Source organism: Hydrogenophaga sp. Root209, assembly GCF_001428625.1.
Taxonomy (GTDB): Bacteria; Pseudomonadota; Gammaproteobacteria; order Burkholderiales; family Burkholderiaceae_C; genus Hydrogenophaga.
In genome coordinates this window covers 110,792-166,300 of the sequence record NZ_LMIE01000029.1, presented here as the reverse complement: position 1 = coordinate 166,300, position 55,509 = coordinate 110,792, and the positions used below count along the sequence as shown (strand labels likewise).

Below are 55,509 nucleotides of genomic sequence, written 5' to 3'. Positions count from 1 at the left end.
ACAGGCCCACGTCGGTGGTGCCGGCGACCACCTGGGCTCGAGGGTGCGCGCTGCGCGCCTGCAGCAGGGCGGCGAGGGTGGTGGGGCGCAGGTAGGTCTCAGCCAGTGGCGGTGCAAGCTGCTTGAGTGCGGCCACGGTGGCGGCTTCGTCCACGCCGCAGCCGGCGGGCAAGGGCAGGCTGCCCATCTGCTGCGCTGCATCAAGAATGGGACGGTAGCCGGTGCAGCGACACAGGTTGCCCGAGAGCTCCACCTGCGCCTGGGTCCGGTCAATGCCTCGGCCTCCCTTCGTGTTCTGGTACATGCCAAACAGGCTCATGACAAACCCGGGGGTGCAGAAGCCGCACTGGCTGCCGTGGCACTGCACCATGGCCTCCTGTGCAGGATGCAGTTCGCCCCCGGGCGACACCAAGTCTTCCGTGGTCCACACCGCCATGCCCTGCACCGAATGCGCCAGCCGGATGCAGCTGTTGATGGCCTTGTATTGCAGCTGGCCGCCGACCGCCTCGCCCAGCACCACGGTGCAGGCGCCGCAGTCGCCTTCGCCGCAGCCTTCTTTGGTGCCGGTGCAGCCCAGGTCTTCGCGCAGCACCTCCAGCAGGGTGCGCTCGGGGGCCACGTTGCGCAGCGTGACGGGCTGGCCGCGCCGCAGGAAGCTAAGGGTTTGTGCGGATATTTCAGTGCTCATGCGCCCCAGCATAGCGCTGCCCCCATGGCACAACATATGCTCGTCCATATGTCCAGAATGCCCAAACCACCATCCAGCTGCATACACCCAGGGTATGAAATACATGTCGATGTTCGACAAGATTGACCTGCACCTGATCCGCGTGCTCCACACCGTGCTCACCGAGCGCAGCGTGTCGCGCGCGGCCATTCGCCTGGGCATGTACCAGCCGGCGGTGAGCGCGTCGCTCAAGCGCCTGCGCGAACTGGCCGGGGACCCCTTGTTGGTGCGTTCGGGCTCGGGCATGGTGCCCACCGTGGCCGGCCTGCGCATGATCGAACCGGCGGCCGACATCCTGCGCAGCGCCGAGGTGCTGTTCTCCGACGCGCGCAGCTTTGACCCGGCCACCGCCATTCACACCTTCAGCCTGGCCGCCAGCGACTACATGGACCCGCTGTTTCTGCCGCAACTGGTCACCCTGATCAAGGCCCAGGCGCCCAACTGCCCGATCGACATCCACCCGCTCTCGCGCGACTCCGATTACCGCAACCACCTGGCCCAGGGCGACGTGGACGTGGTGATCGGCAACTGGGCCAAGCCGCCGGACGACCTGCACCTGGGCCGCCTGTTCGGCGACGAGGTGGTGTGCCTCGTCTCGAACCAGCACCCGGCAGTGCGCCGGGGTTGGGACGTGGAGGCCTGGCTGGGCGCCGAGCACATCGCGCCCACGCCCACGCATCCGGGCGCGCGTGGTTTCATCGACGACCACCTGGCCACGCTGGGCATGGTGCGCAACCTCACCGCGCGCTGCCCGCACTTCGGGCTGATCCCGGCCATGGTGGCCGGCAGCCTGCTGGTGCTCACCACGGGGCGCCAGTACTGCGAACGCTTCACCGGCACCCTGCCGGTGAAGGTGCTGCCCAGCCCGGTGGAGTTCCCGCGAATGATGTACTACCAGCTCTGGCATGAGCGCACCCACGCCTCCAAGGCCGGACGCTGGCTGCGCGAGCAGATCAAGAGCGTGGCCGCCTCGCTGAAGCGGCCCGACGCCGAGAGCTGACCCCACAAAAAGAAGGAGACGCATGACTACCACCCGACTGCAACTCAGTGGCATCACCAAGCGCTATCCCGGCGTGGTGGCCAACAGCGGCGTTTCGCTCACCGTGCAGCCCGGCTCGGTGCACGCCGTGCTGGGCGAGAACGGCGCCGGCAAATCCACGCTGATGAAGATCATCTACGGCTCGGTCAAGCCCGACGAGGGCACGGTCACCTTCAACGGCCAGCCAGTGCACATTCGCAACCCGCAGGAGGCGCGAGCGCTGGGCATCAGCATGGTGTTCCAGCATTTCAGCCTGTTCGACACGCTGACCGTGGCCGAGAACGTCTGGCTGGGGCTGGACAAGTCACTCACGCTGCACGAGGTGAGCGCGAGCATCACCGCCAAGGCGGCCGAGTACGGACTGGACATCGACCCCTCGCGCCCGGTGCACACGCTGAGCGTGGGTGAGATGCAGCGGGTGGAGATCATCCGCGCGCTGCTCACGCGCCCGCAATTGCTCATCCTGGACGAACCCACTTCGGTGCTCACGCCTCAGGCGGTCGAAAAACTCTTCGTCGTGTTGCGGCTGCTGGCGGCGCAGGGCTGCAGCATCCTCTACATCAGCCACAAGCTGCACGAGATCCGGGAGCTGTGCGATGCCTGCACGGTGTTGCGCGGCGGCAAGGTCACCGGCGTGTGCGACCCGCGCCAGGAGAGCAACGCCTCGCTCTCGCGCCTGATGATCGGCGCCGAGCCGCCGGCGCTCAACGTGCGTGAATTGCACGCCGGTGCGTCGGTGCTGGATGTGAGCGGCCTCACGCTGGCCAGCGACGATCCCTTCGGCACCCACCTGGCCAACATCGCGCTCACGGTGCGCGCGGGCGAGGTGGTGGGCATCGCGGGTGTGTCGGGCAACGGTCAGAGCGAGCTCTTGTATTGCCTCTCGGGCGAAGTCACCCGCGCACCGGCACAGAGCATCCGCATGGGCAGCCATGATGTGTCGCGCCTGAGCCCCGGCAGGCGCCGCGCGTTGGGCCTGCATTTTGTGCCCGAGGAACGCCTGGGGCGCGGTGCCGTGCCCACGCTGTCGCTGGCGCACAACCTGCTGCTCTCGCGCAACGACGCGCTGGGCGCGGGCGGCTGGATCAAGGTGGGCGCTTTGCGCAAGCAGGCGGCGGAGGTGATCGCGCGCTACAACGTGAAGGCCAACGGGCCGGACGCGGCGGCCAAGTCGCTCTCGGGCGGCAACCTGCAGAAGTTCATCGTCGGGCGTGAGATCGAGGCCAGGCCCAAGTTGCTGATCGTGAGCCAGCCGACCTGGGGTGTGGACGTGGGGGCGGCGGCGCAGATCCGGGGCGAGATCCTGGCGCTGCGCGACGCGGGTTGCGCGGTGCTGGTGGTGAGCGAAGAGCTCGACGAACTCTTCGAGATCAGCGACCGGCTGCATGTGATTGCCAAGGGGCGGCTCTCGCCCAGCCTGAACCGGGCAGACGCGACGATCGAGCGCATCGGTGAATGGATGTCGGGCCTCTGGGACGACCCACAGAACAACAAGAAGGAGACCGCCCATGCTGCGGCTTGAAGTCCGTCCACAGCCGTCCAAAGGCTGGGGCTATGCGTCGCCGCTGCTGGCGCTCGCCATCACGGTGGTCATCGGCGTGATCCTGTTCGCGGTGCTGGGCAAGGACCCGGTGCGCGGCCTGCAGGTGTTTTTCTGGGAGCCGGTCAAGAGCACCTACGCGCTCTCCGAACTCATGGTCAAGGCCACACCGCTGCTGATCATCGCGCTCGGTCTGGCCGTGTGTTTCCGCTCCAACGTGTGGAACATCGGCGCGGAAGGGCAGTACATCCTGGGCGCGATCTTCGCGGCCGGGGTGGCGCTCACCGCCGACAAGTCGACCGGACCGTGGATCGTGCCGGCGGTGCTGGCGGCCGGCGTGATCGGCGGTATGGTGTGGGCCGGCATCGTGGCGCTGCTGCGCGACCGTTTCAACGCCAACGAGATCCTGGTGAGCCTGATGCTGGTCTATGTGGCCGTGCAGGTGCTCAACTTCCTCGTCTACGGCCCGTGGAAAGATCCGCAGGGCTACAACTTTCCGCAGACCAAGACCTTCGAGGCGGTGACGCAGATCCCGCGGCTGATGGACGGATCGCGCGTGAACATCGGCCTGCTGCTTGCGCTGGCCGGTGTGGGTGCGGTGTGGGTGTTTCTGTTCCGCACCTATGCGGGCTACGCACAGCTCGTTGGCGGTCTTGCGCCAGCTGCAGCGCGCTACGCGGGGTTCTCGTCGCGCAAGGCGCTGTGGACGGCCTTGCTGGTCTCGGGCGGCGCGGCCGGGCTGGCGGGTGGTCTGGAGGTGGCCGGGCCCATCGGCCAGCTCACGCCGTACGTGCCGGCGGGCTATGGTTTCGCGGCCATCATCGTGGCCTTCGTGGGCCGGCTGCACCCAGTGGGCATCGTGTTTTCGGCCATCCTCATGAGCATGTTCTACATCGGCGGTGAGCTCGCGCAGTCGCGCCTGGGGTTGCCGAAATCGATCACCGGGGTGTTCCAGGGGCTGCTGCTGTTTGCCCTGCTGGCCTGCGACACCTTGATTGCTTACCGCCTCGTCTGGAAGAAATGATCATGGAATCCATCGCACTGCTCTTCGCCGCCTCGCTCAACGCGGGCACCGTGCTGGCCATCGCTTCGCTGGGACTGTTGATCAACGAGAAGGCCGGCATCGTCAACCTGGGCGCCGAGGGCATGATGCTGTGCGCCGCGCTGGCCGGTTTTGCCACCGTGGTGCACACCGGCAGCACGGCGCTGGGCTTTGCCGCCGGCATGGTCGCTGGCGCGCTGCTGGCGGCCATCTTCGGCGGCCTGGTGATCTGGCTCAACACCAACCAGTACGCCACGGGCCTGGCGCTCAGCCTGTTCGGCGCCGGCTTCTCGGCCTTTGCCGGCTCGCGCTACGTGCAGGAAAAACTGCCCGAACAAAGCCAGTTCGCGATTCCCTTCCTGTCCGACATCCCGCTGCTGGGCTCGGCGCTGTTCCGCCACCACCCCATGGTCTATGCCTGTGTGGCACTGGTGTTCGCGCTCATCTGGTTCCTCTACCGCACGCGCTCCGGCCTGGTGTTGCGCAGCGTGGGCGAAAGCCCCGAGTCGGCCCATGCACTGGGTTACCCGGTGCGCCGCATCCGCCTGATGGCGGTGATGGCCGGTGGCGCGCTGTGTGGTCTGGCGGGTGCGTATGTGTCCACCGTGTACACGCCGCTGTGGGTCGAGGGCATGATCGCCGGCAAGGGCTGGATCGCGCTGGCGCTCACCACGTTTGCCACCTGGCGGCCTGCGCGTGTGCTGCTGGGGGCCTACTTGTTTGGCGGCGTGACCATGCTGCAGTTTCATCTGCAGGGCATCGGCGTGAACGTGCCCAGCCAGTTCCTGACCATGATGCCGTACCTGGCCACCATCGTGGTGCTGGTGCTGATCTCCCGCAACCCGACCTGGATCCGCATCAACATGCCGACTTCCATCGGGAAACCGTTCTACCCGGGCGCATAATTTGCAACGAACTTTCTTGAAAAATCCGCCTGTGCAGATACCCTACGGGGTTCGGCTGAACCGGCTGTCCATTTTTGTTTCCGTTTCCGTTCCACCACCCTCCCAACCCTGAGGTTCATCCATGACAGATCTGAGCAAACGTTCCCTGATGAAGGTCGCCGCACTGAGCGCGCTGGCCAGCGCCGTGCTGATCGGCTGCGGCAAGAAGGAAGAAGTCGCGCCCGCACCGGCGCCAGCCCCCGCCGTTGCCGAAGCGCCCAAGGCAGAGCCGCTGAAGATCGCGTTTGCCTACGTCGGACCGGTGGGTGACGGCGGATGGACGTTTGCGCACGACAACGGCCGCAAGGCGGTTGAAAAAGAGTTCGGTGACAAGGTCGTCACCAGCTTCGTGGAGAACGTGCCCGAGAGCGCCGACGCCGAGCGCGTGATCCGCGATCTGGCCAGCCAGGGCAACAAGCTGATCTTCGGCACCACCTTCGGCTACATGGAGCCCATGCTCAAGGTGGCGCCCGACTTCAAGGACGTGAAGTTCGAGCACGCCACCGGCTACAAGACCGCCGAGAACATGCGCACCTACGACAGCCGCACCTACGAAGGCGCGTACATGGCCGGCGTGATCGCAGGCGGCATGACCAAGAGCAACAAGCTCGGCATCGTGGCGTCGATTCCAATCCCTGAAGTGATCCGCAACATCAACAGCTTCACCTTGGGCGCGCAGTCGGTGAACCCCAAGGTCACGACCAACGTGGTCTGGGTCAACGGCTGGTTCGATCCACCGAAGGAAACCGAAGCCGCGACCTCGCTGATCAACGGTGGCGCCGATATTCTGTTCCAGAACACCGATTCGTCGGCCGTGCTGCAGACCGCCGAAAAGCTGGGCAAGCGCGCTTTCGGCTGGGATTCCGACATGACCGCCTACGGCCCCAAGGCCCACCTGGGTTCGGCCGTCATCAACTGGGCGCCTTACTACATCAAGGCCACCAAGGACGCGCTCGACGGCACCTGGGCCACCGGTGGCGTGTGGTGGGGCGTGAAAGAGGGTGCGATCGACATGGTCTCGGTGGCCGAAGACGTGCCTGCTGAAGTCAAGGCCAAGGTCGACACCGTCCGCGCAGGCTTGAAGGACGGCAGCTTCTCCATCTGGAAAGGCCCGATCCTGGGTCAGGATGGCAAGGAAGTGCTGGCCAAGGACGTGGTCGCCGACGACAAGTTTCTCGGTGGCGTGAAGTTTTACGTCAAGGGCGTCGAAGGCAAGGTCCCGAACTGATCCTGCGCGACGCGCTCTGCGAAAGAAAGCCGCCTCCGGGCGGCTTTCCTGCTTGAATGAGACCCTCATGATCGAACAGCAACTCTGGCATCCGGTGATCACCTCAAATCAGGTGCGTGAAGCGCCTGTGGCCTGCGGGCTGCTCGGGCAGCCGCTGGTGTTGTGGCGCGAGCACACGCACGATGGAGACCGGGTGCACGCCTGGGCCGACCAATGTCCGCACCGCGGCGCCCGACTCTCGCTGGGCCGCGTGTTGATCGGCGTGCATGGCGCCCGCCTGGAGTGCCCGTACCACGGCTGGCAGTTCGGCCACAGCGGCCAGTGCCAGCTCATCCCGGCAGCGCCCGATTTCACGCCGCCCGCCGGCCACGCGGCCACGGTGTTCGAGGCACGTGAGCGTTTCGGGCTGGTGTGGGTGCGGCTTCAGACGCCGCAGCCCTCGCGCGGCGCGCTCGATGAACCGCCCGTGTTCGCCGTTGCTGAAGACCCCGCATGGCGACGCGTCGTCTGCGGCCCCTACGAACTCAACACCAGTGCGCCGCGCCTGGTGGAAAATTTCCTGGATCTCAGCCATTTTGGTTTCGTGCACGAAGGCTGGTTGGGCGAACGCAGCCACGCGCAGGTTGAGATCGGCCGAGTCGAGGAGGGCGCTGACGCGCTGGGGGTGGCTGGCGCACGTGCCTGGCAACCCCGCGCCTACGCCGGGGCCGACGAGGGCGCATGGATCGACTACCGCTACGACGTGCCACACCCTTTTGCCGCCATCCTGCGCAAGGACGCCAGCGCGGGCGACCCGGTGAGCAACGCGATCGCACTCTTCATCCGCCCGAACAGCGACACGACATGCACCGCCTGGTTCGTGATGGCCACCCAGGGCGATACGTCGAGCGACCAGGAACTGGTCGAATTCCAGGACACGGTGTTTGCGCAAGACCGCCCGGTGGTGGAGTCGCAGACACCGCGCTCCCTGCCCATCGGCCGCACCCAGCCCATCACCGAAGTGCACGGGCCTGCCGACCGCGTGTCGAGCGCCTACCGCCGCTATCTGAAACGCCTTGAGATATCCCTGGGTACCTGTTGAAAGCATTGCTATGACCATGACCGCTGCCCAACTCGCCGCCGCCATCCCCAAGGCCGAGCTGCACATCCACATTGAGGGCTCGCTGGAGCCCGAACTGATCTTCGCGCTGGCACAGCGCAACGGCCTGAGCCTGCCCTGTGCGAGTGTGGAGGCGCTGCGCGAGGCCTACGCCTTCGCCAACCTGCAGAGTTTTCTGGACATTTACTACGCGGGTGCCAGCGTGCTGCTGCACGAGGCTGATTTCCACGACATGGCCTGGGCCTACTTCCTGCATGCCAAGGCGGACAACGTCGTGCACGCCGAACTGTTCTTCGACCCGCAAACCCACACAGCGCGCGGCGTGCCCATGGCCACCGTGATCCAGGGCCTGTCCAGCGCCTGCGATCGCGCGCAGGCCGAACTCGGCATCAGTGCCTCATTGATCCTTTGTTTCCTGCGTCACCTCAGTGAAGAAGAGGCGTTTGCCACGCTCGAAGCTGCGCTGCCCTACCGCGAGCACTTCATCGGCGTGGGCCTGGATTCGAGCGAGGTGGGCCACCCGCCAGCGAAGTTCTCGCGCGTGTTCGCGCGTTGCCGCGAACTCGGGCTGCGCATCGTTGCGCACGCGGGTGAAGAGGGGCCGCCGGCCTACATTTGGGAAGCGCTCAACGATCTGAAGACCGAACGCATCGACCACGGCGTGCGTTCGCTCGAAGATCCCGTTCTCGTGGCCGAGCTCGCCAGGCGCCGCACGCCGCTCACCGTGTGCCCGTTGTCCAACCTCAAGCTCTGCGTGGTCAACGACCTGAAGGACCACCCGATGAAGCGCTTGCTCGACGCCGGCCTGTGCGCCACCGTCAACAGCGACGACCCGGCCTACTTTGGCGGCTACATGAACGCCAACTTCGTGCAGACGGTGCAGGCCCTCGATCTGTCGCGAGAGGATGTGATCACGCTGGCACGCAACAGCTTCGAGGCCAGCTTCGTGAGCGATGCACGCCGTGCTGAGCTGATGGCCTTGCTGGACAACGCGATAGCCTAAAATCCTCATCTCGCGAGCCCGGTGCTTCCCCGGCTCGCGTTTTCATTCACGGAAGCCATGTAGAGGACCACCATGTACAAAAACCTCGTGGCCCGGTGCGCCTGCGCACTGGCGGCTGCCAGTTTTTCCATTCCCTTTTCCACCCACGCACAAGCCCCGGCGCCCACGCCGCTGAAGGCCGCGTTCGTCTATGTCGCACCCCTCACGCCCGCAGGCTGGGTGCGCCAGCACGAGCAGGGGCGTCTGGCGGTGCAGACCGCGCTGGGCAGCCGCGTGGAGACCCGCTTTGTCGAGAACGTGCCCGAAGGGGCGGACGCCGAGCGCGTGATTCGCGACCTGGCGCAGCAGGGCCACCGCATCATCTTCACGCCGAGCTTTGGCTACATGGAGCCCACGCTCAAGGTGGCGCGCGAGTTCCCTGATGTGAAGTTCGAGTCCATCACCGGTTACAAGACCGCGCCCAACGTGGCCACGGCGAACGCGCGCTACTACGAAGGCCGCTATCTGGCCGGTGTGGCCGCCGGCCGCATGGCCACGCAGGCCGGTTATGTGGCGGGCTTTCCCATCCCTGAGGTGATCCAGGGCATCAACGCCTTCACGCTGGGCATGCGCTCGGTCAACCCCAAGGCCACGGTGCGTGTGGTGTTCCTGGGTGAGTGGTTCAACCCGCCGCGCGAGCGCGACGCGGCCATGACCCTCATGAACCAGGGCGCCGAGGTGCTGGCCTTTCACACCGGCTCCACCGCCGTGATGACCGCCGCGCAAGAGCGCGGCAAGCTGGCCGTGGCCTACCACTCCGACATGCGCCAGTTCGCCCCTGACGCGCAGATCGTGGCCGTGACCCACCTCTGGGGTGACTACTACACGCGCCGCGTGCAGGCCGTGCTCGATGGCACCTGGCAGAGCGGCAGCGTGTGGGGTGGTGTGAAGGACGGCATGATCCGCGTCGACGGTTTTGGCAGCAAGGTGCCGGCCTCCGTGCGCAACGAGGTGCTGGCGCGCCAGGCCGACATGGCGGCTGGCCGGCTGCAGGTGTTCGCCAGCGCCAGCGGTGTGCGTGACAACGAAGGTCGCATGGCGATTGCCGCGGGGCAGTCGCTCACCGACCCCGAGATTCTGGGCATGAAGTGGCTGGCCGAGGGCGCGCTGGCCAAGATGGATCGATGACCGTCATGTCCCTTTCGGTATGTCGGGCGCTCTTCATGGCACTAAGCTCGTTTCCATGAAAGCCTACCGAGCGTCCCTCCTGCGTTTTGCCGACGACCAGTCTCCCGTGTTCGAGGCCGATGGCCTGCTGGTCGTGGGGCCGGACGCCAAGGGTCAATCGGTCGTGCGTGCCGTGGGTGACCACGCCACGCTGATCGACCGCTTCCCCGGTGTGGCCGTGGAAGACCTGAGCGGCAAGATCATTGCGCCGGGTTTTGTGGACATGCACATCCACTATCCGCAGACGGATGTGATCGGTGCGCCGGCAGCGGGTCTGCTGCCCTGGCTGGAGAACTACACCTTTCCGCACGAGTCGCGGTTCAAGGACGTCGATCATGCGGGGGAGGTGGCCAGCTTCTTCTTCGATGAACTGGGTCGCCATGGCGTGACCACCGCGCTGACCTTTGCCACCTCGCATCCGGCTTCGGTGAACGCGGCGTTTGAAGAAGCGCAGCGCCGTGGCCTGCGTTTCATCACCGGCAAGGTGCTGCAGGACCGCCACAGCCCCGATGGCGTTCGCGACGACACCGAACAGAGCCTGATCGACACCGAGGAATTGATCCAGCGCTGGCACGGCGTGGACAGACTGGGCTATGCCATCACGCCGCGCTTCGCGCCCACCAGCACACCGGCGCAGCTGCGTGGTGCGGGCGACCTGGCCGCGAAGTACCCCGACGTGTGGATCCAGTCGCACGTGGCGGAAAACGTGGACGAAGTGCGCTGGGCGGCCGAGCTGTTTCCCCAGGCGCGCAGCTACCTGGGTGTGTATGGCGATTTCGGTCTGCTGCGCGAGCGTGCGGTGTACGCGCACTGCATCCACCTCGATGCCGCCGACCGCGCGCTCATGGCGCAGACCGGCGCGGTGGCGGCGGTGAGCCCCACGAGCAACCTGTTTCTGGGCAGCGGCTTCTTTGACTTTGCAGCGGCCGACGCGGCGGGCATGGGTTACGGACTGGCGAGCGACGTGGGCGGTGGCACCAGTTTTTCGCCATTCCACACCATGCTGGCGGCGTACTGCGTGGGCCGCGAAGGCCAGAGCAAGGCCGGGCTGAGCCTCACGCCGGGCCAGCTCTGGTGGCAACACACGGCGGGTGCGGCGCGCGCGCTCGGACTGACCGGTGTGGTGGGCAACCTGCAACCTGGGAACGAAGCCGACTTCGTGGTGCTGAATCCCCAGGCCACACCGCTGCTGGCCCGCAAGACATCCCAGGCCAACAGCCTCGACGAGCTGCTGTTTGCGCTCATCGTGCTGGGTGATGACAGGGTGATTGAACGCACGGTGATCGCCGGGCGCTGACGATCAGCCGGTTCAGGTGTACGTGAGATCTCTGGCTTTCCCCCAGAACACCCGATACATGTAGATCGTGTAGACGATGATCATCGGCAACGTGATCGCCACGCCCACAAAGATCACGGTGAGCGAACCGGTGGAGATGGCCGCTTCCCAGACCGTCATGCGGCCGATGACGATGTCGGGGAAGATGCTGTAGGCCAGACCGAAGAAGGCCAGCACGAAGATCAGCACTGTGGACGCGAACACCACCCAGCCGTAGCCCGCCTTCACCACATCCGGATGTGTCACCACCCAGCGCACCGCGAAGAAGGCGATCGCGCAGCTCAATGGAATCGGCATCAGGGCAAACACCTCGGGCACGCTGAACCATTTGGCCACCACGCCAGCGTTCACCAGCGGTGTGGCCAACGAAATCGCCACCAGCGCAACGCCCATGGGCCACAAAACGCGCCTTGCCCAACCCACCGCGTGTTCCTGCAGCTCGCCTTCGGTTTTCATGATCAACCAGCCCGCGCCGAGCAGGATGTAGGCCGCGGGCAGGGTGATTGCAATGCCCAGGCTGAACGTCAGGCCCAGCCAGCCGCTGTCGAAACCCGTGATGTAGCTGCCCAGCATCCAGCCCTGCGAGGTACTCGCCAGAAGCGAGCCGATGAAGAAGGCGCGGTTCCAGAACGGCAGGTAGCGCGTCGGTGCCTTGACGCGAAAGTCGAACGCCACGCCGCGCAGGATCAGGCCGATCAGCATCACCGCCACCGGCAGGTACAGCGCCTGCAGCACCAGACCGTGCGCAAATGGAAACGCCACGAGCAGCACCCCCACGCCCAGCACCAGCCAGGTCTCGTTGGCGTCCCAGAACGGCCCGATGCTCGAGATCATGGTGTCCTTTTGTTCCTTGCTGGTGGCCAGCGGCAACAGCAGGCCCACGCCGAGGTCGTAGCCATCGAGGACCACATAGGCCAGCAGGGCCAGGCCCATCACGGCGAGAAAGATGAGTGGGAGCACTTCGGCCCAGGTCGTGTTCATGGTGTGTTCTCGCTCGTTCAGACGCCGGCTTTGCCGAGTTCGGCGCCGTGGGGGGCTTCGGGGGCGTGCTTGAACGGGTGTTCGGCCATGTACTTCAGCACCCCCACGTAGGTGACGAGCAGCAGGCCGTACACGATCAGGTAGGCGGTCAGGGTGGTCGCGATCATGGGGGAAGGCAGGCTGGTGGCCACCTCGGCTGTGCGCAGATGGCCATACACGATGAAGGGCTGGCGACCGATCTCGGTGACGTACCAACCCGAGAGCGTGGCCAGCCACCCTGAGAAGGTCATGGCGGCCAGCACGTAGAGCGCGGCTCGCGGCAACGCCACCTCGCCCGGTGCGGTTTCGCGGCGTCTGCGCCACAGCAGCCAGGCTGATGCCCAGGCCACCATCAGCATCAGGGTGCCCACGCCGACCATCACGCGGAAGGCCCAGAAGATCGGTGCCACCGGCGGATGCGCGCCGGGGAATTCATTGAGGCCCTTGAGTTCGGCGTCCATGTCGTGCGCGAGGATCAGGCTGGCCATCTTCGGGATCTTCACCGCGTAATGCGTGACGCCCGCAGCCTCGTCCGGAATGCCGAACAGCGTCAGTGGCGCGCTCTTCTCGGTGTGCCAGATGCCCTCCAGCGCGGCGATCTTGGCGGGTTGATGCTCCAGCGTGTTCAGGCCGTGCAGGTCGCCCGCGACGAATTGCAGCGGGATCGCGGCCGCAGCAGCCATCACGGCCGTGCGCAAGGCCTTGTGCGTGCCTCCGGTGGCGCTGCCCTTGATGAGCTGCCAGGCGCTCAGGCCCGCAATGAGAAACGAAGCGGTGAGCGTGGAAGCGAGCAACTTGTGCGCGAGGCGGTAGGGGAAGGAGGGGTTGAAGACCACGGCCAGCCAATCGACCGGTATGAACTTCCCGTCGACGATCTCGAAGCCGGCGGGCGTCTGCATCCACGAGTTCAAGCTCAGGATCCAGAACGCCGAGAGGGTGGTGCCGAACGCGACGAGGAAGGTGGCGATCAGGTGCACGCGCGCGCTCACCCGCCCTCGCCCGAAGAGCATGATGCCGAGGAAGCTCGCCTCGAGAAAGAACGCGGTGATCACCTCGTAGCCGAGCAAGGGCCCAGAGATGTCCCCGGTCTTTTCCATGAAGCCCGGCCAGTTCGTGCCGAACTGGAAACTCATGACCAGACCCGAGACCACGCCGAGCGCGAACGACAGCGCGAACACCTTGGTCCAGAAGTAGTACGCCTCTTCCCACGCCGGGTCTTGCGTGCGGATATGTCGTATCCGGAAATACAACAGGAACCAGCCCAGCGCGATCGTGATCGTCGGGAACAGAATGTGAAAGCTGATGTTGGCTGCGAACTGCATTCGCGACAGGATCAAGGCGTCCATGGAGATGTCCGGTGCGGGTGGATCGGAAGGCGCAGGTGGTCAGGCCGCGTGGTCGAGCGGATCTTTTTGAGGCGCCTTGCGCGTGGGCGACTTGCCGGTGAGTCGATCCTTGAACTCAAGCACCTTGGTGACCGTGGAGCCCATGCCCATGAGCTGCATTGCGGTCTCGGGCGCGAGCTTCTGCACGTCGTCGAACCAGGTCATGAGGCGGTCGATCAGGTCGTGCATCTCGCGCATGCGGGCCTGGGCGTGGCGCTCGGCGTCGCTGCCGGGTTGCTCCAGCAGGGCCGTGCGCAGCATCGACAACGTGGGCTCCACTTCGCGGCGGCGGCGCTCCTCGGCCAGCACGCGGAAGATCTCCCACACGTCGGCCGGGGCTTCGAAGTATTCGCGCCGGTCGCCCGGCTGGTGGCGCAGGCGCACCAGGCGCCAGGCCTGCAGTTCTTTCAAGCCCATGCTCACGTTGGAACGCGAGAACTCCAGCGTCTCGGCGATGTCGTCGGCGTTGAGCGCCTGCGGCGAGATGAAGAGCAGGGCGTAGATCTGGCCAACGGTGCGGTTGATGCCCCACTTGCTCCCCATTTCTCCGAAGTGGGCAACGAATTCGCGGTTGAGGGGAGGGAGGTGGTCTTGCAAGGGCATGGGCGCCACTGTACCGTTGCCGGCCTGAGTTTTCAGTAATTACTGAAATTCCGGGAAGTTCGCGGGGTTACTGCGTTGGACCTGTCTGGCGGGGCCATGTTCTGAATCCCTACAATCGCGCCCCATGAGCATCAAAAGCGACAAATGGATCCGCCGCATGGCCGAAGAACACGGCCTGATTTCACCCTTCGAGCCCGGGCAGGTGCGGGCGGTCGATGGCAAGAAGGTGATCAGCTACGGCACCAGCAGCTACGGCTACGACATCCGCTGCGCGCCCGAATTCAAGGTGTTCACCAACATCCACAGCACGGTGGTCGATCCGAAGAATTTCGACGAGAACAGCTTCGTCGACATCAACAAGGATGTCTGCGTCATCCCGCCCAACAGTTTCGCGCTGGCGCGCACCATGGAGTACTTCCGCATCCCGCGCAATGTGCTCACCATCTGCCTGGGCAAGAGCACCTACGCGCGCTGCGGCATCATCGTCAACGTCACGCCCTTCGAGCCCGAGTGGGAAGGTTACGTGACGCTGGAGTTCAGCAACACCACGCCATTACCGGCCAAGATCTACGCGGGCGAAGGCTGCGCCCAGGTGCTGTTCTTCGAAAGCGACAAGGACGATGTCTGCGAGGTCAGCTACAAGGACCGTGGCGGCAAGTACCAAGGGCAGACCGGGGTGACGTTGCCCAAGGCTTGAACAAGGCCCACCCCCGCCGCGCTGCGCGCGACCCCCTCAGGGGGCAACACCTGCGGCCCGGCAATGCCGGTTCCGCGGTGTTCTGGACTGTCGTTCCTTCGCCGATGGCTTGACTTGTATCAAGGCCTCACGGGAAGTGCGCCAGTAGCATCGGTTGCCATGTCCAGCAATCCCGTCTTCCACTCTTCGCCCGACCCCATTCCCGCCTGTCAGCCACTGCCACACCGCAAGGTGATCCGCAGCTGGCTCACACCCATCGTCGAACGCCGCACCGCGCGCGCCATCGCCTTGCTGGCGCTTGACTGGATGATCTTTGCCGCGCTGATGGTGGCCACCGTGATGCTGTCGGCCTGGTGGGCCAAGCTGCTGTGTGGCCTGGCTGCGGGCTTCATGATCGGGCGGCTGTTCATCATCGGCCACGACGCCTGCCACCAGAGCTACACGCCGCACCGTGGGCTCAACCGGGTGCTCGGCCGCATCGCCATGCTGCCCTCGCTCACGCCCTACAGCCTGTGGGAGGTGGGGCACAACGTGGTGCACCACGGCTACACCAACCTCAAGGGCGTGGATTTCGTCTGGGCGCCGCTGACCCGCGCCGAGTTCGATGCCCTGAGCCCTGGTCAGCGCACCCTGGAGCGCCTCTACCGCAGCGGCTGGGGCCCGGCAGCCTACTACCTGGTGGAGATGTGGTGGAAGCGCATGTTCTTTCCGCACAAGACCTACCTGGGCACGCGTCGTGCCGAGTTTGTGTGGGACGGCCTGATCGTGGTGGCCACGGCCGCCGTGTGGATCGGCGCATTGGTGGCATCCGCCCTGGCCACTGATCAGTCGGTCGCTTGGCTCGTGGGCCTGGGCTTCGGCGTGCCCTTCCTGTTCTGGAACGCCATGATCGGTTTCGTGGTCTATGTGCACCACACCCACACCGCCGTGCAGTGGCACGACGACAAGGCCGCCTGGGCGCGCGCCGCGCCATTCGTGTCGACCACGGTGCACCTCACCTTTCCCTGGCGCATCGGCGCACTGCTGCACCACATCATGGAGCACACCGCGCACCATGTGGACATGAGCATCCCGCTCTACAAACTGGAGGGTGCGCAGCAACTGCTGGAAGACGCCTTGCCCGGGCGCATCACGGTGCAGCGTTTCTCGTGGCGCTGGTACTTCGACACCGCGCGCCGCTGCAAGCTCTACGATTTCAATCGCCGCTGCTGGACCGACTTTCAAGGCCGCCAGACCAGCGCCTGCCAGACGGCCACCGCCTGAGGTGTGGTGGCCGGATAATGGGCCGCGCAGCGACTCCCGCTGCCCAGGAGACGCAGCATGAAATGGGAAAACAACCGCGAGTCCGATCAGGTCGAGGACCGGCGCTCGCAACCGGGCGGTGGCTTCGGGGGCGGCCGGGGTATCGGCGGGCGTGGCATCGGCGTGGGCACCATCGCCGTGGCTCTGGTGGCCGGCTGGATCTTCGGCATCAATCCCCTGACCATCCTGGGGGCACTCAGTGGCGGTGACATGTCGCCGTCCGCCCAGGTGGAGACCACCCAGGGCCCGACCCAGGCACCCACCGACGACATGGGCCGCTTCGTGGCCTCGGTGCTGGGCGGCACCGAAGACGTGTGGGACCCCATGTTCCAGCAGGCCGGATCGACCTACCAGAAACCGCGCCTGGTGCTGTTTCGAGGCGCCACGCCCACAGCCTGCGGCACGGGCCAGTCGGCCATGGGGCCGTTCTACTGCCCGGGTGACCAGAAGGTCTACATCGACCTCGCTTTCTACGACACGCTGCGCAACCAGCTCGGCGCCCCGGGCGACTTCGCGCAGGCCTACGTGATCGCGCACGAAGTGGGTCACCATGTGCAGAACCTGCTGGGCATCACTGGCAAGATGGACGAGATGCGCGGCAAGGTGAGCCAGCGTGAGTTCAACGCCATGTCGGTGCGCGTCGAGTTGCAGGCCGACTGCTTTGCCGGCATCTGGGCACACCACAACCAGAAGACCGGCGCCATCCTGGAGCCCGGTGACGTGGAAGAGGCCATGAACGCGGCCGCCGCCATCGGCGACGATGCCCTGCAGCGCAAAAGTCAGGGGCAAATCGTGCCCGACAGCTTCACCCACGGCACAAGCGAGCAGCGCCAGCGCTGGTTCAACAGTGGCCTCAAGACAGGAAGCGTGCAGGCCTGTGACACCTTCAAGTCGACGGCACTCTGAGTGGCGATCTCGCGGACTTGGGCGAAAAACAGTCAAAGTGCGACAATACCGGGCTAACTTCGATGCCCATGACCCAATCTTTTTCTGAACTGTCCCTCTCTCCCGCCATCGAGCGTGCCGTGGCCGAAATGGGCTACGAGACCATGACGCCGATCCAGGCCCAGGCGATTCCCGTGGTGTTGCAAGGCCGTGACGTGATGGGCGCCGCCCAGACCGGCACCGGCAAGACAGCAGCCTTCACGCTGCCCCTGCTGCAACGCATGATGAAGCACGAGAACGCTTCCACATCGCCCGCGCGCCACCCCGTGCGCGCCCTGGTGCTGCTGCCCACACGCGAACTGGCCGACCAGGTGGCCGAGCAGGTCAAGCTGTATGCCAAGTACACCCAGCTGCGCAGCATGGTGGTGTTCGGCGGCATGGACATGAAGCCGCAGACGGCCGAACTGAAAAAGGGCGTGGAGGTTCTGGTGGCCACACCGGGCCGCCTGCTGGACCACATCGAAGCCAAGAACTGCGTGCTCAACCAGGTTGAATACGTGGTGCTCGACGAAGCCGACCGCATGCTCGACATCGGTTTCCTGCCCGACCTCCAGCGCATCCTCTCCTACCTGCCCAAGCAGCGCACCACGCTGCTGTTCTCGGCCACTTTCTCCACCGAGATCAAGCGCCTGGCCGGCAGCTACCTGCAGGACCCGGTGACGATCGAAGTGGCGCGCTCCAATGCCACCGCTTCCACCGTGGAGCAGCATTTCTACAGCGTCGACGACGACGACAAGCGCGGCGTGCTCAAGAAGATCCTGGCCGAGCGCGGCCTCAAGCAGGCCTTCGTGTTTGTCAACAGCAAGCTGGGCTGCGCGAGACTGGCGCGTTCGCTGGAGCGCGAGGGCCTGAACACCACCGCCCTGCATGGCGACAAGAGCCAGGACGAACGCCTCAAGGCGCTCGAAGCCTTCAAGAGCGGCGCGGTGGACTTGCTGGTCTGCACCGACGTGGCCGCGCGCGGTCTTGACATCAAGGATGTGCCTGCGGTGTTCAACTTCGACATCCCGTTCAACGCCGAAGACTATGTGCACCGCATCGGTCGCACGGGCCGTGCCGGTGCTTCAGGCCTGGCGGTGTCGTTCGTGAGCGCGCGCGACGCGCGCCTGATGGGTGACCTGGAAAAACTGCTGGGCAAGAAGCTCGAACTCGAGGCCCTCGAACTCGAAGCGGACAAACGTCCTGCGGGCCGCTTCAACGACGGCCAGCGCGCCTGGCAGACCCCCGAGGGTGAAGAGCGCCGCGAACCCCGCGAGAGCCGCCCGCCGCGCGATCGCGAATTCCGCGGCGAATCGCGTAGCGAAGGCCGCACCGCCCCGGTCAGCCGCCCCGTGCGCGCGCCTCGTGCCCCGGCCGACCCCTTGTTCGACAAACCCTACGAGCCCAGCGCCAGTGGTGACACACCACCTTCGTGGGAAGCCGCATCGCGTCCCACGGCGCGCACCGTGTCGCCCAACATCAAATCTCGCAAGAAAGTGCCGGCGCTGTTCAAGAGCGCACCCGCACCGGTGGTGGCCGAGCCGGTTCCTGCGCCGGTGCAGGAAGACTGAGCGCTGCCTTCAGCGGCGCGCGCTCAAAGCCCCTTGCCGGGCTTCCTGGCTTGGTCGCAGCGCACGCCGATGCGCTCCACCTCGCCGGGCGCGCTCAAGATGCGCGCCGCCGTCAGGCAACCTCCCCACACACAACCCGTGTCCAGCGGCAGAACGCCTTCGCGTTTCACCTCACCCAAGGTCGACCAGTGGCCGAACGCCACCGGGACGTCGGCCGTGCGCCGGCCCGGGACGTCGAACCACGGCATGAAACCCGGTGGCGCGGCATCAGCGCCCTCGGTGCTCGCGAACTCCATGACACCCTGCGCAGTGCAAAAGCGCAGTCGAGTGAACGCATTGACCACGACCCGCAGGCGATCGGAACCCTTGAGCGAATCGCTCCACAAGGCTGGCTCGTTGCCGTACATCTGCTGGAGGAAAGCGGTCCAGTCGGGGCTGCGCAGCGTGCTTTGCAGTTCCCGCGCGCGCGCCATCGTGTCGGCCACGTCCCACTGGGGCAACACGCCGGCGTGCACCATGAGCCAACCGTGTTCAAACAGCGCCATCGGGCACTGTCGCAGCCAGTCGAGCAGGGCGTCGCAGTCGGGTGCGGTGAGGATGTCGCCCACCGTGTCGCCGCGGTGTGGCTTGCGCACGCCGTGCGCGGCGGCCAGCAAGTGGAGGTCGTGGTTGCCCAGCAGACTGTGCGCGGACCCGTCGAGTGCGATCAGACGTCGCAACACCTTGAGCGAAGCCGGTCCGCGGTTGACCAGATCACCCAGCAGGTACAGCGTGTCGCGGCTTGCTGAGAAGTCCAGCTCGTCGAGCAGGCGGCCCAGCGGCTCGTCACACCCCTGCACATCCCCAATCATGTAAAGTGCCATCGGCCGATTATGGACATCCTCCTCATTGTTTTCCTCACGCTGCTCAACGGTGCGTTCGCCATGTCCGAGCTGGCACTGGCGTCCAGCCGCAAGGCTCGGTTGGCGGCGATGGCCGAGGCCGGTGACAAGGGCTCCATCACCGCGCTGAAGCTGCTGGAAAACCCCACGCAGTTCCTCTCCTCGGTGCAGGTCGGCATCACCTCCATCGGCATGCTCAACGGCATCGTGGGCGAGGCCGCGTTCAGCGACGATCTCGGCGTGTGGATGCAGTTGCAAGGCCTCACCGAGGCCACGGCCAACATCATGTCCACGGCCATCGTGGTGGTCGTCATCACCTTCATCACCATCGTCTTCGGCGAACTTGTGCCCAAGCGCATCGGCCAGCTGTATCCCGAAGCCGTCTCGCGTTGGGTCTCGCGCCCCATGGCCTTCGTGGCCAAAGCCGCCAAGCCTTTCGTGTGGCTGCTCACGCACACCACGCAGGGCATGCTCAAGCTGCTGCGCATCGACACCAACGCGGTGCAGCACGTGACCGAGGAAGAGATCAATGCCAGCCTGGAAGAGGGCGTGGACGCCGGCATCATCGAGGAGCACGAGCACCAGATGGTGCGCAACGTGTTTCTGCTCGACGACCGCCAACTCACCTCCATCATGGTGCCGCGCTCCGAGATTGAGTCGCTGGACGCGCAGGACACCATCAACGAGGCGGTCCAGCGTGCCTGGACCACCGGCCACTCGTGGTACCCGGTGTGCCGTGGCGGGCTCGACGACGTGGTGGGCGTCATTCACTTGCCGCGCATGCTCGCGCTGCAGGCCGAGGGCAACAACGAGACGCTGATGCGCCATGTGCAGCCGGCTGTGTTCGTGCCTGAAACGCTCACCGGCATGGAGCTGCTGGAGCAGTTCCGCGAACGCGCCACGCGCATGGTCTTCGTGGTGGACGAATACGGCGTGGTGCAGGGCCTGCTCACGCCGCTGGACATGCTGGAGGCCATCACCGGTGAACTCTCGCCACACGCCGCGGTGGACGCCTGGGCCACGCAGCGCGAAGACGGCGCGTGGTTGATCGACGGCGCCATGCCGGTGGCCGAACTCAAGTCACGCCTGGACATCGACGAACTGCCGGACGAGGACAAGGGCCGCTACAACACGGTGGCGGGCCTCATGCAGACGGTGGCGGGCGACCTGCTCGACCAGGCCGACAGCGTGGAGTGCGCGGGCTGGCGTTTCGAGGTGCTGGTTCTCGATGGCCGGCGCATCGATCAGGTGCTGATTTCGCACTTGCCGGAAGCCCAAACCGCTGTGGAAACCGACGGCTGACCTGTGGCGCCGCACCAAGCATCGAGGTTTCGATTAATCTTTTCTTAACTGAAATGCCAACAGGTTTTAATTTACCTTAGTCGACGTCGTTCCTACAGTCGGGTTGTGTTTGACAACCCAGACCCCAGGAGACAACGTGACCGACAACACCAGCAGCGTCATCACCGACGCGAAAAAGCGCTACAGCGCTGGCGTGCTCAAGTACCGCCAGATGGGCTACTGGCAGCCTGACTACGACATCAAGGACACCGACACGTTGTGCCTGTTCCGCATCACCCCGCAGGACGGCGTGGATCCGGTGGAAGCGGCGGCCGCGGTGGCGGGCGAGTCCAGCACCGCGACCTGGACGGTGGTGTGGACGGATCGACTCACAGCCTGCGACAGCTACCGCGCCAAGGCCTACAAGGTCGAGCCGGTGCCGGGGCGCCCAGGCGAGTACTTTGCCTGGGTGGCTTACGACCTGATCCTGTTCGAAGAAGGTTCCATTGCCAACATGACGGCCAGCCTGATCGGTAACGTGTTCAGCTTCAAGCCGTTGAAGGCAGCGCGTCTGGAAGACATCCGCGTGCCAGTGGCCTATGTCAAGACCTTCAAGGGCCCGCCCACTGGGTTGGTGGTCGAGCGCGAGCGTCTGGACAAGTTCGGTCGCCCGTTGTTGGGCGCCACCACCAAACCCAAGCTCGGCCTGTCTGGCCGCAACTACGGTCGCGTGGTGTACGAAGGCCTGAAGGGCGGGCTGGATTTCATGAAGGACGACGAGAACATCAACTCGCAGCCCTTCATGCACTGGCGCGACCGGTTTCTGTATGTGATGGACGCGGTGAACAAGGCCAGTGCGGCCACCGGCGAGGTCAAGGGCAGCTACCTGAACATCACTGCCGGCACGATGGAGGAGATGTACCGCCGTGCAGATTTTGCGAAGGAGCTGGGGTCGGTGATCGTGATGGTCGACCTGGTGATCGGCTGGACCGCGATCCAGTCGATGGCCGAATGGTGTCGTGCCAACGACATGCTGATGCACATGCACCGTGCGGGCCACGGCACCTACACCCGGCAGAAGAACCACGGCGTGAGCTTTCGCGTGATCGCCAAGTGGTTGCGCCTGGCAGGTTGCGACCACCTGCACACCGGCACCGCCGTGGGCAAGCTCGAAGGCGACCCCATGACGGTGCAGGGCTACTACAACGTTTGCCGCGACAGCTACACGAAGCAGGACTTGCAGCGCGGGCTGTTCTTCGACCAGGACTGGGCCGACCTGAAAAAGGTGATGCCGGTGGCCTCCGGCGGCATTCATGCCGGCCAGATGCACCAACTGATCGACCTCTTCGGCGACGACGTGGTGCTGCAGTTCGGTGGCGGCACGATCGGTCACCCGCAGGGTATTCAGGCTGGCGCCGTGGCCAACCGTGTGGCGCTGGAGTGCATGGTCAAGGCGCGAAACGAAGGCAAGAACATCCTGGAGGAAGGCCCGAGCATCCTGAGGAAGGCCGCCGAAGGCTGCAGCCCGCTGAAGGCCGCGCTCGACACCTGGGGCGAGATCAGCTTCAACTACACCAGCACCGACACGTCGGACTACGCCGTAACCCCAGCCGTCGCCTAAGGAGCAATCATCATGATGACCAACCCCACCGGCCGCCTCACGCAGGGCCAGTTCAGTTTTCTCCCCGACCTGACCGACGCCGAGATCGCGCTGCAGATCGAGTACGGCCTGAAGAAGGGCTACGCCTGGAGCGTCGAGTACACCGACGACCCGCACCCGCGCAACACCTATTGGGAGATGTTTGGCAATCCGATGTTCGACCTGAACGACGCCGCCGGCGTGATGGTGGAACTGCACGCCTGCCGCAAGACCTTCCCCAACCATTACATCCGCATGATGGCCTTCGACTCGACGCGCAACACCGAGTCGATCGTGATGAGCTTCATCGTCAACCGGCCCGCCACGGAGCCGGGCTTTGCCCTGTCGCGCCAAGAGATCGGGGGCCGCTCGATGCGCTACACGGTGCACAGCTACGCCACCGATACGCCCGAAGCAGAGCGCTACGGCCAGTAGGCGGGGGGGCCATGAACGCGCCGACTTACAACATCCCGGGGGCAGCGCCTGCCGCAGTCGTGTCTGCGTCGCCCGTGGTCGCCGAGAGCGGCGCGCGCACGGTCAACGAGGTGCTGGCGCAGAGTCAGGTCGAGTCGGTGATGGACGAACTGGACCGCGACCTCATCGGTCTCGTGCCGGTGAAGTCACGCATCCGCGACATCGCCGCGCTGCTGGTGGTCGACAAGTTGCGGCTGAACCTGGGCCTGCAGGCCCAGACCCCTTCGCTGCACATGAGCTTCACCGGCAATCCCGGCACCGGCAAGACCACGGTGGCCATGCGCATGGCAGAAATCCTGCACCGTCTGGGTTATGTGCGAAAGGGGCACGTGGTCAGCGTCACGCGTGACGACCTCGTGGGCCAATACATCGGCCACACGGCGCCCAAGACCAAGGAGGTGCTGAAGAAGGCCATGGGCGGCGTGCTCTTCATCGACGAGGCCTACTACCTGTACCGCCCCGAGAACGAGCGCGACTACGGACAGGAAGCGATCGAGATCCTGCTGCAGGTGATGGAGAACCAGCGCGACGATCTGGTGGTCATCCTCGCTGGCTACAAGGACCGCATGGACACCTTCTTCAAGTCCAACCCGGGCCTGTCGTCCCGTATTGCGCACCACCTCGACTTCCCGGACTACGGTCAAGGCGAGTTGCTGGACATCGCGGACCGCATGCTCGGCACGATGAACTACCGCTTTGGTGAAGGTGCGCGCGAGGCGTTCGAGAGCTACCTGCAGCGCCGCATCCCGCTGCCGCACTTCGCCAACGCGCGAAGCGTGCGCAACGCGCTCGACCGGGCCCGGCTGCGCCAGGCCAGCCGGCTGTTCGTCGATCGGGACCGCGAACTCACGCGCGACGATCTCACCACCCTCATGCCCGCCGACATTCTGGCCAGCCGGCTGTTCGCCGTTGAGTCCTGACGCGGTGGGGTGGACATTTGTCACGCGCGGTGGGCTGATTGCGTGAGAACTAGTTCATGAGTTCGGTTGAAAAGGTCATTTTGTAACGCCTTTGGAGTATGTTTGTCGAGGCTCTGATTGAAGACCATCTGCCCCACCAAACGACTGGCAGGCGAGGGCATACCGCCCGAGGCACCGCCGGATCGTTGCAGATCGACGATTCAACAGGACCTCCACCATGACCTCCCTCTTTCGACTTTGCGTGTCCGTGCCCCTGCTCGGGGTGTCCGCCTGGTTGAGCGCTTGTGCCAGCGACTCGGCGTCGCCCCTGCGCTCCACGCTGTTTTCCGTGGCCGCCCTGGAAAGTCTGGGCCTGCCCGCCACGCTCATGCCGGCAGCGAACACCCGCGTCGATCTGTCCCACCTGAGTGCATCCGATGCCGCGGCTGGTGATGTGTACGGATCGGCCGTGGCGCTTTCCCGGGACGGCAACACGCTGGCGGTGGGGGCCGATTTGAAAGCGGCGGGCCGCCCGGGCGACGGTTTGCCGGCAGCCGGCGCGGTGTACGTCTACACCCGCACGCCGCAGGGCTGGCGCGAGCAGGCGCGCCTGCGGGCCACCGTGCCCACCACCGGCAGCGGCTTTGGCCACAGCCTGTCCTTGTCCGACGATGGCAGCCGGCTTGCGGTCGGTGCGCCCTTCGAGTCGCACGACGGCGCGGGCGCCGACGCCGCCCTGGCTGGTGATCAAGGCACCGTGTACGTATTTGGTCGCGGTGACGGCGGCTGGGCATTGCAGTCGCGCCTGCTGGCATCGAAGGCGGGCAGCTTCGACTGGTTCGGCGTGAGCGTCTCGCTCTCGGGTCGGGGCGACACGGTGGCCGTGAGCGCCCACCGTCACGACGGTGGCGAGCCGCATGCCCGGCAAGCCGACAGCGGCGCCGTGTACGTGTTCAAGCACGGTGCCTCGGGCTGGACGGAACAGGTGGTCCTGGAAGCCTCCAACGCCCAGACCGGTGGCCGCCTGGGCACCAGCGTCGCGCTCTCCTTTGATGGCCTCACCCTGGCCGCCGGTGCACTCGCCTCGGGGCTGGGCGCTGTGCATGTGTTTCGCCAGGAAGCGGCGGGCTGGCGCGAGCAGGCCATCGTGACGTCGGCAGAAGCGACCCGGCAGAACCCGCTGGGCTCCCAGGTGCTGCTCTCTGCCGACGGCGCCACCCTCGCAGTGGGCGCGACCGCGCCGGACGGCACCGAGGCACGGCAGCGCTCGGCCGGCAGCGCCTACGTGTTTGTGCAACAGGGCGGCCAGTGGCATCAACAGGCCCGTGTGCGCGCGTCGAACGCCGACGTGGGCGATGCGTTTGGTGAGCGTCTGGCGCTCTCGGCCGATGGCCGCGTGCTGGCCGTCTCGGCGGCGTACGAAGCCAGCGCCACAGCGGGGCTCAATGGGGACCAGTCCGACAACAGCGTTCCGTCGGCCGGTGCCGTGTACCTGTATGCCCGCGAAGGCAAGCGCTGGAGCCAGACGGACTATGTGAAATCCCAGCGCACCCGGGCGGGTGACCTGTTTGGTTCGGCACTGGCGCTGTCGGGCGATGGCCGGCAACTGGCGGTGGGTGCGCGCCTGGAAGACGGTGCCGCCCCCTGGAGCCTCGGCGGCTTCTCGTTCGGTGAGCGCTCACAGAACAGCGGCGCCGTCCACCTGTACTCGCGCAGCTGACCGAGCCGTTCAACCACGGCCGACCCGCCACCACGGGGGCAGCAGGCCGCGCACCTCGGGGCGGGCAAAGCGGTCGTCCATCAGCACCACCACACCCCGGTCGTCGGGTCCGCGGATCACGCGGCCGGCGGCCTGCACCACCTTCTGCAGACCGGGGACCAGGTAGGCGTAGTCGTAGCCGCGGCCAAAACGGGCCTGCAGCCGCGCGCGCAGTTGCTCGTTCAGGGGGTTCACCTGGGGCAAGCCCAGCGTGGCGATGAAGGCGCCGATGAGCCGCTGGCCCGGCAGATCGATGCCTTCGCCAAAGGCGCCCCCCAGCACTGCGAAGCCGATGCCCTGGCTGTGTTCGGTGAAGCGCGCCACAAAGGCGTTGCGATCAAGCTCCGCCATGCCACGCGACTGCGACCACGCGGCAATGTCCGGGTGCGCCGCTCCGAAACGCGCCAGCGCCTGTTGCAGGTAGTCGAAGCTGCTGAAGAAGGCCAGGTAGTTGCCGGGCAAGGCCCGGTACTGCGCGGCCATCACGGCAACCACGTCGTCCAGCGACGCGGCGCGGTCGTTGAAGCGCGTCGAAATGTGCGGCGTGACATGCACCGTCAGTTGCGCCGGGTCGAACGGCGAGGGCACCTCCAGCCGCGCGCAGTCCGCCGGCAACCCGAGCAGGTCGATCGCGTGGTCCATGGGGCTGAGCGTGGCCGAGAACAGGGTGGCGCTGTGTGCCGCCAGCCAGCGTGCCTGCAGGTGGGGCGCGGGCACCAGGTTGCGAATGGCCAGCCGTGGGCGGGGCGAGCGCCCGCGCACTGCTGCGCCAGCGTGCGTGATTTCCACCAGTGAGTGGTCGCCAAACACCTCGGCTACGCGCAGGAAGTGCAACACCTCGAACAGCCAGGCCTGCACGCGCACGTCGGGCGCCGTCGCGTCCAGCGCCAGGTGCCCGGAGAGGTCGGCGGTGTGCTGCTGCAGCGCGCCCACCAGACCATCGGGCAGCTCGCTCAGCAGTGCTTGTTCGACCACCTGCGCCCGGCCCAGGGTGCCCCAGAAGCGGTGCAGGCGGTCCAGCGAAGCTTTCAAGCCCGCCGGCGGCGCCTTGCGCAGCGCCGCGAGCATCGAGGGATCGAGTTCGGCGCTGTACATCTGCCGCGCCCGCTCGACGAGGTTGTGCGCCTCGTCCAGCAACAGGCCCACGCGCCAGGGCTCGCCCACGGTGAGCGCCCAGGCGTGCGCGCTGAGGTCGAAAAAGTGGTTGAAGTCGCCCACCACCACATCGCTCCAGCGCAGCATGTCCTGGCCGAGGTAGTAGGGGCAGATGTTGTGCGTCAGGGCCACCGAGCGCAGCCCGGCCTGATCGAGCCAGGCGGCCTGCGCGGCCTCGTCGCGGGCCTGCGGCAGCCGGTCGTAGAAGCCCTTGGCCAGCGGGCAGGCATCGCCGTGGCAGGCTTTGTCGGGGTGCTCGCAGGCCTTCTCGCGCGCCACGCGCTCGAGCACCCGCAGGCGGCCGGCGGGCGCATCGGGTTGAAGCCGCCGCAAGGCATCGAGCGCGAGTTGGCGGCCGGGGGTCTTGGCGGTGAGGTAGAGCAGTTTGTCGGTGCCCTGCGCGGGCATGGCCCTGAGCGCGCCGAACAGCGTGGCCATGGTCTTGCCGATGCCGGTGGGCGCCTGCACCAGCAGGTGGCGTCCATGGCTGTGCGTGCGGTAAGTGGCGCCGGCCAGATCGCGCTGGCCCGCGCGAAAGCCGTCGAAGGGAAAGCTCAGCGTCTGCAGTTGCGCGTCGCGCGCCAGCCGATGGGTCTGCTCACCGCGTGCCCAGCGGATGTAGCGCGCGCACAGGTCGTGGAAATGCTGGCGCAGTTCGTCGGCGGTGTGCCAGGCCGTCAGCGCGGTGTCGGTGTGGGTGTCGATGTTGAAGTAGACCAGCGCGACCTCGATGCGCTCCAGCGCGAGGTGCTCGCACAGCATCCACGCGTACACCCGCGCCTGCGCCCAGTGCAGGGCTCGGTGGTTGTCACGGACCAGCGCCACGTCGCCGCGGTGGGTCTTGATCTCTTCGAGCCGCGGGCCCGTGGGGTCGAATCCGTCGGCGCGGCCCTGCACCAGCAGATCGCCGCAGCGCGAGCGCAGCGGCACTTCGCGCTGGTAGGGCGCGGGGCGGCGCGCGGTCACGGCCTCGTGGCCGGCCACGCCGTCCTGCGCCGTGGGCGAAGGCGTGAAGCGCAAGTCCAGGTCGCCAGCCTGGGCGGTGAACGCGCACAGCACGCGCACGGCAACCCGCAGCGTGTCTGGCGGCGTCAAGGCTTCCGAGCTCACGGCGCACCCGGCGGGAACACGCTCGGGGGAGCGCCCGGCTGCCAACGGGGGACCTTGTGCATGCAGGCGGCCATCAGCGCGCTGCCCGCCCACGCGTCGTGCCAGCGCCGTGTGGCCGCCCACGGCGACGCGGCCCACCACGCGGCGTCCACCGCGGCGAACTGGCGCACGAACGGGAAGATCGCAGCGTCCGTCAGACAGGGCCGCGCGCCGCCGAGCTGCGGGGCTTCGGCCAGGTGGCCTTCGAGTGGGGCGACCAAGCAACGCACCGCTTCGTCACGCCATGCGTGTGCGCTGCGTTGCGGGTGGCGCTCGGCGTACTTGTAGCCGTCCAGCGCCTGCTTGAATGCACCATCGCAGGTGTCGATCAGCGCGGCGTGGTCGGACGAATCGGCATGCACCAACCAGCCTTGCGGGTCGCGCTGCCCCAGGGCCCATCGCATGATGTCCAGGCTTTGCGCGATCACCTGGCCGGATGTGATCTGCAGCACCGGTACCGTGCCGGCCGCAGACGCCTCCAGCAGCTCGGCTGGCTTGCTGGAAAGCGCCACCTCGCGCAGCTCCACGGCCACGCCGGCCTGGCACAGCGCCAGGCGCGCGCGGATGGCGTAAGGGCAGCGGCGAAAGGAGTACAGGATGGGCAGCACGGTGTGGCACGAGGAGCAGCCCGCCATGATGGCACGCATGCCCGCCCCGCCCAGCGGGGGGCTCGCATACCCCATGGCCAGCGCGGCTTGCTCTGGCGACAATGTCCGCCGGGCCCGACGCCCGAGGAGAACCGACATGAAAACCCTCACCGACCACCTCAGCCAGTACGCCACCTACCACCGCGACCGCCGCAACATCGTGACCCACTTCGTGGGCATTCCCATGATCGTGCTGTCGGTGGTGGTGCTGCTGGCGCGTCCATCCTTCATCGTGGCGGGCCTGCCGGTGTCTCTCGCCACGCTGGCCGTGATCGCGGCCACGCTGTACTACCTCCGTCTGGACCTGCGCCTGGGTGCCGTCATGGGTGCGCTGCTGCTGGGCTGCCTGTCGCTCGCGCAGGCCACGGCGCCGCTGTCGCTGGGCGCATGGGCCACCCTGGGCGTGGGCCTGTTCGTGGTGGGCTGGGTCATCCAGTTCGTGGGGCACATCTTCGAGGGTCGAAAGCCGGCCTTTGTGGACGACATCAGCGGCCTGATCATTGGCCCGCTGTTCGTCGTGACCGAGGCGGGTTTCCTGCTGGCCTTGCGCCCCGAACTTGAAGCGCAGATCGAGCAGCGCGCCGGCCCCGTTCGCTCGGGCCGGGCCGGGCCGACGCAGGCGCGCTGAGGCTTCGCCACCCGCGTTGTCACACCACCGAGGTCCTGCACGTCTGGCCTTTCATGAACGACCCCACCGCCACTTTCAGTCGCCTGCGCCCCCGCCTGCAAGGCATCGCTTACCGCATGCTGGGCTCGTCGGCCGAGGCCGAGGAGGTGGTGCAGGACGCCTGGCTGCGCTGGCACGAGAGCCCGCACGACTCGCTCGACAGCAGCGAGGCCTGGCTGGTCACCATCACCACGCGCCTGGCGATCGACCGACTGCGCAGCGCCAAGGTGCAGCGCGAGCACTACATCGGTACCTGGCTGCCCGAGCCGCTGATGTCCGATTCGCCGGTGTCGCCCGAGCAGTTGCTGGAGCGGGCCGACGACGTGTCGGTGGCTTTCCTGACCCTGCTTGAGCGTCTGGCGCCCGAGGCGCGCGCGGCCTTCCTGCTGCGCGAGGTGTTCGATGCCGACTACGGCGAGGTGGCCGAGGCGCTGGGCAAGACCGAGAGCGCTTGCCGCCAGATCGTGCACCGCGCCAGGACGCAGCTGCAGGACGAGCGGCCGCGCCACATCGTGCCGCGCGAGGCCCAGCTGCGCCTGTTGCGCGGCTTTGCCGATGCGGCGGCCACCGGGCAGTTCGCCACGCTCAAGACCCTGTTGGCCGAAGACGCGCAGCTCGTTGGTGATGGCGGCGGCATTGTGCCGAGTTTCGGCGTGCCGCTGATGGGCAATCAGCGCATTGCCCAGCTTTACCTGGCCTCCCATCTGAAATACGGCGATGCGGTGCGTTTCGAGGTAGTCGTGCTCAACGGGCAATGGGGCCTGCTGCGCTTCATCCACGGCGCGCTGGAGTCGGCGCAGTCGTTCGAGACCGATGGTGAACGCATCCTGCGCGTGCATGCCCAGCGCAATCCCGAGAAGCTCGTTCGCATCGCCGCCGCGCTCGGGCGCAACCTCGCTGTCACAAACCCGCAGCCTTGAGCGTCTTGTGAGGTGTATCCCAACCACCTCATCAAGGCCTCACATGAATACCGCACCCCGACTCCCCTGGACCGAGATTTCTCCCAAGCCCTACCAGGCCATGGCCGCCGTGGGCGCCACCACGGCCAAGTCCTCCCTCGGCGCCATCCTGATGGAACTTGTGAAGACGCGCGTCTCGCAGCTCAACGGCTGCGCATTCTGCGTCGACATGCATGTGCGCGACCTGCGCAAGCACGGCGAATCCTGGCAGCGCATCAACAGCCTGTGCACCTGGCGCGAGACCGGCCTCTACAGCGCACGTGAGCGCGCCGCGCTGCGGTGGGCCGAGGCCTTGACCCGGCTGCCGGACGGTCACGACGACCACGACGCCAGCTTCGACGCACTGAAGGATCAGTTCAGCGATCAGGAGATCGTCGAGCTGAGCTGGGCCGTTGCGCAGATCAACGCCTGGAACCGCATGGCCGTCGGCATGCGCGCACCGGTGGCAGAAAAAGACATCGCCTGAACCCCATCTCAACCAGGAACAACCATGAACATCGTGATCATCGGAGGCACCGGCCTCATCGGAAAACAAGTCGTCAAGCTGCTGAGCCAAGCGGGACACGCCGTGACGGCGGCCGCACCCTCGAACGGCGTCAACGCCGTCACTGGCGAGGGTCTGGACCAGGCACTCGCCGGCGCGCAGGTGGTGGTGGACGTCACCAACTCGCCTTCGTTCGAGGACGAGGCGGTGATGCACTTCTTTCGCGCCTCGACGCAGAACCTGCTCGCGGCCAGCGAGCGCGCCGGCGTGCGCCACTTCGTGGCGCTGTCGGTGGTGGGCTCGGAGCGCATGCCCGAGAGTGGCTACTTCCGCGCCAAGGTCGCGCAGGAAGCACTGATCAAGGCCGGCCCGGTTCCCTACACCCTGGTGCGCGCCACGCAGTTCTTTGAATTCCTGATGTCGGTTGCGCACGTGGGCACCGTCGGGAACACGGTGCCGCTGCCCCCAGCGCCATTGCAGCCCATTGCCGCGGCCGACGTCGCTGCGGCGCTGGCCGACGTGGCGGTGCAAGCGCCGCTCAACGGCACCTGCGAGATCGCCGGGCCCGAGGCCGTGCCGCTGGACGCGCTGATCCGGCGCGTGTTCCAGGCCCGCCAGGACCCACGCGAGGTGGTGTCGGATGCCAGCGCCCTCTACTTCGGCACCCGCATCGACGAACGCTCGCTGATGCCCGGCCCGGGTGCGCGCATTGGCCAGATCACGCTGGCGAAGTGGCTGGCCAACGGGAACTGATACAGCGGCGTTGACACCGCTGAGCGACCGGGTCAGAGCACGATGGCGTTCTTGGGTGTGGGCGCAGCAGGCAGGTCGCTCTCACCCAGCATCGTGCTCAACTCCGTCTCGATGACCCGGCACATGTGGGCCATGGGCACGTCGTTGGCGCCACCCTCGAACGGGTTCTCGGTGCTCTCGCCCACCTGATCCAGCGAGAGGTACATCCACCCGACGAGCACGCTGAACGGCACCGACAACCAGACCATGTGGCCCGCGAACAGGCCCGACACGCTGTCGTTGAGGCGGTCGAACTCGCGCACCAGGCAGAAAGGCAACACCGCAGCAAAGCACCAGACGAACAGCGAGTTGATCGTTGCGTACTGGCGTGGATAGGGGAAGTTCTTGATGCGCTCGACGCGGCTTTGCTGGTCGAGAAACTCCTTGATGGTTTTCTGCAGTTCGGTGTGGTGCAGCACGACCAGTTCCTGCCTTGCATAGAGATCGCGCAGGGTCTCGCTTTGCAGCTCGATCAGCATCAGCCCTTTGTTCGCCGCAGAGGCGACCTGCTGGCGCTCGGCCTCGCTCAAGTGCGCGTGCAGATCCGCGTCCAGCGTGGTCTCGTGCTCGGGCACGAGGAAGTGCTTGCGGCGGTACTCCGCGTTGGCCGGGCTGTTCGCGGATTCCCAGACCCGGCTTTGCCGCAGCTGGTGGCGCAGCACCGTCAACCAGGCCAGGTGGCGGTGGATGAGCACCGCCGACATGGCGCGCGTGGTGGGAAACATCCGGCAGATGAGGCCCCAGTAACGGCTGGTGGCGGTGATCGACGACCAGACCTGCTGGGCTTCCAGGGTGCGCTGGTAGGTCTGGGCGTTCTTGAAGCCCACGATGAAGGATGTGGCCGTGCCCAGCAGCACGGCCACCGACCAGGGCGCGGCGATCCACGTCAGTCCGAACACCTGGTACAGCGTGGCGGGCACGGTGGCGAGCAAGAGCAGGATGTAGATCTTGCGCCGTGTCCAGTCAAGGAACTCGGCGAGCGTGTACGACTTGGCGATTTTCATGGTGGCGGTGCCCGTGGGCAATCAAAGGATGTGAAAGGGGTTGACGCATGCAAGACGGCCGCCCGCGCCGCTTTGTGACAGCCCATGCCGCGTGTAACCTCGTGGCTCACCCCTACCGATTTGCCTGCCATGCACCTGATCCAGACCCTTGATGCCGGCGTGCTCGAGCTCCGCCTGAACCGCCCCGAGCGCCTCAACGCCCTGACCCTCGACCTGGCCCGCGAGCTGCTGGGCGCCGTGCGCGCCGGTGTGGCCAACCCGGCCGTTCGCGTGATCCTGCTCAGCGGTGAGGGGCGCGCCTTCTGCGCCGGCAAGGACCGCGATGACCCGGCCACCGAAGCCTTCGTCGACACCCTGCAGGCGCTTGCCTCCGCGCTGGTGCACGCGCCCCAGCCCGTGGTGACGGCGGTGCAGGGCTGGGTGGTCGGTGCGGGCCTGGAACTCATGATCAACGGCGATCTCGCGGTGGCCGCGCGCGGTGCGCGCTTCATGTTGCCCGAGGTGCACGTGGGCCTGTTCGGCACTGGTGGTGTGGCCGCGCTGCTGCCGCGCCTGGTGGGACTGCAGAAGGCCAAGGGCCTGCTGATGCTGGGCCAGGAGTTGACCGCAGCCGACGCTGAGCGCTGCGGTCTGGTGTGGCAGGTGGTGGACGACGATGCCTTGCTCATGCAAGCACGCGAAATCGCACAGCGCCTCGCCGGCGCCGATCCTTCGCTGCTGGCCGACGTGAAGCGACTGGTGCACCGCGAACAGCTGGGCGACTTCGACGCCGCGCTGGCCCGCGAGAGCGACGTGCACCGGCGGCTGGAGCCGGGCGCCGCGGGAGCTGCGATCCGACCGCGGGAGATCGACCACCTGGTGCTGCGCGTGATCGACCTGGAGCGCATGTTGCGCTTTTACTGCGATGTGCTCGGCTGCACGGTGCAACGGCGGCAGGACGCCATCGGCCTGGTGCAGCTGCGCGCCGGGCGCTCGCTGATCGATCTGGTGCCGGTCGATGGCCAGCTGGGCCGCGCAGGGGGCGCGCCCCCGGGCCGGCAAGGCCGCAACCTCGACCACTTCTGTCTGCGCGTCGAGCCTTTTGACGAAACCGCCATCCGCCACCAATTGAGTGCGCACGGAGCCGAGGCCGGACCCACCGAGCGGCGCTATGGCGCCGAGGGCGAAGGGCCTTCGATCTACCTGACCGACCCCGAAGGCAATGTGGTCGAGCTCAAGGGGCCGCCGGACGACCGCGCGGCGGACCACCCCGTGCCGGTCTGTTGAACCGCTGCTGTCGGCAGCGGGTGTTGTGTTCTTGCAGTCGATCGGTCTGGCACCGTACAGACCAGATCGGCCGTTTGCCCGAGGCTTGCGTCTTCGCCGGGCGCCCGCGTGCCTGGAAATCCGCACCGGAGATGCCCATGCTTCGCGCCCGATCCATGTCCCAGTTGCCCGACACGCCCGCCCGACGCGGTGCGCCGGTGAGCCTGCCCTCGATCTTCACGCAACGCGCCAACGCCACGGTACCGCTCCATTGGCTCTCCACCGCCGCTGCGTTCTCGGGCACGGGCGGGCTGGTCAGTGGTGACGATCTGGCCGAGCTGATCCGCCACCGCTGCGAGGTGGCGGGCTGGCTGCCCGAATCCCTGCCGGTGTCGCTGATCGCGCGCTGGATCGTGTCACGCGCGGTGGTGTCGCTGGACAGCCCCTGGGGCCCGCTGTTCCCGCTGTTCCAGTTCAGCCTGCCCACCGCGTCGGTGGTGGATGCCATGGCGCCGTTGCTGGCCGAGCTGCGCCCGGTGTTCGACGACGTCGAGCTTGCGCTGTGGTTCGTCACCCCCAACGACTGGCTCGGTGGGGCCCGCCCGGTCTCGGCCATGCACCACAGCCTGCCTGCCGTGTTGCAGGCTGCGCGCGCCGATCGTTTTGTGGCCGGCGGTCACTGATCCCGGCGGGGATGGCGTCAGCCACCCACCACGGCGACCATCCGCCAGGCCACCCCGAGCAGACCACAGACCCCGATCAAGGGCACCACGCCCACCTTGAAACGAAACAAGGCGATCGCCGCGAGCGCGGTCAGCGCTGCCGACGGTGCGTCGAAGGGACCGGTGAATCCCTGTGGCCACCACACGTGGTACGCGAAGAACAAGGCCAGGTTCAGGATCACACCCACCACCGCCGCGGTGATGGCGGTCAGTGGCGCCGTGAACATCAGCTTGCCGTGCGTGGTTTCAATGAACGGCCCACCCACCAGGATGAAGACGAATGACGGCAGGAAGGTGAAGAAGGTCACCACCGAGGCCGCCAGTGCGCCCGACCAGAACAGCGCGTCGGGCCCGAGAACCTGGTGCAGCCAGCCGCCCATGAACCCCACGAAGGCCACCACCATGATCAGCGGGCCCGGCGTGGTTTCACCCAGCGCCAGGCCGTCGATCATCTGCTGCGCATTGAGCCAGCCGAAATCTTCGACCGCCCCCTGGTAGACATACGGCAACACCGCGTAGGCACCGCCGAAGGTCATCAGTGCAGCCTTGGTGAAGAACCAGCCCATCTGCGTGAGCGTGCCCTGCACGCCGACCAGCGCCAGCAAAACCGCCATGGCGAGCAACCACAGCCCGAAGCCGACCGCCAGCACCTGGACGAGCCGTCGGCGGGTGAACAGTGCGTGGGCCGGCGCCGGTGTGTCGTCATCGATCAGGGCGCTCGCGTGGGCCTGCGTGCTGCCAGCGTGGCCCGCGCCCGTCACGAACACATGGGGCCAGCGCCGCCCACCCCAGTGGCCCACGAGTGCCGCCGCCAGCACGATGGCGGGGAAGGGCGCGTCCAGCGCGAAGATCGCCATGAACGCTGCCGCCGCGATGCCCCAGAGCCAGGGGTTCTTCAAGGCCCGGCTGCCGATGCGATGCGCCGCGTGCAGCACCAGCGCCGTCACCGCCGGCTTGATGCCGTAAAACACGGCCGCCACCGCAGGCAGGCTGCCGAAGGCGACGTAGACCCACGACAGCAACACCAGCAGCAGCAGGGAGGGCAGCACGAACAAGGCGCCGGCGGCCACGCCGCCGCGCGTGCCGTGCATCAGCCACCCGATGTAGGTGGCCAGTTGCTGGGCTTCGGGGCCGGGCAGCACCATGCAGAAATTCAGCGCGTGCAGGAAACGCTTTTCGCTGATCCAGCGGCGGCGCTCCACCAGTTCGGTGTGCATGATGGCCATCTGACCCGCAGGCCCCCCGAAGCTGATGAAACCCAGCTTGAGCCAGAACCGGAACGCCTCGGCGAACGACACAGGAGCAGGACGCTCGCTCATGCCACTCATGCCTTCACCGCCTGCAACGCGTCGGGCGTCCAGCTGTGGTGCTCGGTCTGTCCTTCCACCTCGCGGCGGCACCAGGCGAACAACGCGTCGTACATCGGCATGGCCGCCTCCAGCATCGCCAGATCGTCGGTGGCGTGCAGGGCCGACAAGCCCAGCGACAGCGCCAGCAGGCCCGCGGCCTCCCGGGCGAGTTCCAGGCGGTCGGTGTCGGCCGCGCGCACGATGCGCGCCAGGGCGGCCAGCGCCGGGTCGTCATGCAGATCGAAGGCGCGCAGCAAGGTGTCGAAGCTGCAGCGTTCGCCTTCGTGGCTGACGGGGGCGCCGGGTATGTCGAACGCCACCGCGCCCAGCCGCTGCGCCTGCGGGAGCACCGCAGCGGTGGGGACGTAGAGGAACCCGGCCCGCGGGTCGATGAAGCGGCGCACCAGCCAGGGGCAGGCGACGCGGTCGATCTTGGGCCGCTCGCGCGTGATCCAGGCGGAAGGGTGCAGGCCACCCACGCCCAGGTCGGGGCGTTTTCGAATCACCAGGGGCCTCACCGCGCGCCATTCGGCGATGTCTTGCGGGGTGTCCACGCCGCGCTCTCCGCCGTCAAACCCGCCGGCCAGAAACCGTGCGGTGAATCCGGCCTGCCGCAGCGTGGCTGCCGCTTGCTGGCTCACCTCGTGGCCGTGCACGCAGTACACGACGATCTCGCGCCGGGGGCCATTGAGGGCGAAGGACGCCAAGGCGTCGGGTGCGCACCACTGGGCAGTGGCCAGCAGGTGCGGGCTGTCCGCGAAACGCGCCGGGCGTCTCACATCGAGCAGCACAGGCGCGCCGGGTGTGCCCATGCGCTCGGCGAGTTCACGGGGGGAGATATGGGTGGGGATGGCGGTGTCCATGGAAAACTCCAGAGCGTTGTCAGCACTTGGATGGGACACCATCTGTTCGTCAAGATCCGGGAGGCTGTGTTCCCGTGGCCGAATGGTAGCAGCGCCCGGGTCGCACCGCCATCGATTGCGCAGGCTCAATGGTGCGGGTGCCCGCAGGTCCAACAATGGAAAGCTGCTCACACCATCCCACTTGAGGAGCCGCGACGATCATGACCGTGCGACAACTGCTGTTTCGCGACGATGCGCGCGCGCGCATCCGCCGGGGCGTGGATGCGCTGGCCGATGCGGTGCGGGTGACACTCGGCCCACGTGGGCGCACCGTGATCCTGGAGCGCGATTTCGGCCCGCCGCAGATCGTCAATTCGGGCGTCATCGTGGCCAAGTCGATCGAGCTCGAGGACCGCTTCGAGAACATGGGGGCCCAGTTGCTGCGCGAGGTGGCTTCGCGCACCAGCGACATGGCCGGCGACGGCACCACCACCGCCACCGTGCTGGCCCACGCCATGATCCAGCACGGTCTGCGCTATCTCTCGGGCGGCATGAACGCCATGGAGCTCAAGCGCGGCATGGAGCAGGCCATCGACGCGGTGGTGGCCGAGCTGCGCAGCATGGCCAGGCCTTGCGTCGATTCCAAGGAGATCGCGCACGTGGCCTCCATCTCGGCCAACAACGACCGCTCCATCGGCGAGCTGCTGGCCCAGGCCATCGACAAGGTCGGGCGCGAAGGCGCCATCTCGATCGAAGACGGCTCCGGCCTGAGCAGCGAACTCGAAGCGGTGGAAGGCATGCAGTTCGACCGTGGCTTCCTCTCCCCCTATTTCATCAACAATCCCGAGCGGCAGACCGCCTTGCTCGACGAGGTATTGATCCTGCTGTGCGACAAGCGCCTGTCATCCCTCAAGGACCTGTTGCCCTTGCTGGAGGAGGTGGTCAAGAGCGGGCAGCCACTGCTGGTCATCGCGGAAGACATCGACAGCGATGCCCTGGCCACGCTGGTCATCAACACCATGCGCGGCACCCTCAAGACCTGTGCGGTGAAGGCACCCGGTTTCGGCGATCGGCGCAAGGCCATGCTGCAGGACATCGCCGTGCTCACCGGTGGCACGGTCGTCAGCGACGAGCTCGGCCTGTCGCTGGCCAAACTTCAGCTCTCGGACCTGGGCCGGGCCAAACGCGTGGAAGTGGGCAAGGAGGAGACGACGCTCATCGGTGGCGCCGGCAGCCCGCAGGCGATTGCCGAGCGGGTGGCCAACCTGCGCCAGGAACGCACGACCACCACCTCCGACTACGACCGCGAGAAACTGGACGAGCGCATCGCCAAACTCTCGGGGGGCGTGGCCCTGATCAAGGTTGGTGCGGCCACCGAAACCGAACTGAAGGAGCGCAAGATCCGCGTGGAAGATGCGCTGCACGCCACGCGCGCCGCGATCGAGGAGGGCGTGGTGCCCGGTGGCGGTGTGGCGCTGCTGCGGGCCCGCCGCGTCTTGCAGGGCCTGCACGGACCCACACTCGACCACGACTCGGGTATCCGTCTGGTCGAGCAGGCCTTGCAGGAGCCGCTGCGCTGCATCGCGGCCAACGCCGGTGTGGAGCCCTCGGTGGTGGTGCAGCGGGTGGAAGACGCCCCCGAGATCAACCACGGCTACAACGCTGCCACGCTGGTCTATGGCGACATGCTGCAGATGGGGGTGATCGACCCGGCCAAGGTGACACGGCTGGCGCTGCAGAACGCGGGCTCGATCGCTGCGCTGGTGCTCACCACCGACTGCATGATTGCCAACGCGCCCAAGCCACGAGGCCACGGCGAGTCGGGCGGCGCCGAGCCGACCCTCCCGGAATTCTGAGCGCAGGACATCTCGGCACGCAACGTGAGGATTCATTGAGCGTACGCAATGCCGGCGGCACGGCATCCGCGCACACTGCAATTGCCGATGTTTCTCCGGATAAAACCGGAAAGCAAAGGCCAAGTGAGGATTCCCCCTGAGGGGGGCATTTTCATGGTGTGTGTCCCACACCATGGAGGGATGAAGGCAACCTCAGACCGGCTAAACCCGAGAGGGCATCGCCGGGGACCTTCACCATGGCCCGCCCTCCGCAAGGATGGCGGGCCATCCTTTTTTCGAACACTTCTGACGACTCAGCAGAAAGGTCAACCATGAAATCCGATGCGCAGCTCAAGAAGGACGTGGAAGCCGAACTCGAATGGGAACCCTCGATCAACGCTGCCGAAGTGGGTGTGGCGGTCAAGGACGGAGTGGTGACGCTTTCCGGCCATCTGGACACTTTTGTGGAGAAATACGAGGTGGAGCATGTGGTGCAGCGCGTCGCTGGCGTTCGTGCCGTGGCGGTGGAGATCGACGTCAAGCTGACCTCCGGCAGCAAGCGCAGCGACGCCGAGATCGCCCACGCGGTGGAGACCGCATTCGCCTGGCACAGCTCTGTGCCGGCCGAACGTGTTCAGGCCCAGGTGGAAAAGGGATGGGTCACGCTCAGCGGGGAAGTTGACTGGGAATACCAGCGTGCGGCTGCCGCGAATCTGGTGCGGCCCCTGGTCGGTGTGGTGGGTGTCAGCAACGCTATCGTTCTCAAGCCCCGCACCACACCGGACAACATCGGCAAACGCATCCGGGATGCACTGACCCGCCAGGCCGAGCGCGAAGCCAAGGGCATCGAGGTGCATGTCAACGGCTCCACCGCGGTGCTGCGGGGTTCGGTGCATTCGCTGGCCGAGCGGGTGGCCGCTCAGGGCGCGGCCTGGTCGGCACCCGGCATCACGCGGGTCGACAACGAACTGCGCATCGATCCCTGAGCCCTGCCTCGCGCAGCCTGCTGAAACCATCCAGGAGAACAACATGCGCGACAAGATGCTGGCGGGTGACGTGTGCAACCGCATCGTGGTGATCGCCGAACGCGGTTTGTCCCTGGTGCAGGCGGCGCAACTCATGCGCAAGCGGCATGTGGGATGCCTGGTGGTGGTCGACGAGACCGGCGCGGGCCGTCTGGTGGTGGGCATGCTCACCGACCGCGACATCGTCACCGCCGTGATTGCGCGTGAGCTTGATGCCGCTGTACTCACCGTGGGCGACGTGATGAGCCGCGAGTTGATCAGCGCGCTGGAAGACGACTCGATCAAGGACATGCTCGTGACCATGCGCCGAAAGGGCATTCGCCGGCTGCCGGTGGTCACCACGCAGGGGATGCTGGTCGGGCTGGTGACGCTGGACGACGTGCTCTCCCTGATGGCCGAGCAGTTGCGCGAGATGGCCTCGTTGGTCGAGACCGAAGCCCTGCGCGAGCGCCGCGAACGGGCTTGACGCAACGTCCGTCCTTGCGTGTGCCTGCATTGCGCTGGATCAATGGTGCAGGGGCACCAACGTCGCAACATCCCACTTGCGCCGGCGTTTCGTCGAGTTGTGGCGGACGTGCCGGACATTCCACCATCACTGTTCTCAAGGAGCATCACCATGAATGAACTTCGCACCATTGATCCCTTTGCCATCGATCCCTTCGACGATGCGTTCCGCTCGCTCATGCGGCCCTGGCGCATGGAGATGCCGGAAGCGGCTCCGCGCATCAAGATCGACCTCACGGAGCAGGACGGCAGCTACGCCGTCAAGGCCGATATTCCCGGCGTGAAGAAGGACGACATCGACGTGCGCATCGACGGCAACATGGTCACCATCAGCGCCGAGGTGAAGTCGGAGAAGGAGGAAAAGGGCAACGGCGACCGCGTGTTGCGCCGTGAACGCCAGGAGGGCTACGCCAGCCGCAGCTTCAGCCTGGCCTGCCCGGTGGATGAGGGCAAGGTCCAGGCCAGTTACAAGGACGGCATCCTGGTGCTGACCCTGCCGAAGAAGGCCGACACCACCAGCAAACGCATCGCGATCCAGTGACGCCATGAACACGCTCACAGCACCTTGGCGGCGGGGCGCTCAACACGCCTGGGCCTCGCTGGCCCAAGGCTGGCGCGACCTGCGCCAGCGCGCCGGCGGGGCGCTCACGCGCTTTCGCCGCAGCGATGCCCTTGGTCGGGAGGACGGTGCCGGCTGGGGGTTGGTGGCCGCCGACCTGCGCGTGGAGGACGACCGCATCATCGTGCACATGGAGCTGCCCGGCATGAACCGGGAAGATCTGCAGATCGACATCGACGGCGACCAGCTCAGTGTCTCGGGCGAGAAGCACCTGGAGCAGGAGAGTGGTGACGGCAGCTACCGCCTGGTGCAATGCGCCTACGGCAGCTTCAGGCGTGATCTGAGCCTGCCGCACACCGTCGATGCCCAGCACACCCAGGCCCACTACCGCAACGGCGTGTTGCGCATCGACATGCCGCGCATGGACCGCGACCGGGGCCGGCGCATCCCTGTGCACGACGCGTGAGTGACCCGACGCAGGAGACGCCCGTGAAGGACCTCCTCGAACGCTTCCGGCAACAGGCCGGCAGGCTGCGAGACGGCGTGCCATGACCCCCTGCGCAGTCCACGCCAGCGCCGGCTCCAGCCACGAGTTGGTGCTGGCCGCCCTGCGCTCGGGTGCCGCGCCCGGCGAGCTGGAGGTGATCGAGACCCACATGTCGTGGGTGTATCTGTTGGGCGACCAGGTGCTCAAGCTCAAGAAGCCGGTGCACCACACGTTTCTGGATTTCACCCGGCTGGACGCACGCGAGGCCTTCTGCCGCGAGGAGGTGCGGCTCAATGCCCGTCTCGCGCCGGGCATCTACCTGGGCCTGATGGCCCTGCAGAACATCGAGGGCCAGCCATCGCTGGTCCGCGAGTCCGGACTGCTCCGGCGCGCCGATGCCGTGGACTGGCTGGTGCACATGAAGCGGTTGCCCCGGGCGCGCATGCTGGACGAGGCCATGGCGCACCGTGCGGTGCTGTCGGGCGATGTGGATGCCCTGGTGCGGGTGCTGGCCGACTTCTACCGCGCGGCCGCGCGGATCAAGGTCTCGCCAGCACAGCATGTCGATCGTCTGCAGCACGAATTGCTTCTCAGCCGCGACGTCATTCTGGATCCGCGCTGGGTGATTCCGGGGGCGGCGCAGACGATCCAGCAATGTCAGGCAGGATTTGCGCAGCACCAGGCGGCGCTGGGCCTGCGCGCCGTGGCGGGGCGCATCGTGGAGGGCCATGGTGACCTTCGACCCGAGCATGTGTGCCTGCTGCATCCACCGGTGGTCATCGACTGCATCGAATTCAGCGCGGCGCTGCGACAGGTCGATCCGTTCGACGAGCTGGCTTTTCTGGCCATGGAGTGCCGCATGGCCGGTGCCGGCTGGATCGGCGAGCGGCTCATCGAGGGCTGCGGGCGGGCACTGGGCGACCAACCGCCGCGCACGGTGCTGCAGCTCTACACCGCGCACCACGCGCTGGTGCGCGCGCGGCTGTCGCTGGCCCATCTGTTCGACCCGCAGCCGCGCACGCCCGAGCGCTGGGTGCCACAGGCGCGGCGTTATCTGATGCAGGCCCAGGCGGCGCTGGACGCCTTGTTGCTCAAGGAAGCGGTGGCGCCGCAGCAGGTGATCCGCAGCGCTCGTTGACGGCCCGCGCGAACAGCGCCGCGGCCGACACCACGGTCAGCTTGCTTGCCAGGGCAGAGTCCGCCGGCACGCGAAACGACGGCACGCTGTCGGTCACCACCACCCGGCTGATGGCCGGATCCCCCAGCACGCGACAGGCTTCTCCGGTGAACAGGCCGTGAGCAGCAAACGCCACCACATCGCGGGCGCCGGCCAGGCGCAGGGCGGTGGCGGCACGCACCATGGTCTGGCCACTGGCAACGAGGTCGTCCAGCAGCAGCACGGTGGTGCCTTCGACGTCGCCGGCCACCCGGTGTTCACCCGACACCCGGCCCGCACTGCGCCGCTTGTCGACCATGGCGAAGCCCAGGGGCTGTGCCAGTTCGACCTCAAGCGCCTCGCGCCACAGCTGGGCACGCTTCACACCACCCGGGTCGGGCGACGCCACCGCGCAGGGCCCCCGCTCGGTGATCGCTCGCGCCTCGGTCCCAAAGGCCAGGTGGGCCTCGAGGTGGTGGGTCGGTATGCGCAACGCGTTCTGCAGTGCGGCCAGGTTGTGCGCCTCCAGCACCACCAGTTCGTCGGTGCCGACCGCTTCGAACATCTGGGCCACATAGCGCAGCGCCAGTGGATCGAAGGGCTGGGTCCGGCGGTCCTTGCGCGCGTAGGCCAGGTAGGGCACCAGGGCCGTGATGCGTGCGGCGCCATGGTCGCGCAGCGTGCCGATGAACATCAGCAGCCGGCACAGGGCATCGTGCGGGCTGGCCTCGGGACGGCCGTGCAGGCTGGCCAGCACGAACACGTGGTGCGCGCGCGGGTCGCACAGCGGCCTCCACTTGTGCTCGCCATCTTCGAAAGCCCGGTCCTCAAGCGGGGCCAGCGGCTGCCCCAGCCGGGCACTCAGGGCGCGTGCCAGATCGGTGCCCGGGTCGAGCGAAAAGATCAACATGGGGCACCCCAGCGCGTTTGTGACAGCGCGCGCACGAAAGGCTCCAACGATGTGCAAGGCAGGGCGTCGATGCCGGCGGCGGCGGTGCGTCCGCTGCCGCCGAACGCCTGGCACAAGGTGTGTGCGCCCTGCGGTGACGCGCGCGGCGCGCGCACACTCACCGCGTAGTGGCCGTCGCGCCGCTCGGTGAGCACGGCCTGAGCCTGCTCGGGGTGCACGGCCGCCAGCGCGTTGGCCAGAAAGCCCGACACGCGGCGGCTCCACGGGGCTGCGGGCAACACCACCACCCGGGCCTGTGCACTTTCCCAATGGGGCTTGATCCCCATCGCCACGCGGAAGTCGCGCCGCCGGCACGCTTCGATGTCGTGGATCACCGGCTCGTCGCGCAACAGGTTCCAGGGCGAGGCGTGGCGCGCCAGGCGTTCGTACAGCTCGGCCGGGGCGATGCACACGTCCGAGGCGTCTTCACCGTAGGCGTTGTAGTTGATGGCCAGGCCCAGGCGGCGCAGCACCGCGCGGTGCAGCGGGTCGAGCCCCGAGGCCGCGCCCAGCCGGTCGGCCACGGTGGTGAGTTCGTCGCCGTAGGCGCCCACCAGTGCCCAGGCGCGGTAGCGGCCGCCCAGGTACCGGTCAACCAGCAGGCTGGTGCACACCTCGCTGCTGAAATCGAGGTGGGCGTCGAGCCGTTCGTGTGCCGGCACCGGCCCGCTCCAGTGGTGATCGAACCAGCGCACCTGTGCGCCGCCGTCCAGCAGCCGGTCCAGCGCCGCCCGGTTGCGCTGCATCGACAGGTCGCACACCAGCACCTGGCTGGACGCCTCGCATGGCACGTGCTGCAACAAGGCGATGTCGCGCTTGAGGCCGGTGATCAGGTGGGCGGCCGACGGATCGTGCAGCCGCCACTGCCGCACCGCGCACAGGCCATCGGCGTCACCGTTGCACACATCGAAACGCGCCACGGCCAGACCCTGTGGGGGTGATTTCTCGTTGCGTGACAGCAAGGAGGCCACTCTAAGGATCACCTGGGACGGTGGCTTGAGCCTGCTCAATGCGACATCAAAACCGGCAGCGTCATCGAGGTCAGCACGGTACGCGTGGCGCCGCCCAGCACCCACTCCCGCGCCCGACCATGCCCGTAGCAGCCCATCACAAGCAAGTCGGCCCCCACATCCGCCGCCATCGACAGCAGGCGGTTGCCGACCTCTCCGTCGTCAGGGCCTCCTTCGTGTGTCGTGAGGGCCACGCCGTGAGCCTTCAGATAACCCTGCAGCGAACGCAGGGGCACATCCACGGCTTCACCGAAGCACACCGCGTGCACCTGCGCCGCCCGCTGCAGCCAGGGCAGGGCGGCCGACAGGGCCCGTGCCGCCTCGCGGGTCTCCTTCCAGGCCACCAGCACGGTGCGACCGACGGGGCCGATTTCGCCCGTGTAGGGCAGCATCAGGGCCGGTCTCCCGCTCTCGAGCAGTACGCTGGACTGAAAGTCCGCGGGCAGCTCCGCCGCCGCAGGGTCGTCCGGATCGCGCTGGCCCAGGATCATCAGGTCGGCATACAGCGCCTGGCGCGCGAAGCTCCAGGGCCCATCAGGCAGTGGCTCGACCCAATGAAGCCGCTCATGGCCACCCGCAAGCCGCAGGAAGGTGGTGCGCATTTTCTCGGTGTTCTCCCTGTCCATGTCCTGCATCATGGCGATGGCCGCCGCCGCACCCTCCATGGCAAACGGATAGCGCACCAGCGCGGTCAGCACGCATGGCTGAGCCGTGACCTCGGCCCCGAAATCGTCGGCCAGCTGGCGCGCGAGCTGGATGCGCTGCGGTGTGCGGGCCGAACTGTCGAGGTGCAGCAGGATGGAGCCGGGGGTCTGCATGGTCATTCCTTTGAAAGTGGAGGTGCGACTGGCCCAACTTACACCCACCTGCGCCGCACCGGTTTGCGCAGTGTCAATGCAGGCGAAGGAAAACCGCGCTCCGCGTGCCGCCGTCAATGAGCAGGCGCAACCGCCGCCACCGTGCCGCGACCTGGTCTGTGGCTTTCAACCCAACCCGCGACACCCTTCCGTTGCGCACATGGCGTCTGCGCCATCCATCCCGTGCTCGGGCCCGGCGTCGAGAGCAACCATTTTTGAGATGTCCCCATGATGCGAGCGATGGTTCTGCACGGTCCCGGTCAGGCGCTGCGGCTGGAGACCCGGGCGCTGCCCGAACCCGCGCCCCTGCTGTGCGCCGGGCTGATCGGTTGGCGGGCCCTGTGCATGGCCGGCGATGACGCACGGGTACCGGGTCTGTACGGATTTGGCGCGGCGGCGCATCTGTTCGCCCAGGTGGCACGACACCAGGGCCGGCAGGTGTTGGCATTCACCCGCCCCGGCGATGCGCAGGCCCAGGCGTTTGCCCGGACGCTGGGCGCGGTGTGGGCCGGTGGTTCGGACGAGCCGACACCCACACCGCTGGACGCCGCGATCATCTTGGCGCCGGTGGGTGCGCTGGTGCCGCTGGCCTTGCGCGCCGTGCGCAAGGGTGGTCGTGTCGTGTGCGGGGGCATCCACCTGGTGATGTGAGGCGAGGCGACGCGCCCGGACTCACATCGGGATGACGTTGGGCACCGGGGCGGACAAGGTGTCGGGCGGCAGTTCACTGCCCTCGCAGCGGCGCAGGCCGAACAGCGATCCGAAGATGGTGACCAAGGCCACGATCAGGGCAATGAGCAGCCTCACGACGGCCTCGTGCTGTCGACCGCGCGCGACCACGAACCGAGGGTGCCGGCATCGATGGTGACGACTTGCCTGGTGCAGACGGATCCGACTTGCATGGGGAACTCCCTGGACGTGGCGAAGAAAGGCCACAGCCTTCCCGATACCTTGCAGTCTGCGGCTCGCAGGCGCGCTCGCATTGAGTGCACTCAATACAAAGCGCGCCATCGCCACTAGGCTCGACAGTCACCCGTGGCTGCGGTCACGGAGCGTTGGTCCATGTGCAACAGTCAATCTCAGGAGTACGGACATGAAGCAGACCTCAGGCAGTGCGGCGCGCACGCGAGCAGTGATCAAGCGGCCGCCGATGGCGGTGATGGCCAAGGGAGACGGCCATGCGCTCCCCGACGGGCCCGAGGCCGAGGCCTCGCGAGAGACGCGCATCCACGAAGCGGCCTATGCGCTCTACGAGGCCCGCGGTTGCGTGGACGGACATGATCTCGAAGACTGGCTGGCGGCCGAGGCGGCCGTGGAGCGCGAGACACCAGGGCCAGACTCCTCGGTCGGCGACCACTGACGGACGCCGCCGCGCGGCGCCTCAGCCCCGGGTGGCCCAGTCCAGCGCGGCCTTGCCACCGGCGGCCGAGGCGGTGCTCACCAGCGTGCCCCAGGCCATGTCAATCAGCGAGAGCTTCCACGGCCAGTCCTTGAGCGTGGCCCAGTTGGTCAGGTCGTAGGTGGCGTAGGTGAAGAAGCCGAACAGCGCGGCCATGGTGAGCGTGGTGGCCCAGCTGTGGGGAGCGGTGTGCGGCGCCACCGCGAAGATCACCAGGCCCAGCGCAAACAGCAGGTAGAACACCACGGCCACCGGCACGTTGGGCGCGGCGGTCATGAGGTGGCCGATGCCCTGCTGGTACATCGGCCTGGCGATCACGCCGAGCCAGATCAGGTCCAGCGAGATCATCACCAGTGCGGTGCCACCGTACGCGGCGAGGTATTTGCTCATGGGTGCTTTCAGGGTTGGGCGAGACGGGTGCAGCCTAAGCGCATGGGTGGCCCATGTCCATGCAAAACCCCCGATTTCGGGAGGTCGGAGATCCCTGTGTGCGGTAACGTACGGACAAACACCCCGGGACTGGATAGCGTCAGCTTTCCTGCCCGCAAGAGGGAGGCCCGCACCACGAAGTGAATCAATGCCAGACGCCCGCCTCCCAGCCGACCCCGGCCAACCCACCGTTCCCACAGGCGAGCTTCTGGAGACCGGTCGCCGCAATGCCCTGCTCAAGGCGGGGGCGCTGCAGAACGCCATCCTGACCAGCGCCAACTTCTCGATCATCGCCACCGATGAGAAGGGCATCATCCAGCTCTTCAACGTGGGGGCCGAGCACATGCTGGGCTACCGCGCCGAAGAGGTCATCAACCGCTGCAGCCCGAGCGACCTGCACGACCCCGCCGAAGTGACGGCACGCGCGCTGGCGCTCAGCACCGAACTCGACACCAGCATCGCCCCCGGCTTCGAGGCGCTGGCCTTCAAGGCATCGCGCGGTATCGAGGACATCTACGAGCTGACCTACATCAACAAGAACGGCAGCCGCTTTCCCGCCATCATCTCGATCACCGCGCTGCGCGACGACTACGGCGATGTCATCGGTTACCTGTTGATCGGCACCGACAACTCGGTGCGCAAACGGGTGGAGCTGCAGCTCAACGATGCCGTGGCCGCCGCCGAGAAGGCCAACCTGGCCAAGACCGACTTCATCTCCAGCATGAGCCACGAGCTGCGCACGCCGCTCAATGCCATCCTGGGATTTGCGCAGCTCGTCGAGTCGGGCACGCCCGCGCCCACGCCCACGCAGAAGCGCAGCATCGATCAGATCCTCAAGGCCGGCTGGTACCTGCTGGAGCTGATCAATGAAATTCTCGACCTCGCGCTCATCGAATCCGGCAAGCTCTCCCTGTCGGAGGAGCCGGTCTCGCTGATGGAGGTGCTGCTGGAATGCCGCGCCATGGTCGAGCCGCAGGCCGCGCAGCGCAGCATCGGCATGGTGTTTCCGCGACTGCAGGTGCCCCACTATGTGAAGGCCGACCGCACGCGGCTCAAGCAGGTGCTGATCAACCTGCTGTTCAATGCCATCAAGTACAACCAGCTGGGCGGTCATGTGACGGTGGAATGCACCACGCCCACGCCGGGCAAGGTGCGCATCAGCGTGCGCGACACCGGTGCCGGCCTGGCGCCCGAGCAGGTGAGCCAGCTGTTCCAGCCGTTCAACCGGCTCGGCCAGGAGTCGGGCAAGGAAGAGGGCACCGGCATCGGCCTGGTGGTCACGCAGCGGCTGGTGCACCTCATGGGTGGTGAGATCGGCGCGAACAGCCAGCTCGGCGTGGGCAGCGAGTTCTGGATCGAAATGAATCAGGCCACGGCGCCCGGGCTGCCCCTGCTCCAGCGGGCCGAGCCACCCCGTGCCGAGCCCGGGCACGACACCGCTTACCGGACCGTGCTGTATGTGGAAGACAACCCGGCCAACCTGGAGTTGGTGGAGCAGATCATTGCCCGGCGCTCCAACCTGCGCCTGCTGGGCGCGGCTGACGCGAGACTGGGCATCGAGTTCGCCCGCGTCTACCGGCCCGCGGTTATCCTCATGGACATCAACCTGCCCGGCATCAACGGCATCGAAGCCATGAAGATCCTGCGTGCCGATCCGGTGACCGCCCGCATTCCCATCATTGCGCTCAGTGCCAATGCCGTGCCGCGCGACGTCCACCGAGGGCTGGAGGCGGGCTTCTGCAACTACATCACCAAACCCATCAAAGTCAGCCAGCTCATGGACGCGCTGGACGCCGCATTGGCCGATGCCGCAGCCACACACGGCCAGGACCTGGCGGAAGACATCCCATGACCATCACCGCACAAGACATCCTCAATGCCCGCATCCTGATCGTTGACGACCAGCAGACCAACGTCCTGCTGCTCGAAGAAATGCTCCAGAGTGCCGGCTACACGAATGTGTCCTCCACCATGGACCCCCGGACCGTCACCGGCCTGCACCGCCGGCACGCCTACGACCTGATCATGCTCGACCTGCAGATGCCGGGCATGGACGGCTTCCAGGTGATGGAGGCGCTCAAGGCCAACGCGATCGACGACTACATCCCGGTGCTGGTGATCACCGCGCAGCCCGGGCACAAACTGCGCGCGCTGCAGACTGGCGCCAAGGATTTCGTGAGCAAGCCCTTCGACATGGTGGAGGTCAAGACCCGCATCCACAACCTGATCGAGGTGCGCCTGCTGCACCAGCGACTGGCGAATCACAACGAAGCACTGGAGCAGGAGGTGCTGGAGCGCACCGCCGATCTGCGCGAAAGCGAAGCACGCTACCGCGCCCTGACCGAGCTGGCCACCGACTGGTACTGGGAGCAGGACAGCGAAGGTCACTTCACCAAGGTCTCGGGCCCGGTGCTGGAGATGCTGGGCATGCGGGTGGAGTCGTTGTCGGATGGCCCCGATGCGCCCCAGGCCGATGGCTGGAATGTGGCCGAGCGGACGGCTTTGCAGGCACGCATCACCGCGCGCACACCGTTCCTGGATGTGATGCTGCAGCATGCCCAGGCCGACGGCAGCGTGCGGCGTTACCGCGTCAGTGGAACACCCATGTTCGATGCCGATTGCAGCTTCAGGGGTTACCGGGGGTTCGGGGTCGAGATCCTGTCCTGAATCCGCGTGGGGTCGGGCCCCATCGAATATCCTGCACCTCGTTCGACGCAACCTGGACAAGGCATGACATTCCACTGGACCAACCCCTACCCGACCGTGCGCAGCCCCGTGATGGCGCGCAACGTGGTCTCCACTTCACACCCAATGGCCTCCACGGCCGGCCTGCGCATGCTGCACAAAGGCGGCAATGCGGTGGACGCGGCCATTGCCGCGGCAGCGGCACTCACCATCGTTGAACCCATCTCCAACGGCCTGGGCAGCGACAACTTCGCCATCCTGTGGGACGGCGAGAAGCTGCACGGACTCAACTCGTCCGGCGTGGCGCCGGCCACCTGGAACACCGACTACTTCAAGCGCCGCCACGGCGGCAAGATGCCCGAGCGCGGCTGGGATTCGGTCACCACGCCGGGCGCGGTGGCGGGCTGGGTGGCCTTGTCGGAGCGCTTCGGCAAGCTGCCATTTGCCGACCTGCTGGAACCAGCCATCGAGCTGGCCGAACGTGGCCACGGTGTGGGCTGCATCACCGCCGACAAGTGGGCGCGACAGGTGCCCATCCTGAAAAACCAGCCCGGTTTTGCCGAGGCCTTCATGCCGCACGGCCGTGCCCCGACCCCCGGCGAGCGCTTCGTGTTCAAGGCCGCCGGCGCCACGCTGCGCAAGATCGCCGAGACCCGGGGCGAGGCCTACTACCGCGGCGAGATCGCCGAGGCGCTGGTGGCGCACGCAGCCGCCAATGGCGGCAGCATGACGATGGCCGACCTCGGCGCCTACCGCCCGGAGTGGGTGACGCCGATCCAGAAGAACTTTGCCGGCTACACGGTGCACGAGATCCCGCCCAATGGCCAGGGCATTGCCGCGCTCATGGCGCTGGGCATGCTGGAGAAACTCGACATCGCCCGGCTGCCGGTGGACAGCATCCTGGCCCAGCACCTGCAGATCGAGGCCATCAAGCTCGCCTTCGCCGACACCTACCGCTGGGTGGCCGATGCCCGCCACATGAGCCAGGTGAGCGCGAGTGACCTGCTGAGCGATGCGTACCTCGCCGAGCGCGCGCGCCTCATCCAGCCCGGCCGGGCCAGCGAGTTCGCGCACGGCACACCGCCGCGCGGGGGCACCATCTACCTGAGCGCGGCCGACGAAAGCGGTCAGATGATCAGCCTGATCCAGTCCAACTACATGGGCTTTGGCAGCGGCGTGGTGGTGCCCGCCGTGGGTGTGAGCCTGCAGAACCGTGGCTATGGATTCACGATGGCGCAGGGCCACCCCAACCAGGTGGCTGGTGGCAAACGACCGTTCCACACCATCATCCCGGGCTTCGTCACCAAAGACGGCCGCCCGCAGATGAGCTTTGGCGTGATGGGCGGCAACATGCAGCCGCAGGGCCATGTGCAGACGCTGGTGCGCATGCTCGCCCACGGGCAGCAACCCCAGGCCGCGTGCGACGCGCCGCGCTGGAAGGTGGGCACCGGCATGAACGTGGACTTCGAACCCACCATGGCGCCCGCCTTGCTGCAAGGCCTCAAGGATCTGGGCCACCGCTTCGAACCGGCGGCCGACGCCTACATGGACTTCGGCAGCGGCCAGTTCATCTGGCGCCTCGCCGAGGACATGGCAGACGGCTATGTGGCCGCCAGCGATTCGCGCCGTGACGGCCAGGCCGTCGGCTTTTGATGCAGCGTCCCTTGTTCAACGCAGCCGCCGCGCTGCGCTTCGTGGTCAATGGCCAGGCGGGTCACTCCGATGCCGACGCCACGCGCGATGCGATCGAGGGCGCGCTGCGCGAAGCCGGTCGCTCCGGCACCGTGCTGTTCGCGGCACCGGGCGAGCTCGCGCAGGTGGCCCACAAGGCCGCTGCGCAAGCCCTGGCCGAGGGTTCGGCGGTCGTCGCGGTGGGCGGCGACGGCACCATCAACACCGTGGCCCAGGCCGCCCATGCCGTGGGCTGCACGATGGGCGTGATTCCCAAGGGCACCTTCAACTACTTCGCGCGCGAACACGGCGTGCCCACCGAGACCCTGGAGGCGCTGCGCTGGCTGCTCGATGCGCGGCCCGAGCCGGTGCAGATCGCGGCCATCAACGACCAGGTGTTTCTGGTCAACACCAGCCTGGGCCTGTACCCCGACCTGCTGCAGGACCGCGAAGCCTGGAAGGCGCGCTTTGGACGCAGCCGCCTGGTGGCGTTCGGGGCCGGCATGGCCACGCTGCTGCGCGCGCAGCGCCGCATCAGGCTCGCGATCGAGTTCGACAATCAGCGGCAGGACATGCGCACGCTCACCTTGTTCGTGGGCAACAACCGGCTGCAGCTGGAGCAGCTCGGCCTCGGCGGCACCGGCGAGCGGTCAGAGGGTGCGGCGGCTGACGGGCACATCACCGCCGTCGTGCTCAAGCCCATCGGCACACTGGCCATGGTGGGGCTCATGCTGCGCGGCGCGCTGGGCCAACTCGGCGAGGCCAGCGGCATCGAGCGCTTCGTGTGCCGCGGCCTGGTGGTCAAACCCTCACGCATGCGGGCTCGGCGCAAGGTGAAGGTGGCATTCGACGGTGAAGTCGGCTGGATGAGCTCGCCGCTGACCATCCGCGTGCTGCCGCAGCCGTTGTGGCTGCTGAAGAAAGCCTGAGTGATGAGCGTTGTGCTGCAGGTTTCCGATCCGCATTTCGGCACCGAACGGCCACCCGTGGTCGAGGCCCTGGTGGCGCTCGCCGCACAGCTGCGCCCCGATCTCGTGGTGCTCTCAGGCGACATCACCCAGCGCGCCCGCCCCGTTCAGTTTCGCGATGCGCGCGCCGTGATGGACCGCCTCGGCGCGCCGCTGCTTGCGCTGCCCGGCAACCACGACATCGCGCTGTTCGATCTCTGGAGCCGTTTCGTGCGGCCGTATGCGCGCTACAGCGCAGCCTTCGGTGCCGACCTCGCGCCGGTGTTTGCTTCAAACGAGCTGATGGTGGTGGGCGTGAAGACCACCCGCAGACGGCGCCACAAGGACGGCGAAGTTTCCAGCGAGCAGATCGAAGCCGTGGCTCAGCGCCTGCACAAGGCCACGCCCGAGCAGCTGCGCGTGGTCGCGGTGCACCAGCCCATCGACGTGATGCGCCTCGAAGACCTGCCCAACCGCCTGCACAACCACACCGCCGCGCAGCACGCCTGGGCGGCTGCGGGCGCTGACATCGTCATGGGTGGCCACATCCACCTGCCGTATGTGATGCCGCTGCCCGGCCTGCCGCGTCCCCTGTGGGCGGTGCAGGCCGGCACCGCCGTCTCCAGCCGCGTGCGCAGTGGTGTGCCCAACTCGGTGAACGTGGTTCGCTGGTCGCCGGCAACAGGCTGTGTGGTGGAACAGTGGGACTTTTCAGCGGCCGATGCCGCCTTTGTGCGCGCCGTGAGCACACCGATCAGCCCGCACCGTCAGTAGTGCGGCGGCAGTTCGTCGCGCGGGTCGCGCGGCCCTGCTGAAAGACCATCGTCGCCGCCGCGCTGGCGCAAGCGACTCACCTCACGCAGCAACAGGTCGATCTGCTCCTGCTGTCTGGCCACCAGTTGGTTCAAGGTGTCGAGAAGATCGTCGGCGTAGCTGGCCTTGATCTCCAGATCGGTCAGGCGCTGGTCGGTGTCGGTGGGGTACTGCTGGGGTTCGGTCATGCCGCTATTGGACCGCATCCGCCCGGGCGAAAAAAACCCGCGCTGGCAAGAGTGGTCTTGCATGCAGCGCGGGGAAGGGGGGGAATCAGTTCGTGGAGATCAGATGCGCGGCTCGCCGTTGCCGTTGACCAGAATGGTGCGGCCCGGAGGCGAGGTCATCTGGGCGCGATGGCCCACACCGCGGAAGGTGTATGTGACGTCCCAGTAGTCGGGCTGGCCGTCGGGCCGACCGGTGGCGCTGGTGCAGCGTTGCACTTCCTGCGTCTGGGTCTGGTTGCCAAAGCCGTTGCGCCCCACGTTGGAGCCCACGGCCGCGCCGGCCACGGCACCACCCACGGTGGCGATGTCCTGACCCGTGCCATTGCCGATCTGGTGGCCCAGAATGCCGCCGATCACCGCGCCGGCGATCGCGCCGGGTATGTTGCGCTGGGGTTGCTGCACCACCTCTTCGCGCTCCATCCAGCAGCGCTGGCCGCTGTTGGGGCCGACCACGGCGCGCACGGAAGTCACCTGGGCCTCATACAGCGGCTCCTGGCTTCGGCGGCGGTAGTCGCGGCGATCGGGTTGTTGCTGCGCTTGCGGGTATTGGCTGGGGTACTGGTAAGCCGGTTCGGGTTGCGCCATCGGCTGTTCGTACACGGGGTAGGGTGCGGCGCAACCGGCCAGGCCGGCCACGGCCAGGGTGGCCAGGGCGGTGAGGCGCAGCAGGGGGGATGGGCGTTTGTTGGTGTTGTTCATGGTGTTCTCCTGGATGTGACAGCCGAGTGACGGACGGCGGTGGCCGACTTGTGGTTGAAGGATGTCCCATCGTGCGCCCCCGGTCTGTTCGTTAGCGCTCATGAACGATGTCCCGCCGGTAAAGATCGTCAGCAGTTCTTGCTGGGTTGGGAGCCCGTGGGTGCGTCACCGAACAGACCCGACACCCCTCAAAGGTCTACAAACGCTTTCGCCTTTTGCGCAGCCTTCGCGCTGGCGTTTGAATCAGGAGCCGCCCATGCCGAAATCCAACTCTTTTGCCCCCAGCTGGGACACGTCTTCATTCGGGCACCCGGCCGACACTTCGCCGATGGAGTGTTCGGCGTTGGCCGAGCACCTCTCGGCATGCAGCCGCTCGCTTGGCCCCTTGCAGGTCTTGCGCACGGGCGCGGACCTCGTCCGGAACTTCATCGTGCCCCGGTTGGTCACCACCGTGTTCTTCGTCGCACTGATAGCAGGCACCACGTGGCTGGCTTCGTAGATGGCGGTGAGCGAACAACCCGGTCAGGACGACTGGGTACCACCGCCCGTGCGGCGCATGCTGGACGCCGCGCTCGGTCCGGCGCAGGAGCCGATCCGGTCTGAAATATTTGGCCTGGCTCGTTTCGAGCAGCACGGCCGCAGCCTGGCCGAGTCGCACCACGCCGCGCGCGCGGTGTTTGGCAGCGCCAGCTTCTACCCACGCCTGCAAAGCAACATCCAGAGCCTGCGCGCGTCGTACGAGCACATCGCCAGCCACGCCCACAGCGGGCAGGACATCAGCCCCGGCGCCGAATGGCTGTTCGACAACTTCCACCTGATCGAAGACCAGCTGCGCGAGATCCACGAAGGTCTGCCCGCTCGCTACTACCGCACGCTGCCGGTGTTGCAGGACGCGCCGCTGCAAGGCCTGCCGCGCATCTACAGCATCGCCTGGGCTTTTGTGGCGCACACCGACGGCGCGTTCGATGAAACCCTGCTCATCCACTTTCTCAATGCCTACCAGGAGGTGCACGAGCTCAGCCATGGTGAACTCTGGGCGCTGCCCACCACGCTGCGGGTGGTGCAGGTGGAAAACCTGCGCCGCCTGGCCGACCGCATTGCCAGCCACAAGGCCGCGCGTGAACTCGCCGGCCTGATCGCGCACCGCATCGAGGACCTGGAGCTGGACACCGTCCGCGCGCTCCACGCCATGGCCGAGCGGCGCGGCGCGAGCCGCGTGTTCCTGTTTCATCTGGCACAGAACCTGGCCGGTCATCGCCCTCCCACCGGCGAGGTGTTCCTCACCCAGGTGCACCCCTGGTTGCTGGAGAACGTGCCCGATCTCGCCGCGCTGCAGGCGCAGCACCATGCCGATCAAGCGGCCGATCACCTCAGTGTGGGCAATGCCGTGACCTCGCTGCGCCTGATCGGCGCGGCCGACTGGCCGGACATCGTGACGCGCACCAGCCGCGTGATGCAGGTCATGCTTGCCTCCCCCGTGTTCGCCGCCGAAGACGACCCCACGCGCAGCACCACGCTGCACCGCATCGAACGCCTGGCCGCGCAAAGCCAGCGCAGCGAAACCGCGGTGGCCCAGGCGCTGCTGGGGCTGATGGATGACAGCGGTCACCGCTCGCTTGCCGGGCACTGGCTGGCGGGCGGCG

The 55,509-nt window shown here is 66.9% G+C and carries 54 protein-coding genes and 3 pseudogenes (1 of these 57 running past the window's edge); 40 read left to right on the top strand and 17 right to left on the bottom strand.

Going from position 1 to position 55,509, the window contains the following annotated elements:
- Positions 1–688: the 5' end (the start) of a xanthine dehydrogenase small subunit gene (xdhA, locus tag ASE11_RS14295; RefSeq protein WP_056274185.1), read on the bottom strand. The gene continues 806 nt to the left of window position 1, outside the view; the window shows 688 of its 1,494 coding nt (coding positions 1–688); it begins with the start codon at positions 686–688; its stop codon lies beyond the left edge, outside the window.
- 94 nt (positions 689–782) lie between these two features.
- Between xdhA and ASE11_RS14290 the strand changes: the two genes are divergently transcribed.
- From ASE11_RS14290 to guaD, 9 genes are all read left to right on the top strand, one after another.
- Positions 783–1,727, top strand: a complete 945-nt coding sequence (locus ASE11_RS14290) for a LysR family transcriptional regulator (RefSeq protein ID WP_056272671.1) — start codon at positions 783–785, stop codon at positions 1,725–1,727.
- A gap of 22 nt (positions 1,728–1,749) precedes the next feature.
- The gene (locus ASE11_RS14285) at positions 1,750–3,288 is read left to right on the top strand and encodes an ABC transporter ATP-binding protein (RefSeq protein ID WP_056272670.1); all 1,539 of its coding nucleotides are present in this window, start codon (positions 1,750–1,752) and stop codon (positions 3,286–3,288) included.
- Entirely contained in the window at positions 3,275–4,330 is a 1,056-nt protein-coding gene (locus ASE11_RS14280) for an ABC transporter permease (RefSeq protein WP_056272668.1), read from the top strand. The genes ASE11_RS14285 and ASE11_RS14280 overlap by 14 nt, the downstream gene beginning before the upstream one ends.
- 2 nt (positions 4,331–4,332) lie before the next feature.
- Entirely contained in the window at positions 4,333–5,253 is a 921-nt protein-coding gene (locus ASE11_RS14275) for an ABC transporter permease (RefSeq protein WP_056274182.1), read from the top strand.
- 121 nt (positions 5,254–5,374) lie between these two features.
- Entirely contained in the window at positions 5,375–6,520 is a 1,146-nt protein-coding gene (locus ASE11_RS14270; protein WP_056272665.1) for a BMP family ABC transporter substrate-binding protein, read from the top strand.
- A gap of 67 nt (positions 6,521–6,587) precedes the next feature.
- Positions 6,588–7,601, top strand: coding sequence for an aromatic ring-hydroxylating oxygenase subunit alpha (locus ASE11_RS14265; protein WP_056272663.1), 1,014 nt, complete (start codon positions 6,588–6,590; stop codon positions 7,599–7,601).
- A gap of 16 nt (positions 7,602–7,617) precedes the next feature.
- Positions 7,618–8,622: an adenosine deaminase gene (locus ASE11_RS14260; RefSeq protein WP_082585788.1), complete on the top strand. Its 1,005-nt coding sequence runs from the start codon at positions 7,618–7,620 to the stop codon at positions 8,620–8,622.
- 72 nt (positions 8,623–8,694) lie between these two features.
- On the top strand, positions 8,695–9,789 hold the full coding sequence (locus tag ASE11_RS14255; RefSeq protein ID WP_056272659.1) for a BMP family ABC transporter substrate-binding protein: 1,095 nt from the start codon (positions 8,695–8,697) through the stop codon (positions 9,787–9,789).
- Positions 9,790–9,844: 55 nt separating this feature from the next.
- Positions 9,845–11,125: a guanine deaminase gene (gene guaD / locus ASE11_RS14250; protein WP_056272656.1), complete on the top strand. Its 1,281-nt coding sequence runs from the start codon at positions 9,845–9,847 to the stop codon at positions 11,123–11,125.
- 12 nt (positions 11,126–11,137) lie between these two features.
- Here guaD and ASE11_RS14245 read toward each other — a convergent pair whose 3' ends face one another.
- The 3 genes from ASE11_RS14245 to ASE11_RS14235 are packed head-to-tail and all read right to left on the bottom strand — an operon-like array spanning position 11,138 to position 14,172.
- Positions 11,138–12,145: a cytochrome d ubiquinol oxidase subunit II gene (locus ASE11_RS14245; protein ID WP_056272655.1), complete on the bottom strand. Its 1,008-nt coding sequence runs from the start codon at positions 12,143–12,145 to the stop codon at positions 11,138–11,140.
- 17 nt (positions 12,146–12,162) lie between these two features.
- Entirely contained in the window at positions 12,163–13,530 is a 1,368-nt protein-coding gene (locus tag ASE11_RS14240) for a cytochrome ubiquinol oxidase subunit I (RefSeq protein WP_056272653.1), read from the bottom strand.
- A 39-nt stretch (positions 13,531–13,569) separates the two neighbouring features.
- Complete coding sequence (locus ASE11_RS14235) at positions 13,570–14,172, bottom strand: GbsR/MarR family transcriptional regulator (protein ID WP_056272650.1); 603 nt, start codon at positions 14,170–14,172, stop codon at positions 13,570–13,572.
- A gap of 124 nt (positions 14,173–14,296) precedes the next feature.
- Here ASE11_RS14235 and dcd point away from each other — a divergent pair, with 124 nt between their 5' ends.
- From dcd to ASE11_RS14215, 4 genes are all read left to right on the top strand, one after another.
- Complete coding sequence (gene dcd / locus ASE11_RS14230; protein ID WP_056272648.1) at positions 14,297–14,869, top strand: dCTP deaminase; 573 nt, start codon at positions 14,297–14,299, stop codon at positions 14,867–14,869.
- 159 nt (positions 14,870–15,028) lie between these two features.
- Entirely contained in the window at positions 15,029–16,132 is a 1,104-nt protein-coding gene (locus ASE11_RS14225; protein ID WP_056272646.1) for a fatty acid desaturase, read from the top strand.
- 57 nt (positions 16,133–16,189) lie between these two features.
- Positions 16,190–17,077, top strand: a complete 888-nt coding sequence (locus tag ASE11_RS14220) for a neutral zinc metallopeptidase (RefSeq protein ID WP_056272645.1) — start codon at positions 16,190–16,192, stop codon at positions 17,075–17,077.
- Positions 17,078–17,145: 68 nt separating this feature from the next.
- Complete coding sequence (locus ASE11_RS14215) at positions 17,146–18,666, top strand: DEAD/DEAH box helicase (protein ID WP_056274180.1); 1,521 nt, start codon at positions 17,146–17,148, stop codon at positions 18,664–18,666.
- Between the two features lie 23 nt (positions 18,667–18,689).
- On the opposite strand, the gene ASE11_RS14210 is transcribed toward ASE11_RS14215, so the two are convergent.
- A complete protein-coding gene (locus tag ASE11_RS14210) occupies positions 18,690–19,529 on the bottom strand; it encodes a symmetrical bis(5'-nucleosyl)-tetraphosphatase (RefSeq protein ID WP_056272642.1) in 840 nt (279 codons plus the stop codon).
- A gap of 9 nt (positions 19,530–19,538) precedes the next feature.
- Here ASE11_RS14210 and ASE11_RS14205 point away from each other — a divergent pair, with 9 nt between their 5' ends.
- From ASE11_RS14205 to ASE11_RS14185, 5 genes are all read left to right on the top strand, one after another.
- On the top strand, positions 19,539–20,849 hold the full coding sequence (locus tag ASE11_RS14205) for a hemolysin family protein (RefSeq protein ID WP_056272639.1): 1,311 nt from the start codon (positions 19,539–19,541) through the stop codon (positions 20,847–20,849).
- Between the two features lie 136 nt (positions 20,850–20,985).
- Positions 20,986–22,449, top strand: a complete 1,464-nt coding sequence (locus tag ASE11_RS14200) for a form I ribulose bisphosphate carboxylase large subunit (RefSeq protein WP_056272636.1) — start codon at positions 20,986–20,988, stop codon at positions 22,447–22,449.
- A 12-nt stretch (positions 22,450–22,461) separates the two neighbouring features.
- Positions 22,462–22,902 carry a ribulose bisphosphate carboxylase small subunit gene (locus ASE11_RS14195; RefSeq protein ID WP_056272633.1) on the top strand — a complete coding sequence of 147 codons (441 nt, stop codon included), beginning with the start codon at positions 22,462–22,464 and terminating at the stop codon, positions 22,900–22,902.
- An 11-nt stretch (positions 22,903–22,913) separates the two neighbouring features.
- Positions 22,914–23,861 carry a CbbX protein gene (cbbX, locus tag ASE11_RS14190; RefSeq protein WP_082585745.1) on the top strand — a complete coding sequence of 316 codons (948 nt, stop codon included), beginning with the start codon at positions 22,914–22,916 and terminating at the stop codon, positions 23,859–23,861.
- Between the two features lie 217 nt (positions 23,862–24,078).
- Positions 24,079–25,560: an FG-GAP repeat protein gene (locus ASE11_RS14185; protein ID WP_056272630.1), complete on the top strand. Its 1,482-nt coding sequence runs from the start codon at positions 24,079–24,081 to the stop codon at positions 25,558–25,560.
- 9 nt (positions 25,561–25,569) lie between these two features.
- On the opposite strand, the gene ASE11_RS14180 is transcribed toward ASE11_RS14185, so the two are convergent.
- A complete protein-coding gene (locus ASE11_RS14180) occupies positions 25,570–27,864 on the bottom strand; it encodes a helicase C-terminal domain-containing protein (protein ID WP_056274174.1) in 2,295 nt (764 codons plus the stop codon).
- A complete protein-coding gene (locus ASE11_RS14175; protein WP_235501305.1) occupies positions 27,861–28,649 on the bottom strand; it encodes a glutathione S-transferase N-terminal domain-containing protein in 789 nt (262 codons plus the stop codon). Before ASE11_RS14175 ends, ASE11_RS14180 begins: the two co-directional genes overlap by 4 nt.
- Between ASE11_RS14175 and ASE11_RS14170 the strand changes: the two genes are divergently transcribed.
- The 4 genes from ASE11_RS14170 to ASE11_RS14155 are packed head-to-tail and all read left to right on the top strand — an operon-like array spanning position 28,648 to position 31,413.
- Positions 28,648–29,178 (top strand): DUF962 domain-containing protein, encoded by a 531-nt coding sequence (locus ASE11_RS14170; protein WP_056272627.1) that lies wholly within the window; start codon positions 28,648–28,650, stop codon positions 29,176–29,178. The two genes, ASE11_RS14175 and ASE11_RS14170, sit on opposite strands and share 2 nt — an antisense overlap.
- 53 nt (positions 29,179–29,231) lie before the next feature.
- Positions 29,232–30,137: an RNA polymerase sigma-70 factor gene (locus ASE11_RS14165; protein WP_056272623.1), complete on the top strand. Its 906-nt coding sequence runs from the start codon at positions 29,232–29,234 to the stop codon at positions 30,135–30,137.
- A 43-nt stretch (positions 30,138–30,180) separates the two neighbouring features.
- Positions 30,181–30,642, top strand: a complete 462-nt coding sequence (locus ASE11_RS14160; RefSeq protein WP_056272619.1) for a carboxymuconolactone decarboxylase family protein — start codon at positions 30,181–30,183, stop codon at positions 30,640–30,642.
- Between the two features lie 24 nt (positions 30,643–30,666).
- Complete coding sequence (locus ASE11_RS14155) at positions 30,667–31,413, top strand: SDR family oxidoreductase (protein WP_056272615.1); 747 nt, start codon at positions 30,667–30,669, stop codon at positions 31,411–31,413.
- A 32-nt stretch (positions 31,414–31,445) separates the two neighbouring features.
- Here ASE11_RS14155 and ASE11_RS14150 read toward each other — a convergent pair whose 3' ends face one another.
- The gene (locus ASE11_RS14150) at positions 31,446–32,456 is read right to left on the bottom strand and encodes a bestrophin family protein (protein WP_056274166.1); all 1,011 of its coding nucleotides are present in this window, start codon (positions 32,454–32,456) and stop codon (positions 31,446–31,448) included.
- Between the two features lie 84 nt (positions 32,457–32,540).
- On the opposite strand from ASE11_RS14150, the pseudogene ASE11_RS26670 reads away from it, so the two are divergent.
- The 3 genes and pseudogenes from ASE11_RS26670 to ASE11_RS14140 form a co-directional block, all read left to right on the top strand.
- Positions 32,541–33,242, top strand: a pseudogene (locus ASE11_RS26670) (enoyl-CoA hydratase/isomerase family protein); the annotation flags it as partial.
- Positions 33,243–33,341: 99 nt separating this feature from the next.
- Positions 33,342–33,722, top strand: coding sequence for a VOC family protein (locus ASE11_RS26665; protein ID WP_056274155.1), 381 nt, complete (start codon positions 33,342–33,344; stop codon positions 33,720–33,722).
- A gap of 137 nt (positions 33,723–33,859) precedes the next feature.
- Positions 33,860–34,384, top strand: a complete 525-nt coding sequence (locus ASE11_RS14140; RefSeq protein WP_156406364.1) for a hypothetical protein — start codon at positions 33,860–33,862, stop codon at positions 34,382–34,384.
- 17 nt (positions 34,385–34,401) lie between these two features.
- On the opposite strand, the gene chrA is transcribed toward ASE11_RS14140, so the two are convergent.
- Together chrA and ASE11_RS14130 are read right to left on the bottom strand one after the other, a co-directional pair.
- Positions 34,402–35,751, bottom strand: coding sequence for a chromate efflux transporter (gene chrA, locus ASE11_RS14135; protein ID WP_156406363.1), 1,350 nt, complete (start codon positions 35,749–35,751; stop codon positions 34,402–34,404).
- The gene (locus tag ASE11_RS14130; RefSeq protein ID WP_056272604.1) at positions 35,748–36,635 is read right to left on the bottom strand and encodes a chromate resistance protein ChrB domain-containing protein; all 888 of its coding nucleotides are present in this window, start codon (positions 36,633–36,635) and stop codon (positions 35,748–35,750) included. Before ASE11_RS14130 ends, chrA begins: the two co-directional genes overlap by 4 nt.
- Before the next feature lie 200 nt (positions 36,636–36,835).
- Here ASE11_RS14130 and groL point away from each other — a divergent pair, with 200 nt between their 5' ends.
- The 6 genes from groL (at position 36,836) to ASE11_RS14100 (ending at position 42,162) form a co-directional block, all read left to right on the top strand.
- Positions 36,836–38,470: a chaperonin GroEL gene (gene groL, locus ASE11_RS14125; protein ID WP_056272601.1), complete on the top strand. Its 1,635-nt coding sequence runs from the start codon at positions 36,836–36,838 to the stop codon at positions 38,468–38,470.
- A 311-nt stretch (positions 38,471–38,781) separates the two neighbouring features.
- Complete coding sequence (locus ASE11_RS14120) at positions 38,782–39,435, top strand: BON domain-containing protein (RefSeq protein ID WP_056272597.1); 654 nt, start codon at positions 38,782–38,784, stop codon at positions 39,433–39,435.
- Between the two features lie 43 nt (positions 39,436–39,478).
- Positions 39,479–39,940: a CBS domain-containing protein gene (locus tag ASE11_RS14115; RefSeq protein ID WP_056272594.1), complete on the top strand. Its 462-nt coding sequence runs from the start codon at positions 39,479–39,481 to the stop codon at positions 39,938–39,940.
- Between the two features lie 150 nt (positions 39,941–40,090).
- Positions 40,091–40,519, top strand: a complete 429-nt coding sequence (locus ASE11_RS14110) for an Hsp20/alpha crystallin family protein (protein WP_056272592.1) — start codon at positions 40,091–40,093, stop codon at positions 40,517–40,519.
- Between the two features lie 4 nt (positions 40,520–40,523).
- Positions 40,524–41,003, top strand: a complete 480-nt coding sequence (locus tag ASE11_RS14105; protein ID WP_056272590.1) for an Hsp20/alpha crystallin family protein — start codon at positions 40,524–40,526, stop codon at positions 41,001–41,003.
- An 82-nt stretch (positions 41,004–41,085) separates the two neighbouring features.
- Positions 41,086–42,162 (top strand): hypothetical protein, encoded by a 1,077-nt coding sequence (locus ASE11_RS14100; protein ID WP_056272587.1) that lies wholly within the window; start codon positions 41,086–41,088, stop codon positions 42,160–42,162.
- Here ASE11_RS14100 and ASE11_RS14095 read toward each other — a convergent pair.
- Genes ASE11_RS14095 through ASE11_RS14085 form a run of 3 tightly spaced genes read right to left on the bottom strand, consistent with a single transcriptional unit; the run spans position 42,116 to position 44,963 of the window.
- Positions 42,116–43,090, bottom strand: coding sequence for a ribose-phosphate diphosphokinase (locus ASE11_RS14095; RefSeq protein ID WP_056272583.1), 975 nt, complete (start codon positions 43,088–43,090; stop codon positions 42,116–42,118). The two genes, ASE11_RS14100 and ASE11_RS14095, sit on opposite strands and share 47 nt — an antisense overlap.
- Positions 43,084–44,091 (bottom strand): hypothetical protein, encoded by a 1,008-nt coding sequence (locus tag ASE11_RS14090; protein ID WP_235501303.1) that lies wholly within the window; start codon positions 44,089–44,091, stop codon positions 43,084–43,086. Before ASE11_RS14090 ends, ASE11_RS14095 begins: the two co-directional genes overlap by 7 nt.
- 44 nt (positions 44,092–44,135) lie before the next feature.
- The gene (locus tag ASE11_RS14085) at positions 44,136–44,963 is read right to left on the bottom strand and encodes a universal stress protein (protein WP_235501302.1); all 828 of its coding nucleotides are present in this window, start codon (positions 44,961–44,963) and stop codon (positions 44,136–44,138) included.
- Between the two features lie 333 nt (positions 44,964–45,296).
- Between ASE11_RS14085 and ASE11_RS14080 the strand changes: the two are divergent.
- Positions 45,297–45,638 (top strand): annotated as a pseudogene (locus tag ASE11_RS14080) (alcohol dehydrogenase); the annotation flags it as partial.
- 30 nt (positions 45,639–45,668) lie between these two features.
- On the opposite strand, the gene ASE11_RS26910 reads toward ASE11_RS14080, so the two are convergent.
- Positions 45,669–45,803 carry a hypothetical protein gene (locus ASE11_RS26910; protein ID WP_268766300.1) on the bottom strand — a complete coding sequence of 45 codons (135 nt, stop codon included), beginning with the start codon at positions 45,801–45,803 and terminating at the stop codon, positions 45,669–45,671.
- Positions 45,804–46,089: 286 nt separating this feature from the next.
- Here ASE11_RS26910 and ASE11_RS14075 point away from each other — a divergent pair, with 286 nt between their 5' ends.
- Positions 46,090–46,356, top strand: coding sequence for a DUF2934 domain-containing protein (locus ASE11_RS14075; protein WP_056272579.1), 267 nt, complete (start codon positions 46,090–46,092; stop codon positions 46,354–46,356).
- A 21-nt stretch (positions 46,357–46,377) separates the two neighbouring features.
- Here the strand turns inward: ASE11_RS14075 and ASE11_RS14070 are convergent, their stop codons facing one another.
- The gene (locus ASE11_RS14070) at positions 46,378–46,785 is read right to left on the bottom strand and encodes a DUF2177 family protein (RefSeq protein ID WP_056272576.1); all 408 of its coding nucleotides are present in this window, start codon (positions 46,783–46,785) and stop codon (positions 46,378–46,380) included.
- Positions 46,786–46,972: 187 nt separating this feature from the next.
- Between ASE11_RS14070 and ASE11_RS14065 the strand changes: the two genes are divergently transcribed.
- The 5 genes from ASE11_RS14065 to ASE11_RS14045 all read left to right on the top strand — a co-directional run bounded on the left by ASE11_RS14065 (position 46,973) and on the right by ASE11_RS14045 (position 52,901).
- Positions 46,973–48,676 carry a PAS domain-containing hybrid sensor histidine kinase/response regulator gene (locus ASE11_RS14065; RefSeq protein ID WP_056272573.1) on the top strand — a complete coding sequence of 568 codons (1,704 nt, stop codon included), beginning with the start codon at positions 46,973–46,975 and terminating at the stop codon, positions 48,674–48,676.
- The gene (locus ASE11_RS14060) at positions 48,673–49,491 is read left to right on the top strand and encodes a response regulator (RefSeq protein WP_056272571.1); all 819 of its coding nucleotides are present in this window, start codon (positions 48,673–48,675) and stop codon (positions 49,489–49,491) included. The genes ASE11_RS14065 and ASE11_RS14060 overlap by 4 nt, the downstream gene beginning before the upstream one ends.
- A 63-nt stretch (positions 49,492–49,554) precedes the next feature.
- Positions 49,555–51,162, top strand: coding sequence for a gamma-glutamyltransferase family protein (locus ASE11_RS14055; protein WP_056272569.1), 1,608 nt, complete (start codon positions 49,555–49,557; stop codon positions 51,160–51,162).
- A gap of 11 nt (positions 51,163–51,173) precedes the next feature.
- Positions 51,174–52,109 carry a diacylglycerol/lipid kinase family protein gene (locus ASE11_RS14050; RefSeq protein ID WP_235501301.1) on the top strand — a complete coding sequence of 312 codons (936 nt, stop codon included), beginning with the start codon at positions 51,174–51,176 and terminating at the stop codon, positions 52,107–52,109.
- A gap of 3 nt (positions 52,110–52,112) precedes the next feature.
- Positions 52,113–52,901: a metallophosphoesterase family protein gene (locus ASE11_RS14045; protein ID WP_056272563.1), complete on the top strand. Its 789-nt coding sequence runs from the start codon at positions 52,113–52,115 to the stop codon at positions 52,899–52,901.
- Here the strand turns inward: ASE11_RS14045 and ASE11_RS14040 are convergent.
- Positions 52,895–53,128 carry a SlyX family protein gene (locus ASE11_RS14040; RefSeq protein ID WP_056272560.1) on the bottom strand — a complete coding sequence of 78 codons (234 nt, stop codon included), beginning with the start codon at positions 53,126–53,128 and terminating at the stop codon, positions 52,895–52,897. The two genes, ASE11_RS14045 and ASE11_RS14040, sit on opposite strands and share 7 nt — an antisense overlap.
- Positions 53,129–53,227: 99 nt before the next feature.
- Positions 53,228–53,866 carry a glycine zipper 2TM domain-containing protein gene (locus tag ASE11_RS27010; RefSeq protein ID WP_056272556.1) on the bottom strand — a complete coding sequence of 213 codons (639 nt, stop codon included), beginning with the start codon at positions 53,864–53,866 and terminating at the stop codon, positions 53,228–53,230.
- Between the two features lie 256 nt (positions 53,867–54,122).
- Between ASE11_RS27010 and ASE11_RS14030 the strand changes: the two genes are divergently transcribed.
- A complete protein-coding gene (locus tag ASE11_RS14030) occupies positions 54,123–54,365 on the top strand; it encodes a hypothetical protein (protein WP_056272551.1) in 243 nt (80 codons plus the stop codon).
- A 6-nt stretch (positions 54,366–54,371) separates the two neighbouring features.
- A pseudogene (locus ASE11_RS26155) lies at positions 54,372–55,509 on the top strand (carbohydrate-binding protein); the annotation flags it as partial.

Excerpts from the sequence above, each read along its gene's own strand:
- ASE11_RS14210 (WP_056272642.1), bottom strand. The coding sequence starts at position 19,529 with ATGGCACTTTACATGATTGGGGATGTGCAGGGGTGTGACGAGCCGCTG.
- ASE11_RS14120 (WP_056272597.1), top strand. The coding sequence starts at position 38,782 with ATGAAATCCGATGCGCAGCTCAAGAAGGACGTGGAAGCCGAACTCGAA.
- guaD (WP_056272656.1), top strand. The coding sequence starts at position 9,845 with ATGAAAGCCTACCGAGCGTCCCTCCTGCGTTTTGCCGACGACCAGTCT.
- ASE11_RS27010 (WP_056272556.1), bottom strand. The coding sequence starts at position 53,866 with ATGAACAACACCAACAAACGCCCATCCCCCCTGCTGCGCCTCACCGCC.
- ASE11_RS14070 (WP_056272576.1), bottom strand. The coding sequence starts at position 46,785 with ATGAGCAAATACCTCGCCGCGTACGGTGGCACCGCACTGGTGATGATC.
- ASE11_RS14045 (WP_056272563.1), top strand. The coding sequence starts at position 52,113 with ATGAGCGTTGTGCTGCAGGTTTCCGATCCGCATTTCGGCACCGAACGG.
- cbbX (WP_082585745.1), top strand. The coding sequence starts at position 22,914 with ATGAACGCGCCGACTTACAACATCCCGGGGGCAGCGCCTGCCGCAGTC.
- ASE11_RS14105 (WP_056272590.1), top strand. The coding sequence starts at position 40,524 with ATGAACACGCTCACAGCACCTTGGCGGCGGGGCGCTCAACACGCCTGG.
- ASE11_RS14175 (WP_235501305.1), bottom strand. The coding sequence starts at position 28,649 with ATGTCGGTTCTCCTCGGGCGTCGGGCCCGGCGGACATTGTCGCCAGAG.
- ASE11_RS14215 (WP_056274180.1), top strand. The coding sequence starts at position 17,146 with ATGACCCAATCTTTTTCTGAACTGTCCCTCTCTCCCGCCATCGAGCGT.
- ASE11_RS14100 (WP_056272587.1), top strand. The coding sequence starts at position 41,086 with ATGACCCCCTGCGCAGTCCACGCCAGCGCCGGCTCCAGCCACGAGTTG.
- ASE11_RS14290 (WP_056272671.1), top strand. The coding sequence starts at position 783 with ATGAAATACATGTCGATGTTCGACAAGATTGACCTGCACCTGATCCGC.
- ASE11_RS14280 (WP_056272668.1), top strand. The coding sequence starts at position 3,275 with ATGCTGCGGCTTGAAGTCCGTCCACAGCCGTCCAAAGGCTGGGGCTAT.
- ASE11_RS14170 (WP_056272627.1), top strand. The coding sequence starts at position 28,648 with ATGAAAACCCTCACCGACCACCTCAGCCAGTACGCCACCTACCACCGC.
- ASE11_RS14095 (WP_056272583.1), bottom strand. The coding sequence starts at position 43,090 with ATGTTGATCTTTTCGCTCGACCCGGGCACCGATCTGGCACGCGCCCTG.
- ASE11_RS14260 (WP_082585788.1), top strand. The coding sequence starts at position 7,618 with ATGACCGCTGCCCAACTCGCCGCCGCCATCCCCAAGGCCGAGCTGCAC.
- ASE11_RS14220 (WP_056272645.1), top strand. The coding sequence starts at position 16,190 with ATGAAATGGGAAAACAACCGCGAGTCCGATCAGGTCGAGGACCGGCGC.
- ASE11_RS14240 (WP_056272653.1), bottom strand. The coding sequence starts at position 13,530 with ATGGACGCCTTGATCCTGTCGCGAATGCAGTTCGCAGCCAACATCAGC.
- ASE11_RS14165 (WP_056272623.1), top strand. The coding sequence starts at position 29,232 with ATGAACGACCCCACCGCCACTTTCAGTCGCCTGCGCCCCCGCCTGCAA.
- ASE11_RS14130 (WP_056272604.1), bottom strand. The coding sequence starts at position 36,635 with ATGGACACCGCCATCCCCACCCATATCTCCCCCCGTGAACTCGCCGAG.
- ASE11_RS14085 (WP_235501302.1), bottom strand. The coding sequence starts at position 44,963 with ATGACCATGCAGACCCCCGGCTCCATCCTGCTGCACCTCGACAGTTCG.
- ASE11_RS14065 (WP_056272573.1), top strand. The coding sequence starts at position 46,973 with ATGCCAGACGCCCGCCTCCCAGCCGACCCCGGCCAACCCACCGTTCCC.
- ASE11_RS14040 (WP_056272560.1), bottom strand. The coding sequence starts at position 53,128 with ATGACCGAACCCCAGCAGTACCCCACCGACACCGACCAGCGCCTGACC.
- ASE11_RS14275 (WP_056274182.1), top strand. The coding sequence starts at position 4,333 with ATGGAATCCATCGCACTGCTCTTCGCCGCCTCGCTCAACGCGGGCACC.
- ASE11_RS14195 (WP_056272633.1), top strand. The coding sequence starts at position 22,462 with ATGATGACCAACCCCACCGGCCGCCTCACGCAGGGCCAGTTCAGTTTT.
- ASE11_RS26665 (WP_056274155.1), top strand. The coding sequence starts at position 33,342 with ATGTTGCGCTTTTACTGCGATGTGCTCGGCTGCACGGTGCAACGGCGG.
- ASE11_RS14270 (WP_056272665.1), top strand. The coding sequence starts at position 5,375 with ATGACAGATCTGAGCAAACGTTCCCTGATGAAGGTCGCCGCACTGAGC.
- ASE11_RS14030 (WP_056272551.1), top strand. The coding sequence starts at position 54,123 with ATGCCGAAATCCAACTCTTTTGCCCCCAGCTGGGACACGTCTTCATTC.
- ASE11_RS14055 (WP_056272569.1), top strand. The coding sequence starts at position 49,555 with ATGACATTCCACTGGACCAACCCCTACCCGACCGTGCGCAGCCCCGTG.
- ASE11_RS14115 (WP_056272594.1), top strand. The coding sequence starts at position 39,479 with ATGCGCGACAAGATGCTGGCGGGTGACGTGTGCAACCGCATCGTGGTG.
- ASE11_RS14225 (WP_056272646.1), top strand. The coding sequence starts at position 15,029 with ATGTCCAGCAATCCCGTCTTCCACTCTTCGCCCGACCCCATTCCCGCC.
- ASE11_RS14245 (WP_056272655.1), bottom strand. The coding sequence starts at position 12,145 with ATGAACACGACCTGGGCCGAAGTGCTCCCACTCATCTTTCTCGCCGTG.
- ASE11_RS14235 (WP_056272650.1), bottom strand. The coding sequence starts at position 14,172 with ATGCCCTTGCAAGACCACCTCCCTCCCCTCAACCGCGAATTCGTTGCC.
- ASE11_RS14110 (WP_056272592.1), top strand. The coding sequence starts at position 40,091 with ATGAATGAACTTCGCACCATTGATCCCTTTGCCATCGATCCCTTCGAC.
- ASE11_RS14160 (WP_056272619.1), top strand. The coding sequence starts at position 30,181 with ATGAATACCGCACCCCGACTCCCCTGGACCGAGATTTCTCCCAAGCCC.
- ASE11_RS14155 (WP_056272615.1), top strand. The coding sequence starts at position 30,667 with ATGAACATCGTGATCATCGGAGGCACCGGCCTCATCGGAAAACAAGTC.
- ASE11_RS14255 (WP_056272659.1), top strand. The coding sequence starts at position 8,695 with ATGTACAAAAACCTCGTGGCCCGGTGCGCCTGCGCACTGGCGGCTGCC.
- groL (WP_056272601.1), top strand. The coding sequence starts at position 36,836 with ATGACCGTGCGACAACTGCTGTTTCGCGACGATGCGCGCGCGCGCATC.
- ASE11_RS14185 (WP_056272630.1), top strand. The coding sequence starts at position 24,079 with ATGACCTCCCTCTTTCGACTTTGCGTGTCCGTGCCCCTGCTCGGGGTG.
- chrA (WP_156406363.1), bottom strand. The coding sequence starts at position 35,751 with ATGAGTGGCATGAGCGAGCGTCCTGCTCCTGTGTCGTTCGCCGAGGCG.
- ASE11_RS14140 (WP_156406364.1), top strand. The coding sequence starts at position 33,860 with ATGCTTCGCGCCCGATCCATGTCCCAGTTGCCCGACACGCCCGCCCGA.
- ASE11_RS14205 (WP_056272639.1), top strand. The coding sequence starts at position 19,539 with ATGGACATCCTCCTCATTGTTTTCCTCACGCTGCTCAACGGTGCGTTC.
- ASE11_RS14265 (WP_056272663.1), top strand. The coding sequence starts at position 6,588 with ATGATCGAACAGCAACTCTGGCATCCGGTGATCACCTCAAATCAGGTG.
- ASE11_RS14075 (WP_056272579.1), top strand. The coding sequence starts at position 46,090 with ATGAAGCAGACCTCAGGCAGTGCGGCGCGCACGCGAGCAGTGATCAAG.
- dcd (WP_056272648.1), top strand. The coding sequence starts at position 14,297 with ATGAGCATCAAAAGCGACAAATGGATCCGCCGCATGGCCGAAGAACAC.
- ASE11_RS14285 (WP_056272670.1), top strand. The coding sequence starts at position 1,750 with ATGACTACCACCCGACTGCAACTCAGTGGCATCACCAAGCGCTATCCC.
- ASE11_RS14060 (WP_056272571.1), top strand. The coding sequence starts at position 48,673 with ATGACCATCACCGCACAAGACATCCTCAATGCCCGCATCCTGATCGTT.
- ASE11_RS14150 (WP_056274166.1), bottom strand. The coding sequence starts at position 32,456 with ATGAAAATCGCCAAGTCGTACACGCTCGCCGAGTTCCTTGACTGGACA.